This window comes from Streptomyces scabichelini, assembly GCF_011045015.1.
In the GTDB taxonomy this organism is placed as follows: Bacteria; Actinomycetota; Actinomycetes; order Streptomycetales; family Streptomycetaceae; genus Streptomyces; species Streptomyces scabichelini.
In genome coordinates this window covers 1-43,301 of sequence record NZ_JAAKZY010000078.1, presented here as the reverse complement: position 1 = coordinate 43,301, position 43,301 = coordinate 1, and the positions used below count along the sequence as shown (strand labels likewise).

Here is a 43,301-nt window from a genome sequence, read left to right as displayed (position 1 = left end):
CGGCTTCGTCGAGGGTGTGGAACTCGCCCGCGGTGCCGTGGGCGTAAATGCCGTCGACGCCGCTGGTCAGCAGCGCGTCGAGCTGGCCCGCCAGCCGGTCCCAGACGATGTCGCCGCGGCCTTCGACCGGGAGCAGGAGCGTGCCCCACACCCCGCTGACCTGATCGGCCGCCAATGGCTTCATCGGTGCTCCCTCCGGACGGGGATCGCGTTCATGATCTGACCCCCGAATCGCGTACTTGCCCTCATGCCCGCCGGCCACTCAGCTCAGAGTTTGTCGGGTTGAGTACGACCCATGATGAGACCGCTGGAAATCGCCCACCCGCGCTCGGGCCGTTCCCCAGACCTGCTCTTGTTTCCCGCTCGGACAGGCAGCGCGGTTTTTCGTCCTGTGCTGCTGCCCCCTCGAAGAATTTCAGTGCCGTGGGCGGTGCGAAATCCGCTGCTGTGACCCCCGGGTGACGGTGTACGGTCGTGCTCTGGCGGTTTCCCGGTCGCCTCTGGGTCCGCGGGCAGAGCTGCAAGCTCACCGGTTGCACATGAACATCACTGGCAGATCTTCCAGCCCGATGTCGCGGACCCGCGGGCGCCGAGGAAGGACTGCCTTGTCCGATCGACCACGCCATCTCCCCGACCGGCCCAGCCTCCGGTACCTGAAGATCGAGGCGAAACGTCGCCTCTCCACAGGGGAGTTCGCGACACTTCACGAAGCCCAGCTGGCCATCGCCCGCGAGCACGGGCTGCCGAGCTGGACCGCACTCAAGGAACGCATCGAGGCCGAGAACCCCTCGAGCGACGCCCTGACGCACGTGCGGTGGGTGATGTCGCGCTTCGCGGCGGCCGGCACCCCGGGATGGACGCCCCCCGACGAGGAGGAACTGCGCCGACACTTCGATGACCGTTACCTGAGCCTCGTGCCGGCGGACTGGGTGACCCACCTGTTCACTACGGTCGCCGAGCGACTGCGCGAGGGCCTCGCTGACGTGCAGGCCGAACCGCTGTACCTCCGCGCACGCGTCGCCGACCTGCGCATCGAGGCAGCGACCGAAGCCGGACCACCGCACCGGCTGAGCAGTCTGCAGATGTATCCGGCACGCGAAGCCGCTGCCGACGTCCCCAGTGGGCCGCCCGCCTCCGGTTGAACCCCTCAACCCAGACCTGTGTGATGTGGTGGTCGGCGATGTCGAGGCTGATGACGGCGGCGACCCGCGTCCTCCCCCAGCCGCGGGGCCCGCAGGCCGGCGTCTCGGCCAGGCAGGCCTCGCGGACGGGGCGGGCGAGGGCCTCCCGGGGGCCGCTGCGGCGTGGCGGGAACGGGACGCAGCAGCCGCAGGAAGTGACGGGCCCGCTCGGCGAGTTCGGCCATCTCCGGCTCGCTGCGTCCCACGAGGCCGGCACCCTGCCGATTCTCCGGCCGCGCGCAGGAGGGGATCGATGCGTTCGATCCGGTCCAGGTAGTAGCGGGTGAGCCGTTCGGCGTCGAGCCGTCCGTCGGACATCCGCCGGCGGAGTTCGGCGATGCCCAGCTCGTCCAGTTCTCCGGTCGCGGCGCGGGCTTGGGCGGGGGTTCCGCCGAGCCAGGGTGTGGCTGCCGCAGCGGGGCCGAGCGCGAGCACGCTCAGGCGCGTGGCGTTGATCCGAATGCGCTGCAAGGCAGATGTCGTCCTTGTCTCGCGCAATGGGGGTCAGCGCGCGGACGTATTCCGCTGGGACCGGTGACTCGCCGAGAGCACTCTGTCCATCAAGCGGGTGGGAAGGATGCGGGCGAGGGGGACGATGAATGCAGCGTCCATGCCGAGCGTGTATCGCGCTCGCGGTCGGGCTGTCGTGGCCACTTTGGCGATTTTGGCTCCGGCTTTCGCCGCGGGTAGGGCGCGGCTGAGGAAGGCGGTGTTCGAGGCGACTGTTGATTTGACGAGATCGCCGTAAAGGCGCTGGTGATCGGCGCTCATCTTGTCGGCGAGTTCGAGGGAGACGGCTCCGCTGTGGGCAGCCATCTCGGTCTTGACGCCGCCTGGTTGAACCACCACCACCTGTACGCCGTGCGCTGTGACCTCGCGACGCAGGGAGTCGCTCGCTGCTTCGAGTGCGAACTTCGTTCCCGCGTACGCACCAAAGATCGGGAGTGCGGCTACCCCGCCTACCGAGCTGATGTTGACGATCCTGCCTCGGCTCTGTCGGAGAAACGGCAGAAGCATCTGAATGACGGCGATGTGCCCGAACAGATTGACTTCGAACTGTTCACGCCATTGCTCGAGTGGCAGCACCTCGATGGGTGCGTTGATCTCGATGCCGGCGTTGTTGATCAGAGCACGCAGTGCGCGCTGTTCGGGGTCGTTGGCGATGCGCTCCGCGAGAGCTTCGATGTGCTTGGGGACGGTGATGTCCAAGGTGACCGGTTCGGCGCCTGTGGCCCGGATGGCGTCGGCCTCACGGTCGGTGCGTACACCGGCAAGGACGTGGTAGCCCATCGAGGTGAGTTCGTGTGCTGTCGCGGCTCCGATGCCCGTTGAGGCGCCGGAGACGATGATGAGTTCATTCTTGTGCGGCTGCGCCACAACTGTGGGCCTTTCAGGAGGTGTGCCCGGTTGCGAGGGGAAAGGTGACGGCGGCTTTTCGGAGATCTCCCACAGTCGGCAGGGACACTTTCAATGTATCCACTGGAAACATAGTTGTCAATGGAAACATTGGCTCGGTATGCTCGTTTTCATGCCCGAACCTGCCGAACAGCGGACCTACCACCATGGAAATCTCCGCACCGCGCTCCTCGACGCAGCTGAGCGCGGCCTGCAAGAGCACGGGGCCGATCAACTCTCACTGCGGGATCTGGCCAGGGAGATCGGCGTCAGTCACGCTGCGCCGCGTCGGCACTTCGGGGATCGCCGGGGACTGCTCGACGCCCTCGCGGAGGCCGGATTCGTTCGCCTGGGCGCCGCTCTGCACGCCGCGCTCACCAAGACCGATGGCGAGCGCGACTTCCCCACGCGCGTGCGGGACGCCGTTTCGGCCTACGCCCACTTCGCGGTCGAGAACGCCTCGCTGTATGAGCTGATGAACTCCAGCAAGCACCATCCGGGAACGACCCTGGTCACCCGGGCCGCTGCGGCCGCGTTCGGACAGATGATCGACCTGATCGAAGAGGGCCAAGCGCACGGCGCACTGGAACAGGGCGATCCTGAAGAGGTCGGAATCATCCTCTACGCCACCGTGCAAGGCATCACCACCATGGTCAACAGCGGAATGATCGGCGCGGAGCGGCTCGATGGACTCGTCAACACCGCGGTCTCGCAGTTCCTTCGAGGCGCCCGCCCCCTCGGGCCGCAAGGATCTCCGAGCGGGCGCTGACACAGACTGGGAATTCCGGTGGCCATCTGATGGGACTCACGGAGTCCGAACTCGGCGGCGACCTCCAGCTCGAGGCGATGGAGTTCTGGAGCAGAGCCCAAGACCGTACCCCAGTTGGGCGCCGTGGCAAAGGAGCCCTGACGTCGGGCAGGGGCAGCAACCGCGTGATGTCGTTGCGGCTTCCGCCAGTTGGAGATGCCGGTGTCAGGCGAGTACGACCACGGCATGGCCCCGGCAGCAGATGATGCCGAGGTCTTCGCCGTCCGGAGCCGCACACCGCTCCACGAGGTCCAGCGTGACCTCACCGCGAGCGGGATCGATCTCTCGTACCGTGCCGGTGACCACGAGCCGGTCTCCCGGGTGGGCGGGCGCCCGGTTCTGCCACGCGACCTCGCGTACCCGCCCGGTTTCGCCGGCGAGCGCCGCCGCGGCCCGGTGGAACAGGCAGCCGTGCAGCTGCGCCATGACGACCGGGTCGGCCAGCCCTTCGGACCGGGCGAAGGCGGTGTCGTAGTGGATGCGATGGGTGTTGCGGGTGACGGCGCCGAAACGCAGCAGGCCGACCGCGTCGGGGGTGAACTCCACGGGCGGTACCGGCTGCCCGACGGTGACGTCGCTGTATCCCCTCACCTGGCGATGAACCTCTCCGTGACCTCGACGAGCGTTCCGCGCGTCGTGCTGTACGTCTTCTCGACCGTGAGCAGCAGGAACCCGTCCCCCGCCCCTTTGCGCTCAACTGCCGTGAGAACCCTGAGCAGTTCGATCGCGTCCCCCGCCCGCACCTCGTCCGTCCAGCGCACCTGCTGACCACCTGCCATGAGCCGGACGTCGAGCCCGTCGGTGCCGGGGACCTCGTCGCGGTACATGCCGTCCGGCCGGACCTCGTCGGGGCCGGCTCCGGGCGCGCCGCGCAGCAGGCTGACGACGTACATGGGGTGGACGGTGAACCGGGAGCTGTCCGGATCCGTCAGGTGCGGCGCGGTCTCGCCGGCCGCCCGGGCGAACTCCGCGGCGTCCTCGGCCCGTACGACACCCAGCTGCCGCCGCTCGAACCGCCCGACCAACGCCCGTGCCCGCTCCTCGGCCAGGTCAAGACCGTTCGCCATGCACCGCCTCCACATTCGAGAGCCACACTCGGACGACCGGACGCTAGCCGCGACGCCTTCCGCGTCACCACGGAACCGGCCCGCTCAGCGGACCGCTCCGCTTGGGCGGGCCCGACTCGCGGGGACACCATGCGGGACATGGACCTCATGGACATTCAGCCGCCTCCGCAGGGCGCCTACGCGGAGGCGGACGGCGTCGCGTACCACTACATCGAGATGGGCGAGGGAAGCCCTACCGTCTTCCTGCACGGCGGCGGCCCGGGGTGCACGGGCTGGTCGGACTTCGGGCAGGTGGCACCGCTGTTCGCCGCTGACCGCCGGTGCTTCCTCGTCGACATCCTGCAGTACGGGAAGTCCGCCAAGCCGGTCATCAAGGGCCCCATGTGGGACTACCACGCCGCCAAGACCGTGGCGCTGCTCGACTCGCTGGGCGTGGCACGCGCCGACTTCGTCTGCAACTCGTGGGGCGGGACCATCGCCCTCAACCTGGCCGCCAAGTACCCCGAACGGGTCCGGTCCCTCGTCATCACCGGCAGCATGCCGGTCTTCTACGGGCCGCTCGCGCCCCTCCCCGAGGGCGCGCGTCGCGGTCGCAACGCCCGGGATGTGTACTACGGCGGCGACGGCCCCTCGCCGGACAAGATGCGCGAGCTGATGGCCCGCCTGGAGTGGTACGACGCGGACGCCATCCCCGAGGGCACGGTGAAGCTGCGTCACGAACAGAGCCTGGACCCCGAGGAGATGGCGCTCGCCGCCGCCTCGGACAACCCGCGCGGCGACTGGCAGGACCTCACCGGGGAACTGGGCCGGATCGAGGCGCCGTCGCTGTTCATGTGGGGCATGTACGACGCGTTCCTGACCCCGGACTACCCGCTGATGCTTGCCCGGATGGTTCCCCGGGGCAACCTCCATGTGATGAGCCGTACGTCCCATCACCTCCAGGAGGAGCGACCGCACGACTACTACACCGTCGTCACCGGTTTCCTGAACCAACAGCACGACTGACTGCCGAGGAGCGACAGTGAGTGAATCCGTGGTGCGCGTCGTCGAACTGTCCAGTCCCTTCGCCCGTTTCGCGGGCAGGCTCCTGGTGGGCCTCGGTCATGAGGTGGTGCTCGTCGAACCGCCGGGAGGCGATGCGACCCGGCACGAGCTGGACGGCGACGCCTTCGCCCACTGGCACGCCGGGAAACGCTCGGTCACCCTCGATACGGGCACGCCCGAAGGTGCCGCTGAGCTGCGCCGGCTCCTTGAGGGCGCGGACGCGCTGCTCGACGGGAGCACCGAGGGCGCCGAGCCGGTCGCCGCCGGTCTCGACCACCTCGTACATGTACGAGTCACCCCGTTCGGTCTCGTCGGCCCGCGCAGCTACTGGCAGGGCACGGATCTGGTGGTGGCCGCGCTCGGCGGCATGCTGGCGCAGGTCGGCGATCCGGACGGCCCGCCCCTGCGGCTGCCGGAGAACCAGGCGGAGCAACTCGCGGGCGTCAACGCGGCGATCGCCGTCCTGCTCGGCCTGCGCGCCCGGCGCAACGGCCCGGGCCGGCGCCACGGCCCGGGGCAGCTCATCGACGTGTCAGCGCAGGCGTGTGTGGCCGCCGCGCTGGAGGCGGGAGCCCTCGCCTATCTGCACGAGGACCGCGTCCCGCCGCGCCCGGGACGGGTGCATCCGCTGGTCCCGCACGGCCTGTTCAGGGCCAAGGACGGCCATCTGGGCGGCGGGCTCGGCGGCAGCCCCCGTATGTGGGACGCGCTGCTCGCCTGGTTGCGCGAGGAAGGCGCGGAGGCCGATCTCGCGGAGCCCAGATGGCAGGACCCCGTTGAGCGCAAGAAGCATCAGGAGCATGTGTTCAAGGTCGTGCAGGATTTCGTGGGCGCTTGGCCGAAGGCGGAGTTCGCGGAGCGGGCCCAGGCCAGGAAACTGCCGTGGGCCGCCGTCGATCTGCCCCACGAGCTGCCGGACAACCCGCAGCTCACCGCGCGCGGCTTCTTCACACAGGTCCGAACGGAGCAGGGAGACCGGACCGACCTCGGCTTCCCCTTCGCGTTCCCGGAGGGCCGCCGCGTCACGGCGCTCACCGTGCCCGGGCCCGGTGCCGACCAGGCGCTGCTCGACGAACCTCGTGCGACGCGCCCGGTCGACGGCGACTCCCCCGGCCTGCCCGCCCTGGACGGCGTACGCGTCCTGGACCTGACCTGGGTGCTCGCGGGCCCGTACTGCACAAAGGTCCTCGCCGACCACGGCGCCGACGTCATCAAGGTCGAGTCCGTCCGCCGCCCCGACCCGACCCGCTTCGCGCCCTTCATGCACCTCTCGCGGGGCGACCACACGGACCCGAACACCAACGGCTACTTCAACGAGGTCAACCGGAACAAGCGCAGCATCGCGCTCGACACGCGGACCGAGGAGGGTGTCGCGGTGCTGCGGGAACTGATCGCCTCCTGCGATGTGCTCGTGGAGAACTTCAGCGCCACGGTCATGACCGGGCTCGGCCTCGGCTACGAGGCGCTGCGCGAGATCAACCCGGGTCTGGTCTACGTGAGCATGTCGGGCATGGGCCACACCGGCCCGCGCTCCGGCTGGGTGTCGTACGCGGACACCGTCTCGGCCAGTGGCGGGCTGACCGGGCTCACCGGCTGGGGCCCGGACGACGTGGTGGGCGTGATCTACGGCCACGGCGACATCGTCGCGGGACTCCAGGCCGCGCTGGCCACGGTCGCCGCGCTGGAACACCGTGCGGAGACGGGCCGCGGACAGCACGTCGACCTGTCCCAACTCGAGGCGATCGCCGCCCACATGGGGACGAGCCTCCTCACATCGGCTCGGTCGCCCATGGGCAACGCCCACCCTCGGTGGAGCCCTCAGGGTGTGTACCGCTGCCTGGGCGCCGACCGCTGGCTCGCCGTCAGCGTCCGCTCGGACGAGGAGTGGACGGCCCTGTGTCACGCCATCGGGCAACCCGAACTGGCCGAGGACGCACGGCTGTTGACCGCCGACGGCCGCAGGCGGGAGAGCACGCTGGTCGACGGCGTACTCGGCGACTGGGCGCGCAGTCTGCCCGCCGACGCCGCCGCCGAGCTGCTGCAGGAGCGTGGGATTCCGGCCGGTGCCGTGCAGGACGGCCGCGAACTCGTCGAGCACGACCCGCAGTTGAGGGCACGTGGCTTCTACGTCCGTCGTGAGCACCCGGCCGCGGGCGCCTTCCTCCACGAGGGCGTGCCCGTCCGCCTCACCGGCACACCGGGCGGCATACGCAGGCCCGCGCCCCTGCTCGGTGCCGACACCGACGAGGTGCTGAGCGAGTGGGCCGGCATCCCGGCCGAGCGGCTCGGTCGACTGCGGGAGGCCGGAGTGCTCCAGTGAACGCCATGGCCATCCCGCAGAACGCCATGACGATCCCGCAGTTGCTGGACGCCTCGGCGGAGGAGTACGGCGACCGGGTCTTCCTGCGCGTGGGCCGGACGGAGCGCACGTACCGGCAGACCCGTCAGGCCGCGGCGACGACGGCGGGAGCGCTCGCCGCACGCGGCTGCCGACCAGGCGACCGGGTCGCGGCCCTGCTGTCGAACCGGATCGAGTTCGTCGACCTGATCCTCGGCTGCGCCTGGCTCGGCGCGGTGCTGGTGCCGCTCAACACCGGCCTGCGCGGCCGGAGCCTGCGCCACGTCCTGCGGGAGGCGGCGCCGTCCTTCCTGCTCACGGAGACGGAGTCGGCGGACCGGGTGGTCGAGTCAGGTTACCGGGGCACGCTCTGGATCGTGGGCGAGGGCGACGCCCCACGGCCGGGAGAGGCCGAGTCTCTGCCACCGGCCGCGGTACGGCCGTACGACACCGCCTCGATCCTCTTCACCTCGGGCACCACGGGGACACCACGAGGCGTGCGCTGCCCACAGGCGCAGTTCGCCTGGTGGGGCCGCAACGTCGCGGACTCCCTGCGGCTCACCTCGGACGACGTGCTCTACACCTGCCTTCCGCTCTTCCACACCAACGCCCTCAACGCGCTGGCGCAGGCCATGGTGGCCGGTGCCGCCTACGCGCTCGACGAGCGTTTCTCCGCCTCGAAGTACTGGGCGAGGGTGGCGGAGACCGACGCCACGGTCATCCATCTGCTCGGGGCGATGGTGCCCATGCTGCTGGCCCAGCCGCCCGGTGAGCAGGACCGCGGACACCGGGCCTGGCGGGGCCTCTCCCCCGCCACTCCGGGCCCCGCCTGGGCGCCCTTCCGCGAGCGCTTCGGCGTCACGCTCGTCGACGGCTTCGGCTCCACGGAGACGAACCTCGTCATCGGTTCCACCCCGGCACGGCAGCGGCCCGGCCTCATCGGCACCGTGCGCGACGGCTTCTCCGCACGCGTGGTCGACGAGGCCCTCGTTCCCGTCCCGGACGGCACGCCCGGCGAACTGGTCGTCCGCAGTCACCGGCCGTTCGCCTTCTGCACCGGCTACTTGGGCGAGTCGGCACCACCGCCCCACTCCTGGCGCAGGACCGGCGACCGCGTGATCCGTGAGCCGGACGGCTGGTTCCGCTTCGTCGACCGCATCAAGGACGTCATCCGGCGGCGCGGCGAGAACATCTCCTCGTACGAGGTGGAGTCGGCCGTCCGCTCCCATCCGGCCGTCGCCGAAGCCGCGGCCTTCCCCGTGGCCTCGGAGCTGGCCGAGGACGAGGTCATGGTCGCGATCGTCGTACGGCCCGGCAGCGTGCTGGACCCGGAGGACCTGACCCGGCACTGCGCGCGGGAGCTGCCCGCGTTCGCCGTGCCCCGGTACATCGAGACGGTCCCGTCTCTGCCGCTCACTGAGACCGGCAAGGTCCGCAAGGCGGCCCTGCGGGAACGCGGTGTCACCGCCGGCACCTGGGACCGGGCCCGCACCACGGGACGCCCCGCCCGAGCCTGACCCTGGTACCGCGGCCACCTGCCGGGCGTTCAGCCGCCGGTCACGCCAGGGCATCCGTCAGTGCGACCGGCTGTCCGGTGCGCAGCGACTCGTAGGCGGCCAGCACGATCCGGAGGGTGCGCAGGCCCGACTCGCCGTCGGGAGACGGCCGCCGCCCGGTGCGTACGGCGTCGAGGAACTCCTCCAGCATGGCGGCGTCCAGATCCACCCCGCCCGCCTCCCAGCGGTCGCGACCGCTGGCCGAGTCGAATCCGCCGAGCAGCGGAGGGAAGGCGTCGAACTCCACGATCGCCTTTTCGCCGACGCAGGTCATGGCGAGACCGCCCCAGGTCGGGTGGTCCGGCGGATGGCTCCAGCTGGCGTCCACGCCGGCGACCACCCCGCCGGGGTAGCGGATGGTGACCAGGCCCGCGGTCTCGACGTCCGGGGCGGGACCGCCGTCGTCCAGGATGCTGTTGGCCTGGGCGTACACCTCCGCCGCCTGCTCGCCGTCCAGCAGCGCGTCCACGAGGTCGGCGATGTGGACGGTGTGGTCGGCCAGCGCTCCGCCGCCCGCCAGTTCCGGGTCGGCGAACCAGGGGCGCGAACGGGCCGGGTTCGAGCCGTTGTTGGCTCCGTGGACGCTGATCAGCCCACCGAGCGAGCCGTCGGCCAGCGCGCGGCGCAGGGCGGTGAACGCGGGGCTGAACCGTACGGGATAGGCGGTCATCAGCCCGACCCCGGCGCGTTCACAGGCGTCGATCATGGCCCGTGCGTCCGCCTCCGTTGTCGCCAGGGGCTTCTCGCACAGCACGTGCGCCCCGCTTGCGGCGGCCCGCTCGACCAGATGCCGGTGCCGGGCGTTCTCGCTGGTGACGACCACGGCGTCGGGGCGGAGGGCGAATATCTCCTCCCAGGTGTCGACGTAGGCGGCACCCAGGCTTTCGGCGAACTCCCGCCCGCGGGTGGGGTCGTCCGGCGGGGCGTCGGGGTCCGAGGTGATCAGTTCGATGCCGTCGCGGTCGCGCAGCAGCCTGATGTAGGTCGCGGCGTGCACATGGGCGAAGGACAGTACGGCGACTCTCACTGGTCAATTCCCCTTGTGGATACGGTAGTTGCCTGCGGGGTGAGTGGAGCGAGCGGGGTGAGTTCGACGGTCCGTCCGGTACGGGCGGACTGAGCCGCGGCCTCGGCGAGGCGGACGGCCGCCACACCGTCCCGGCCGCTCACCCGTGGTTCAGGACCGCCCGCGAACGCCTCGGCGAACTCGCGGATCTGGGCGAGGTAGGGCGACTCCCCGAAGTCTCCGACGGGGATGCCGTCCGCCGGGCCGCCGGTCGCGCGACCGGTGATCCGCAGTTCGAGGTGGGCCTGGGAGTCGTGCTGGACGGTGCCGCCGGTGCCCGACACATGGAAAGTGGTGCGGAACGGTGTCGCCGGTGGCCCCCATACCCCTACGACCTGTGTGATGGTGCCTCCCGCGTGGGTGAGTACGGCGGTACCGGTGGCGACCGCCCCCTCCGGGGCCGGGGCGGTGAGATGCCCCTGGTGCCGGGCGTGGACCCGTACGACGTCGCCGAAGAGCCAGCGGGCGATGTCCATGTCGTGGATCATCTGGTCCGTCAGGATCCCGCCGGAGCGTGCCGGGTCGGCGAACCAGCCGCTCCAGGTGGGATAGCGGCCGGTGCGGGTGAACCGGGCGACCGCCACCCGGCCCAGGCCGCCCCCGGCGACCAGGTCGCGAAGGCGGGCGTAGGCAGGGAAGAAGCGCACCACATGTCCCGGGTACAGCCGCACCCCGGCCGCTTCCGCCGCGTCGGCCATTTCCCCGGCCTCGGCCGCGCTGAGCGCCAGCGGCTTCTCGCACAGGACATGGGCCCCGGCCGCGACGGCGGCCAGAGTGATCTCCCGGTGGGTGTCGGTCGGGGTGCACACATCCACCACGGCGGCCCCGGCGATCGCCTCGGGCAGGGAGCCCACGGATGTCGCGCCGAACTCCCGGGCCAGGGCGGGGGCTCGGCCGTCGGGTGCGTAGAGGCGTACGCGCGCGCCGAGGGCGACCCACGCGGGCAGATGCGTGCGGGCGATGCCGCCCGCGCCGATCAGCGCGACTTCGAGTTCTGCCATGGAATTCTCCGACCTCCTGTGGGTTCAGGCCTTGTTGTGGTCAGCCCTTGAGGGCGCCGCTGAGTACGCCACTGATGAAGTGCCGCTGGAAGAACAGGTAGACGAGCACCACCGGGGCGATCACGATCAGGGTGGCCGCGGCGAGCAGCGGTACGTCGACGCCGAACTGCCCGGTGAAGAACCCCAGTCCGGCCGGGGCCGTACGGCGGGCCGGGTCCTGGATCAGGATGAGCGGGAGCAGGAACTGGTTCCAGCTCCAGACGAAGTAGAGAACGCCCAACGTGGTGACCGCCGGGCGGGAGTTGGGCAGCAGGATCCGCCAGAGCGTCGCCCACGACGAGGCGCCGTCCAGCCGCGCGGCTTCCATGAGGCTGCGCGGCATGGTCGCGAAGTGGGCGCGCATCCAGAAGACCCCGAAGGGCATGAACGCGCCGATCTCCGCGAGGGCCAGCCCGGGGACCGTGTTCGTCAGGCCTATGGCGCGCAGGTCGTAGTAGAGCGGGATGATGGTGCCCTCGGTGGGGATGGACAGGCCGAGCAGCAGGTACGCGTAGAGCCGTCCCCGGCCCGGGACTTCGAGGGTCGCCAGTGCGTACCCGGCCAGGGTCGCGCACACCACCGCGGCCGGCACCACGCACAGCGCGATCACCACACTCGACCGCAGCAGCGTGCCGAACCCTGCCGCGGACCAGGCGCGGGAGAAGTTCTCGAAGTGCAGCCCGTCCGGCAGGGCGAAGCCGGTCAGCGGAGCGCCCGCCGGCTGGAGTGACGCCAGCAGCAGGGAGGCGAACGGCACCAGCACGGCGGCCATGAACAGCGCGAGCACGACGGGTGCCGCGAGCCGCCCGGTGACCGCTCTGGTCGCCGAGGCCGGTGAGATCGTCGAGGTCGGTGAGGTCACGGTGCCTCCCTGGACAGCCGGTTGATCACCAGGACGGCGAGGGAGATGACCACCGTCAGCACGATCGCCAGCGCGCTGGCCACGCCGACGGCGCCGCCCCCGAAGGCCAGGCGGTAGATGAGGATGCCGGGGACGACGGTGCTGTTGCCCGGGCCTCCTCCAGTGGTGATGTAGATGAGGTCGAAGCTGGACAGGGCGGCGATCACGGTGATGGACAGGGCCACCGCGAACTCCGGTCGCAGCAGCGGGACGGTGATCGCCATGAACTCGCGTACCGGACCTGCCCCGTCCATCCGTGCCGCCTCGTAGATCTCCGGGTCGATGCGCTGCGTCCCGGACAGGAACAGCACCATGCACAGGCCCGAGACGACCCAGCTGCCGATCAGTCCGACGGCCGGCAGGGCCCAGGTGAAGCTGCCCAGCCAGGCGTCGGTGAGGCCGCCCAGACCGATGGCCCTCAGGGCCTGGTTGAGGGTGCCGTCCTCGGCGTACACCCAGCGCCAGAGGATGCCGACCGCGACCAGCGGGATGACCTGGGGCAGGAACAGCACCGTGCGGACCAGGGCGGTGCCGCGGCGCCCGGCACGCCGGGACACGATCGCCGCCGAGACCAGGCCCATGCAGATCGGCAGGACGGAGAAGAACAGGATCAGTGCGCCGGCATGCCAGGCGGCGGCGCGCAGTTGCGGGTCGGTGGCGATACGGCCGTAGTTGTCGAGGCCGACGAAGGAGGGGAGGGTCACTCCGTCCCAATCGAACAGCGAGAGATACGCGGTGTGCAGCAGCGGCAGTACGGCGAAGAGCGTGTAGGGCAGCAGAGCCGGCAGCAGGTACAGCAACGCCACGGCCCGGCGCCGACGGCGGCGGCCGGACCGTGCCGGGCGGGGGTGCTTGCGCACGGTGCTGCCGGCCCCGCGCTTGGCCGGAGGCAGGATGCCGGGCGCGGGAGAGGGGCCGGTCAGTCGGTCGGCAGTGGTCATTTGTGGTAGTTCTCGAAGTCCGTCTGGAGACCGGCCAGGAACTTCTCGGCGGTGACCTTGCCCCCGGCGAGCAACTGCAGCTGGGTGGTGAGGGTGTCGCCCATCGTCGGGGAGGAGGAGTTCTGGATGAACGGTTGCAGTCCGGCGTCCTTGACGATCGTCTGCCAGCCCTGCTGGACATCGCCCAGCAGCCCGCTCTGGCTCGGCATGGCGCCCGCGTCGGGAGCCATGAAGCCCCCCTTGGCGATGATGGCGGCGGCCTGCGCGTCGGCGGCGAAGTCGAGGAACGCGGCGGCCGCGGCAGCGTTCTTGGTCTTGCTGGACACGCAGTAGTACACCCCGGCGCCGGTGGTGCGCACCTTCCCGCCGGAGGTGACGGGCGGCATGTTGAAGTAGCCGGCCCCCTCGCCCAGACCTTCGGCCACCGCGGCCGCGGCCCAGTTGCCGCTGATCCGGAAGACGCCCTCGCCCTTGGCGAACGCGGCGGTGGCGTCGTTGTCGCTGACGCCGTTGACCTTGGGGGTGACATAACCCTCGTCCACCCACCGCTTGAGCGTCTCGGCCGCCTTCTCGGCCTCCGGCAGCACGATGGTGGCGCTCTTGTGGCCGTACGCCCACGCCTCGCGGTCCTTCGGTGCCAGAAAGGCCGAGAGCAGCACGTTGAAGGGGTGGTTGAGACCGCCGTCGAGGTTGCCTGCGACCAGTGCGGTCTCTCCGGCCGCCTTGGCCTTGGCGAACAGGGCCTCCAGGTCCTCCAAGGTGGCCGGAGGCACGGTCAGGCCCAGCTTCTGCGCCTTGGCCTTGTTGTAGTAGACGCCTTCGAACGACAGGCCCGCCCCGACTCCGTACAGGTCACCGGTGCCGACGGTCTTGCCGTCCGGGGTGAGGGTGATCTGGTCCAGGCCGGGGAACTTCTCCGCCCAGCCGTACGCCTTGCCGTACTCGCCGACCTTGAGCAGCAGCCGTCCGGGGACGAGGTTCTGCATGCCGGAGGTGAACTGGGCGATGTCGGGGGCGCTGTCGGCCGACATGGTGGTGTTGATGCTCTTGAGGTAGTCGTCCCAGCCGGTGTACTGGCGCTTGACGGTGATGTTGGGGTGCTTCTTGCGAAAAGCCGCGACGAGGCCCGGAGTCATGGTGGTGTCGTCGGCGTCGGCGACCACCAGAGTGATCTTCTTGTCGGCCGGTATCGCCGTGGAAGCGGGGCCGGCGCTGCTCTTGTCGGACGACGAGGCGCCCGGGGTCAGATCGCTGCACGCGGTGAGCGCCGCGGCGCCGACCGCGCCGGTGGCCGCGAGGAACGTACGTCTGGACAGGAACGACGGGGACGACAGGCTGGGGCTCATGGAGTCTCCTGGGCGTGACGGGACGCGGCGCGGCGGGGGCGGCGGAGGAGGGTGAGAAGACGCCGTTGAGTCGCCGGGAGTTCGATTAGTTCGATAACGCAGTTGCGTTTTATAATCAGAGCGAGTCCGGCGGGCGTCAAGGACTCAGGGCTGGATTGTTATCGTCGGGGCGATCCGCACCGGTCCCCGGCTGTACCGCTGTTGCACAGGAGGTTGATCATTGGCCACGTCCAGGGACCGCTCCCCGTCGACGGCCCCCGCCGCACCGGCGCTGTGGCCACTCGGCGGGCTGCCGACGCCCAACTCTCCCGGGCGCGAACTGCCCGCGGTGGTGGGCGTCGCGGACCTGCGTGCCACGAACGCCGCGGCCATCCTCGCCGCCGTCCGCTCGACCGACCCGCATCCCCGGCTCTCCGCACTGGCCGAGGCAACCAAGCTCTCTCGCCCCACAGTTGAGGCGATCGTCGAGGAACTCACCGACTGCGGGCTCATCGAGGTCGCCCCGGCCGTGTCCGCCCGTGGCCAGCGGTCGCCCGGCCGCCCGGCCCGCCGGTTCCGCTTCCGCCCGCACGCGGGCTTCGTCATCGGCGTGGATGTACGAGCCCGCTCCGTGAGCGCCTGCCTGGCCGACCTCGACGGCCGACCGGTGGCCGTCGAACGCAAGGCGGTGCGCGCCGACTTGGGAGGCGCGGCCCGCGCCCGCGCCGTGACCGCCGTGGTGCAGCGCGCGATCGACCGCTCCGGAGCCGACGTCCGGCGGGTGTGGGCCGCGACAGTGGGCACTCCCGGCCTGGTGGACCGGAGCAACACCCGTATCCGGCAGGCCGACAACCTCAAGGGCTGGGCCGAGGCGGACATCGTCACCACCCTCCGCGAAACCCTCGGCTGCCCGGTCGCCGTGGAGAACGACGCCAACCTCGCCGCGCTCGGCGAGCAGTGGCGCGGGGTCGGCGGCGCGGCCGACGAGATGGTCTTCGTCCTGCTCGGCGAACGCCTCGGTGCCGGCGTCATCACCGGGGGACGCCTGCTGCGCGGACACCGCGGCGCGGCCGGTGAGATCGGCTTCATCCGCTTCCCCGGCAGCACCTCGTCGCAGCCCGGCCTCGAACCGCTGATACCGGACAGCGCCGCCCCGGACCAGGCGGACCCCGTGCGGCGCACAGGCGCCGACATCGTCCGTGGCGCCGCCTCGGGAGATCCGGAAGCGGTCGCGGCCATCACGTCGTACGGGCGGAGGCTGGCCGCCGGAATCGCCCCCGTCCTGCTCGCGCTGGACCCGGCGCTGGTCGTCCTCGGCACCAGCCTCTTCCCCGTCCCCGCGCTGCTTCCGGCTGCGGAACTCCTCCTGAGCGCCGCCGAGGAGGAAGCCGCCAGTCTCCTCGTCGACCTTCCGCAGTGGCGGCTGTCCGCCCTGGGCGACGAGGCCGTGATCACCGGCGCGGTCCGCTTCGCCCTCTCCTCCGTCGAAGAGGTGCTCCGCACCCGGCCCACCAGCCTTCCGGCCCAGGGCGCGCTCGGCCGGCCGCCGGGCTCGGGGACAGGGACAGGGACAGGGACGGAGACGGGGGCAGAGGGCTAGGTCCTGCCGTCGAACTGCCTCCCCTTGGGGGCACACCACCGGCCGGAGGCTGGGGACCGTCGGTACGGCTCATGCATCAGTACGGCCCATGTGTCCACGTGCCCGCCAGCATCGTGGCGTGTACCGGCATGTCGCGCAGGGTGTGGGCGTCGGCTTCCAGTGGGTCGGTGTCCACGATGGCCAGGTCCGCGTCGTCGCCGACCCGGATCAGGTGGCGTCCGCGGGCGGCCGCGGTGAGGGCCTCGCGGACGGGCAGCTCCTGTTCCGGGTGCCAGGAGGGCCGGTCGTCACTGGTGCGGCTGACCGCCGAGGCGATGCTCATCCAGGGGTCCAGCGGGGCGACCGGCGCGTCGGAGCCGAGTTCCAGGCGGGCTCCGGCCGCGAGCAAGTCGGCGTAGGGGAAGGCGCGTTCGGTGCGTCCGGCCCAGTAGCGGTCGGCGACGTCCCGGTCGTCCGTGGCGTGCGCGGGCTGCACGCCCGCCGTGATTCCCAGCTCGGCGAAGCGGGGTATGTCGGCGGCGGTCAGCAGCTGCGCGTGCTCGATACGGCCGCGGCAGCGCACGGTCGCGAAGGCGTCGAGGGCCATCGTGTTGGCACGGTCGCCTATGGCGTGCACGGCGGGCTCGATGCCGTGGGAGGAGGCGAGGCGCATGAGCCGTACCAACTCCTCGTACGGCGTCTGCTCGACACCGTACGCGGCGGGCGTGCCCTCCAGTCCGGGATACGGCTCATGGCAGAGGGCGGTACGGGTGTTGAGCGAGCCGTCGGTGAACAGCTTCAGCGGCCCGACCCGAACCCGGCCCTCCGTCTCGGCCAGTGTGTCGCCGGTGCGCAGTTCCCGCCCGATCGCCTGCGCCAGGTACTCGGGGTAGACGGCCGCCGACACGCGCACCTGAGGCGGTGCCTCGGCGCTGCGGCGGGTCCAGTCCGTGACGTTGTCCGCGTACTCGAAGTCGGTGAAGCCCGTGACGCCGCGCGCGGCGGCGGCGCGGCAGGCCTCCGCGACCCAGCGGTCGGAGACCTCGGCGGGCACGCCGGGCAGGGTGGAGACCGCCGCCAGGCAGTCGTGTTCGCGCAGCACACCGGTCGGGTGGTCGCCGTGGCCCACCAGGGCCAGGCAGGGCGAGTTCATCCAGGCGGTGTGCAGATCCCCGCTGATCAGGGCGACCGGGCGGTCGGGCTGCACCGCGTCGAGCAGCCGTTTGTGCGGTACGTCGGGCCACAGACCGTCCCGGAAGCCGTATCCGACGAGGAGTTCGGCGGGCGGCAGCTCGGCGGCCCTGGTCCGTACGGCATCGGTCACCGCCCGGGCCGAAGCGAAGGCGGACAGATCCATGCGCCGCCGGGTGCCGGCCCACTGGGTGGCGTGGATGTGGGCGTCCCACAGTCCGGGCAGCGCGGTACGGCCCCCGAGATCCAGAATGCGCTCGCCGGCAGCCGCCTTCAGATTCCCGTCGTCGGCGGCGGGCGCGATGGCGGTGATCCGGCCGCCCTCGATACGCAGAGTGCTCACCGGGCCACCGGCGCCGAGTCGTACCCCGGACAGAACGAGCGCCGGCCGCGAGGTGCCGGGGCGCGGGCCGGTCATGTACTGCACGGTCGTCATCAGGTCCTCCAACTCCGGCGCATGGCCTCGGCGAGGCCTTTGTCGGCATAGGGCTGCCGGTCGGACTCCAGGGCGGCGGCTCCCCTCCGTGTACGACCAGTTCGGGCTCGTCCTGACTGAGCTTCGCCTTGGCCACGACATGCCGGGCGGCCGGTCGGTGCCGTCGCGATGCCGTCGCAATGCCGTGGCGATGCGACGAGCCTAGGGAGCAATCGACTCCAGGGGCCATGGCTCGGGAGCCGGCTCTGGCTCTCGAAGTCGCCACGGGATCATCCCTCGTGAAGGCCGGTTGCTCAAGCACGGGCACCGCTCGGGACGTTCGCCGAGAGGCCGCGTGCCACCACGTGACAGGCCGTCTCGTGCGCGGAGTGTGCGGGAGGCACGACCGACAACAGATCAGGGGCGCGTTCCGTGCAGATCCGCTCGCTCCGCGGGCAGCGCGGGGCGAACGCGCGCAGCCAGGCGGGGGCTCACCGGAGCTCGGCGGGCGCCGTCCAGGACGGCCGCGCGCCGGTCCCGTATACGCGGGTCGGGGACCGGGGCCGCCGCCAGCAGGGCCTTCGTGTACGGGTGGGCGAGGGTGTCGAAGACGGCGCGGGCGTCGCCGCGCTCCACGATCCGGCCCAGGCACATGACGGCGAGGGCCGAAGGCGGTCCAGCGCGACCTCGGGTCAGGCCCGGACGCCGAGTGGTGTGCCCGGATCGCGCGGGCCGCGAGGGACAGGATCCCTCAGCGAGCAGGTTGCTGACGCGCCGCGCTGTCGCTGTTGCTGTCGCTGTCCGGGCCGTGGGTGACGCGGATTTTGGACTGGCCGTGCGGCAGTTCCTCCCAGTCGGCCATGAAGCGGGCCGCCAGGCCGTGTTTCTCGGCCAGGGCGATGAGCGTCTCGGTGCGGTAGTAGAAGTCCTCCCGCAGCACCTGGTGTTCCTTGCCCTCGGTGCGGTCGAAGGTGAAGTCGAACCAGCCGCCCGGTGCGAGGACGCGGCCGACGTTGGCCAGGCATTCCTCGATGACCGGAAGCGGGGAGTGCGAGAAGACGCTGTGTGCGTGCACCACGTCGAAATGGGCATCGGGCAGGAAGCGCAGGGTCAGGTCGCGGACCGGGGTCAGCGTGGGGAGCCGGTTCTGCAGCCCCATGCGCACCATGGTGTCCTGCGCGGCGGCGAGGATGTCGGGTGAGATGTCGATGCCGTAGTAGTGCCCCGGCTCCAGATGCCGGATGAACCGCCAGCCCGCCCGCAGATTGCCGCACCCGATCTCCAGCATGCGGTGCTCGGGGCTCAGACCATGCCCGATGAGGTAGTCGAACTGCATCGCTCCCAGGGCCAGCCATCGCTCATGGCTGCGGCTGCCGACCGCCGCGTCCGGGTCGGCACGGGTGTCGGACCGCATCACCGCGCGGTAGTAGGAGACGTGGTCCGGCCAGCGGTGGCGCAGCCATGTGTCCCGGGCTGCTCGGGCCAAGTAGCGCGGCACCCGCCCGGGGTTGCGCAGCGCGTAGGCGATGCGGTGTCCGAGGGCTGCGCGGTTGACGGTGACGTTCTTGGCAGGCACGCGGGTTGGCTTCCTCTCGTCGGGTGCGGACGCGGCGGTCGTACCGTCTCGTCTCGCGGGTCCTGATCCCAGCTTCGGCGCGCGAGGGGCAGCCGGACGCGGTCAACCGGCTTCGGTGGAGGGACAGTTAGGGTGACGCCGGTGTCAACCGAACGGAGGTTGCGGCAATGCGGCGGACACGGTATGCGCGCCCAGCACGTGAGGACTGGTGCGTCCTGTGACGGCGACGACCGGGAGCCCCTCCCTGGGCCACGGCGAGCGGGCCGATGCGTACGGGCAGACCGATCTCGACGGGCGAGCCGATCCGGACGGACGTTGGCTGACGGCGGTCATGCACGCCGCGTTCTTCCTTCTGCTGGGCTCCTCGCTCACCCGCTTCCTGACCCGTGATCAGGACCACCCGTATGCCGCGTGGGTCGTCGCGCTGTTCGTCGTCTTCTGGCTGCTCTACGTCCTCGGCCTGGTGCTGGCCCCCGCACCGCGCCCCGGCGCCCGGCCCAGCACACGGCACCTGGTCTGGCTGGGTGCGGTGTCGGCCGTGTGGATCGTCCTGCTCGCGCTCGCTCCGAGCGCCACGTGGTGTGCCATGCCCCTGCTGTTCGCCGGCCTGCACGCACTGCCCCCGCGGATCGCGGTGCCGGTGGCGGCCGGGCTCACCGCGCTCGTCATCGCCTCCGAGATACGCGCGTCACAGGGCGCGCTGAATCCCAATGTCGTGGTCGCCCCGCCGGCCATCGCCGCGGTCGCCACCGCAGTCCTGGTGCATCTCCAGCGCCAGGCGGCCCGGCAACGCGTCCTGATCGACGACCTCGTCCGCACCCGCCGTGACCTGGCCGACACCGAGCGGCGGGCGGGCGTCCTGGCGGAGCGGCAGCGGCTGTCCGCGGAGATCCACGACACCCTCGCGCAGAGCCTGTCCTCCCAGCAGATGCTGCTGCAGACCGCCGACCGCCTCTGGCAGACGGATCCGGACGCGGCCCACGGACACATCCGGGACGCGGCCGAGATCACGTCCCACAGCCTCGCCGAGGCCCGCAGGTTCGTCCATGACCTGGCCCCGGCCGACCTCGCCGAGCGCACCCTGGCAGAGGCGCTCCGCGCGCTCGCCGACCGCGAGAGCGGGCCGGGCCTGACGGTGGCCTTCCGGCTGGACGGCACACCGGGTCCGCTGCCGGAGAGGATCGAGGCGGCGCTGCTGCGCATCGCGCAGGGAGCACTGGCCAATGTGCGTGAACACGCCGCGGCGACACGGGCCGCGCTCACCCTGACCTGGCTGGACGACCAGATCTCGCTGGACATCGCCGACAACGGCCGCGGCTTCGACGTGGAAGGCCCCTCGCCCTCGGAGGTGACGGCGCCCTCCGACGCGGGCCGGGCGCGCGGGCACGGGCTGCCGGCCATGCGTATCCGGGCACGGCAGTCGGGCGGCACGCTCACCGTGGAATCCACGCCCGGCGAGGGCACCGTCGTATCGGCGGCCCTTCCCCTTACGCCCCTTCCCCAGGCGCCCCTCGCCCTCAACACCACCGGAGGAACCGCCCCGTGAGCCCGTCAGAGTCCTCCCCGCCGATCCGGCTGCTGCTGTGCGACGACCACGCCGTGGTACGCGCCGGGTTGCGCGCGCTGCTGTCCAGTACCCATGGCGTCGAGGTGGTCGGTGAGGCGGGCAGCGGCGAGGAGGCCCTCGCCGTGGCCGCCCGTGTCCGGCCCGACGTCGTGCTGATGGACCTCCAACTCGGCGGCGGCATGGACGGCGTGACGGCCACTCGGCACCTGACTTCAGGGGGCGGGGTGACTTCAGAAGGCGGGGAGGATCCCGGCACGCCGGTCCCGCGCGTGCTGGTGCTCACCATGTTCGACACCGACGCCGACATCACCCGCGCCATCGAAGCGGGCGCCATCGGCTATCTACTCAAGGCCGAACGCCCCGAGGAACTGTTCGCGGCGATCCGCAACGCGGCCTCCGGCCGCACCGCACTGTCGGCCCCGGTGGCCGACCGCGTACTGGCCCACATGCGCACTCCGCGCCCCACCCTGTCCGACCGCGAGCACGACATCCTCCAGCAACTGGCACGCGGCCTGGGCAACCGGGAGATCGCCCGCGCCCTGTTCATCAGCGAGGCCACGGTCAAGACCCACCTGGGCCGGATCTACGGCAAGCTGGGGGTGGAAACGCGGGCCGGGGCGGTGGCGGTCGCCAAGGAACGACGCCTGATGCCGTGACGCCATTTCTGTCGGCTCTCCGGCCTCCGGCCCCGGCCGCCCGTCGCCCGCCGCTCGCCGCCGATTTCAGGAATTCCAGGCGGCTCTCGCCCTCTCCGGGTGGCCCTCCGGTTCCGTCCCCGCATCGGCTGTCTGCCGCCAGTGCCCGGCCACTTCCTGTCCGGTGGCGAACCAGACGTCTTCATGTCCGCGGACGTGGTCCAGCAGTTCCTCGAGCATCAGTGCCCGGCCCGGCTTGCCGATGGACTGCGGGTCGAGGGCCAGGACCCAGCACAGGCCGTGGTCCCGGTAGGCGTCGAAGGAGTCCTTCCAGTCCTCGAGGACGTCCTGGTAGGCGGCGATACGGGACTCGGCGGGAGGGAAGGCCACCGGGGCGCCGTTGTAGAGGAAGTAGGGGTGATCGGCGTACTCCCACTGCCATGGCACCTCCACGACGGGTGTCGGCCGCCCGGCGGACCACAGCAGGTGAGGGCGGTCGTCGCCGTGCGTGGACGAGGACCAGCCGAAGCCCAGCTCGTCGAGAAGCGCGGCGTGCCCGTCGCCCATGGGTCCCGGTGCGGCGCGCAGCCCGGTCGGCCGGGCGCCCGATACCGCCTCCAGCAGGTCGGCGGTTCGCGACCAGGTGTCCCGTACGTCCCCGCTGGGTGCCCTTCCCACAACCGGAAGCGCCGCGGCGGCGATCTCGTGCCCGGCGGCGGCCACTTGACGGACCGCGTCGGGATGGTGCAGCGCCGTGTGCTCGGGAACGAACCAGGTGGCCGGCAGCCCGTGCTCATCCAGCAGGTCCAGTAGCCGCGGGACGCCCCGGGACATCCCGTACGTCCCCAGCGAGAGCGTCTTGGGCCGGTGCGCGGCGGACGGATGCAGTCGGAGCCAGAACAGTTCGGCGTCCAGGTTGAAGGTGAGCACCACCGCGCACCGGGCCCCGCCCGGCCACCGGGGGCGGGGCTGCCTGCGCCGCCGGACGCCGGTGCCGAGTGTCGCCGTGTCTGTCGGGTCGGTAGGGTCCGTCCGGTCCGCCGGGTCTCTCGGGCCCGTCGGGTCCGTAGTCGTACGACTCATGCCGCCCTCCGCGACGCGGTCTCGCCGTGCGACCGCCACCAGTCGGCGATCTCGGCACCCGTGGCGAACCAGACGTCACCAGGTCGTTTCATGTGGTCCAGCAGGCGCTCCAGGGCGCGCATCCGCTGGGGTTTGCCGATGACCTGGGGGTGCAGCATCAGCACGTAGCACAGGCCCCACCGGTGGTAACCGTCGAACTCGCGGCGCCAGTTGTCGAAGGTGGTGAGGGTGGACGCGATCCGGTCCAGGCCGTGCGGCTCCGGCGGGGACTCGTTGTAGACGAACTGCTGGTAGTCGTCCAGCTCCCAGTGCGCCGGGATCTCGATCAGGTCCAGGGCGCGGCCTTCGGCCTGCCAGCGGTAGGGCCGGTCGTCGCCGCGCATGGAGCTGGAGTAGGAGAAGCCCAGCTCCGCCAGGAGGGACGGGGTGTCGGCGGCGATGTCGCCGCTCGGGCTGCGGAACCCCGCCGCGCGTACTCCGGCGGTGCGTTCCAGCAGGTCCTGGCTGCGCTCGATGATGTCGCGCTGCGCTGCGCGGGGGTGGTCGAAGAACGTCTCGTGCATCCAGCCGTGATGGCCGATCTCATACCCGGACGCGGCGATGTCCTTCACCAGGGCGGGCCACTGTTCGACGATCTTGCCCGGGACGAAGAAGGTGGCGGGCAGGCCGCGGTCCTCCAGCAGGTCCAGGAGACGCGGGGTGCCTCTCCAGGGGCCGTACGCGCCGATGGAGAAACCCCGCGCGTCGTCCCACCGACCGGTGGAGCGGTCGAGCCACAGGGTGGGGCCGTCCACGTCGAAGCTGAGCATGACGGCACAGCGTGCCCCGCCCGGCCAGACGGGCGGTGGTGCTTGGTGCATGGGCGGTTCCGATCGCGTGGGTCGTGAGTCGTGAAGCGTGATGCGTGAGCGGTGCCGGTCAGCTCTTGCGCGGCCGCGGCTCGACCGGATCGAGCAACTGCCCGCGCAGCACGGTGAGTTGGTGGGAGGTCTCGACGGCCCGGTGCTCGTCCAGTGAGGCGAGGGCCAGTACGAGGGTGTCCATCACGACGGTGCCCGCCAGGGACTCGGCCGTGATGCCGGTGGGGGTGTGCGGGGCGCTGATCACCACGTCGGCGCGCCTGGCGAGGGGGCTGGTGGGTTCGTCGGTGACCAGCAGGACGCTCGCGCCGACCGCTCGCGCCCGCTCGGTGAGGACGGTGAACTCCCGCAGCATCCTGCCGGGCTGGAGGATCACCACCGCGTCGCCGCGGCCGAGATCCAGCAGCTCGTCGGCCATGGTGAACCCGGTGGCGCCGACGAAGCGGGCCCGGCGGCCGGCCCGGCGCAGCTTCAGCACCAGGTGCCGGGCGGCGAGTTCGGAGGCACCGACGCCGTACGCGATCACTTCGCGGGCGTCGGCCAGGGTCTGGACCGCCTGCTTGAGTACATCGGTCTCCAGCAGGCGGCGGCACTGTTCGAGACGTTCCGCGGCCTCGTCGAAGACCCGGTTCTTGATCTGCTCCAGGTCATGGCCGACATGGGCGATGCGCTGCTTGAGCCGCTCCTCGGGGGCGGTCGCGGTGGTGAAGTCGGCGGCGAGCTCCCGCTTGAGCGCGGGCAGTCCGGCGTAGCCGAGGCGCTGCAGGGCGCGTACGACCGTGGCGTTGCTGGTGCCGCTCGCCGTGCCCAGTTCCTGCGCGCTGGCGAAGAGCAGGTGCTCCGGCGGGGTGCTCGCCAGGTACTGGGCCACCACGCGCTCGGAAGCGGACAACTCCCCCCACAGGTCACGAATGGTGGCGTGCAGTCGTGTCGCCCCGGTTACGTCTTCTGTTTCGCTCATTACAGCTATTGACTTCCCTGTAGTAGCCATTACTAACCTGGAGCCATCATTCCAGAAGTACCGGATCCTGAAACGCACATTACAGGCCTGTCCCGAATGCGGCATGACAGATCGTCGCGGGCCCCGGTCGCGGATCACATGGATCTCAGAACACAGGAGAGGCATGACAGCCAGCACCATCCCGATCGTCGAGATCTCCGGTACGCCGACCGAGCGCGGACGCCAGTACGGCGAGGCCGTGCGCGGCAGACTCGGCGCCGCGCTCGCCTACTACGAGGAGGCATTCGGCCAGTCGTCGGGGCTGACCTGGGAGCAGGTCACCGCGCGGGCCGAGCGCTGGCTCGAGCCGGTGCGCGCGTACGCCCCCGAGCTCGTCGAGGAGATGAGCGGGCTCGCAGAGGGAGCCGGCGTCGGACTCCTGGACGTGCTCGCGCTGAACGCCCGGGGCGAGATCCTCTACGACGAGACCTTCGCCGGCATGCGCGGCCGGGAGGACACCCCAGAGGACACGGTGGAGGCCGAACTGGAGGAGAAGGGCACGAGCGACGGCTGCACCTCCTTCGCCGTCATGGACCAGGCCAGCGGCGACGGGCACGTCTACTGCGGCCAGAACTGGGACTGGCGGGCGGGCACCGCGGACACCCTCGTGATGCTGCGGATCGTCCAGCCCCCGCGGCCCACCGTGATCATGCAGGTCGAGGCAGGGCAGATCGGCCGCCAGGGCGCCAACTCCGCGGGCGTCGCGCTCAACGCCAACGGTCTCGGCGGCCGCTTCGACGACGCCGTGGGGCTGCCCCAGACCGTGATCCGCCGCCGCGTGCTGGACAGCGAGTCGATCAGCGAGGCGGTCGAGGTGCTATGCCGAACCCGCGGCCACATCGCGAGCAACGCCCTGCTGACCTGCCGCGAAGGCTTCGCCGTCGACCTGGAGACCACGCCGGGCGCACACGGCTGGCTGTATCCCTCCGACGGCCTGCTCGTGCACGGCAACCACTACCAGGCCGGCGTCCCCGTCCAGCTCGCCGCCACCTACCGGCCCGCGTCCTCCGACTCACTGATCCGCGTGCCCCGTGCCGAGGCCGGTCTGCGCCTGCTGCGTACGGCCACCGCACCGGACGACTCCCGCAAGCTGATCCGCCAGGCCATGTCCGACCACCTCGGCCACCCCGAGGGCCTGTGCACCCACCCCGACCCGCGCCAGCCCGAGGTCAAGCGGTGGATGACGCTGCTGTCCTCCTGCGTGGACCTGACCACCGGCGACTACTACGTGACCCCCGGCACCCCCTGCGATCACGAGTACCAGCATCTGCCCTGGAACCTCTACGACGGCCCGCACGCGCCGAACTGACGCCCTCTCACCCGCGACGCGAACGCCACCCACTCGCAGACGCCCCCACCGCGCGGATGCCCCTCACCTCTCGAACCACCAGGAAGAGCCTGCTATGAGAACCAAGCTCTGTACCACCGCAGCCGGCCTCGCGGGAGCGCTGCTGTTCACCGCCGGGTGCTCCGGGGCCTCCTCCGGGGCGGGCGGCACGACCGCCGACGCCGCCGAGCTCAAGCTCACCAACACCACCGCCAAGGCATCCGGCGAGGCCGCCACGGTGAACTGGCTGGTGGAGCAGGAGCCCGGCTCCCTGGACCTGGACCGGCAGGGCACCACCAGCGGACGCACGGTGCTGGCCAACGTCTGCGAGCGGCTGCTCCAGCTCCAGCCTGACCTCACCACCGAACCCCAGCTCGCGGCGAAGGCCGAGTACACCGACGACAAGACGCTCGTCCTCACCCTCCGCGACGGCGTCACGTTCCACGACGGCTCCCCCATGACGGCCGACGACGTGGTGTGGAGCCTGAAGCGGCACGCGCGGCCGGAGATGTCGGAGTCGGACGAGTACGAGGACGTCGACAAGATCACCAAGACCGGCGCGTCCGAGGTGACCGTCACCTTCAAGGAGCCGAGCGCCCTGTTCATGAAGGCCCTGGCGGGCGACGCCGGGATCATCATGGACCGCGAGACGGTGGAGAAGCAGGGCGACGACTACGGCACCCCGGGGCAGCCGGACGCCTGCACGGGGCCGTACCGGCTGAAGAGCTGGGACTCCGGGTCGTCGATCACCATCGAGCGCTACGCGGACTACTGGGACGACAGCAGCCCGGCGCTGACCAAGAACGTCGTCTTCCGCTGGGCCACCGGCAGCGCGCTGGTCAACGCCGTGTCCACCGGTGCCGCGGACGGCGCCTATCTGACCGCCACGGGCCCGGCCGCTGTCCTGGCCGAGAAGAAGGGCGTACGCGCCTACTACGGGCAGTCCACCACCGCCTGGTCGTTGAGCCCCACCGACAGCGGCGCGCTGAAGGACGCCCGGCTGCGCAAGGCGCTGTCGCTGGCCCTGGACCGTGAGGGCATCGCCAAGTCCGGCTTCAGCGGCCTCGCCCAGCCCTGGGCGACGCCCGTGGGTCCCGGCGCGTGGGGTTATGAGAAGGCCGCGTTCCAGAAGGCGCAGACGGACCTGGAGAAGTCGACCGCGTACACGCCGTCGCCGTCCTCGGACGACATCGCGCAGGCGAAGAAGCTGGTCGAGGAGGCCGGGGCGCCCGCACAGCCGATCGTCGTGGCCAGTGACGGCGGTGAGAGCCAGACGGTCATCACCAACGCGGTGCGTGGCGCGGCGCAGAAGATCGGTCTCGAGGTGACCGTGAAGACGGTGCCGCCGAGCCAGTACGACGAGTTCTTCGCCGATCCGAAGGCCCGGGAGGGCTTCGACCTGATCGCGGTCGACTGGTACATCTCCAAGGCCGACCCGGTGGGCTTCTACGACAACGGCATGTCCGGCAGCGCCAACAACTGGCTCGGCTACTCCGACGGCGACTACGACGCCCTCGTCAAGAAGGCCCAGCAGACGATCGACGACAAGGAGCGGGCGAAGCTCGTCATCGAGGCGCAGTCGAAGTTCGCCGACGCCGCCGTGTGGATTCCGCTGGTGCAGGTGCCGTCGGTGCTGGTGCTCGGCGAGAAGTACACCGGCCCGCCCGCATCCATGGTGTCCCTGTACTACCCCTGGGCGGCCGACCTCGGAACGAAGGGCTGATGCCATGCTGCGCGGACTGCCGCGCCGGATCGCCGGCCTCCTCGCGACGCTGCTCGCCGCCTCGTTCGTCATCTTCTCCGCCGCCTACGCGGCCCCCGGCGACCCCGCCGTCCTCCTCTCCGGCAGCAGGCAGGAGCTCACTCCCGAGAAGCTCGCGGCGGTCCGCGCGGAGTACCACCTCGACGAGCCGCTCGTCGTCCAGTACGGCCGGTGGCTCTGGGAGAGCGCGCAGGGCGACCTGGGCCGGTCGTTCCAGTACCGGGACCAGGTGGCCGACCTGATCGGCGCGCGGCTGCCGACCACTCTCGAACTCGTCGCCTACGCCACGGTGTTCTTCGTGGTCCTGGGCGTCGGCTCCGGGGTGCTGGCGGCGCTGCGCCGTGGCTGGGTGGACTCGGCCGTCGTCGGGGGCACCACGCTCGCCGCGTCGGTCCCCTCCTTCGTCGCCGCGATCGCGCTGGTGTCGCTGTTCGGGGTGCAGTTGGGCTGGTTCCCGGTGACCGGCCAGGGCGAGGGATTCACCGGCCGGCTGCACCACTTGACGCTTCCGGCGTTCGCGCTCGCGCTCGGCGCGCTCGCGGTGATCAGCCGGGTCACCCGGCAGGCGATGGCCGAGGCATACGCCTCCGACCATGTGGAGGCCGCCCGCGCCGCCGGTCTGACGGAGCGTGAGATCGTCGTACGGCACGTGCTGCGCAACGCGCTCGGACCGATCGTCACCATGTGCGGTCTCGTCATGGCGGGCATGCTCGCCGGGACGGTCGTCGTCGAGACCGCCTTCGGCCTCAGCGGTGTCGGCTCGCTGCTGGTCAGTGCGATCAGTACGCACGACTTCCCCGTCACACAGGCGGTGCTGCTGCTGATGGTCATCGGCTATGTCGTCGTGACGACGCTGGTCGATCTCGTACATCCGCTGATCGACCCCCGGGTCTCGCTCGGAGGGAAGGCCGCATGACGACTCTGACAGCCGGGGCACTGCTCCCGGTGAAGACGCGGGTGCGGCGGCCGGTACCGGTGATGGTCGCGGGCGGCTTCCTCGCCCTGGTCGTGGTGGCGGCCGTGTTCGCACCCCTGCTCGCCCCGTACGCGCCCGACGCGGTCGACCTGTCCGCCTCCCTCGCCGGGACGAGCCCCGAGCACCTGCTGGGCACCGACGCCTCCGGCCAGGATCTGCTCTCCCGGGTGCTGTACGGCGCCCGGTCGAGCCTGCTCGCTCCCCTGGCGCTGCTCGCGCTCGCGGCGCTGCTCGGCATCACGATGGGCACGGTCGCGGCCTGGTACGGCGGCTGGGTGGACACCCTGCTCTCGCGCGTGACGGACGTGATGTACGCCTTCCCGGGCCTGCTGTTCGTCGTCCTGGTGATCGCGGTGTTCGGCGACGGCCTCACCACCTCGGTCGTCGCCATGGGGCTCGCCTACGCGCCCACCATCGCGCGGTACACCCGCAGCCTCGCCCTCGCCGAGCGGTCCAAGCCGTACATCGACGCCTATCGGGTCCAGGGCATGGGCGGGGCACAGATCTGCGTACGTCATCTCGTGCCGAATCTGTCCGGTGCGCTCGTCGGCTACCTCGTGGTGCTGTTCGGCGAGGGGCTGATGAGCCTGGCCACGCTCAGCTATCTGGGCTTCGGCGCCGGATCGCCCAGTATCGACTGGGGGTTGATGGTGCAGGAGGGCCAGGACGCCGTGGTGCAGGGGGCGCTGCTGCCGGCCCTCGTACCGGGCACGGCCATCGCCGCCGTCGTGGTGGCCTTCAACATCGTCGGGGTCTGGGTCTCGGACCGGCTGGGCAAAGGAAGGTAACCGGCCATGCTGCTGGACATCGAGAATCTCACCCTGCGGCTGCCCTCCGGGACCGCCGCCCGGCCCCTGCTCGCCGATGTGTCGCTGACCGTCGGCAGCGGTGAGGTGGTCGGCCTGGTCGGCGAGTCGGGTTCCGGAAAGTCGACCACGGCACGGGCCGTGCTCGGCATGGTGCCCGAGGGCGCGCGGGCCTCCGGCTCCGTGCGGGTGGACGGCGAGGACGTACTCGCGATGGACCCCGCACGGCTGCGCCGGCACCGGTCCCGCACCGTCTCCATGGTCTTCCAGGACCCGCGCTCCGCCATGAACCCGGTGCGCCGGATCGGCGACTTCCTCACCGAGCCGCTCGTACGCGTCCTGGGGCTGTCCAAGCGCGCGGCCGCGGCGAAGGCCGTGGAGCTGTTGGCCGCCGTGGGCCTGCCCGACCCCGAACACCGGATGCGGCAGCGACCGCACGAGCTGTCCGGCGGCATGCTGCAACGGGTCGTGATCGCCGCCGCGTTGTCCACCGACCCCGGCCTCCTCCTCGCCGACGAGGCGACGAGCGCGCTGGACGCGACCACCCAGGCGGAGGTCCTGGCCCTGTTGCGCGGCATCCAGCAGGAGCGGCGGCAGGCCGGCAGCGGCCTCGGGACGCTGTTCATCACGCACGACCTGCCGCTCGCCGCCGCCTACTGCGACCGCGTGTACGTGATGTACGCGGGCCGCGTGGTGGAACACCAGCCCGCGCGCGGCCTGTTCGCCGACCCGCGGCATCCCTACACCCGCGGCCTGCTGGACTGCTCGCCCGCCCTGGGCGACGACCGCGAACTGCGCCCCATCCCCGGCCGCCCGCCGTCCCTGTCCGACACCTTCACCGGCTGCCCGTTCGCCCCGCGCTGCCCGCGGGCCGAGAAGGAGTGCGAGAGCTGGACGCCGGAGGCGGTCCCGTTCGGCGACGACAGCGAATCGACGGACGGTGGAACGACGGGCAGCGGCACGGCAGCCTGCCGCCGTCTGGAACTCGTAGCGAGGAGCAGCGCTTGACGCTCTCCCCCGTAAGCGGGGGAGATTCTTACGGCTCGCGCCGTGAGACTTCCTGTTTCATCGCCGACTGCCCGCCCGGAGAACTCCGTTGAGGTCTTACACCAGCTCCGCAGGCTTGGACCGCCCGTCCGGCGGCAAGCAGGTTCCGTGCCGCGTTCACGTCCCTGTCATGGGTCGTTCCGCAGTCGCACGTCCAGGTACGGACGTTGAGCGGCATCCTGTTCTGCAAGGTGCCGCAGGTGGAGCACAGCTTGGACGAGGGGAACCAGCGGTCCACGACCACTACATTCCGCCCGTACCACTGGGCTTTGTACTCCAACATGCTCCGGAACTGCGACCACGCCGCGTCGCTGATGGCGCGGGCGAGTTTCCGGTTCGTGACCATGTTGCGCACGGTCAGGTCCTCGATCACGAGCGTTTGGTTCTCACGCACGAGCCGGGTGGTGATCTTGTGGAGGTGGTCACGCCGGCGGTCGGCGATGCGGGCATGGACCTTGGCGACCCTCAGCCGGGCCTTGGCCCGGTTCGCCGACCCCTTCACCTTCCTGGCCAGGTTGCGCTGAGCCTTCGCCAGCCGGGCACGGTCCTTTCGCTCATGCCGGGGATCGGCGATCTTCTCACCCGTAGAGAGCGCCAGAAGGTGGTCCAGGCCAGCGTCAACGCCAACTGCCGCGCCGGTGGCGGCCAGCGGCTTCACGCTCGGGTCCTCGCACAGCATGGAGACGAACCAGCGCCCCGCGCCGTCCTGGGAAACCGTCACCGTCGAAGGCTTCGCCCCCTCGGGCAGGGGACGGGACCACACGATGTCCAGGGGATCCGTCATCTTGGCGAGCTTCAGTTGGCCGTCGCGGTACCGGAACGCCGAGCTGGTGTACTCCGTCGACCGGCGCGACTTCTTCCGGGACTTGAAGCGCGGGTACTTTCCCCGCTTCTCCCAGAAGTTCACGAACGCACCCTGCAGATGCCGAAGGCACTGCTGGAGCGGCACCGAGGAGACCTCGCACAGGTAGGCCATCTCCTCGGTCTTCTTCCACGCTGTCAGCATGGCGGAGGTGGCGTTGTAGTTGACCCGCTCGCCCTGCTGCCAGGCCCGCGTACGGGCTTCCAGCGCCATGTTGTAGACCTTGCGCACGCATCCGAACGTGCGCGACAGCTCGGCTGCCTGCGCATCGGTCGGATAGAAGCGGTATTTGAACGCCCGCTTCACGTGGTTCGCGGTCACGCTCACAAACCAGTAAGGCCGCGCGTAAAGACCAAACCTGCGGGTCGGAGTACTGCGATCCGCCCTGGCGGCGAATCCCAGCCCATTGCCCTGCTCCGCAGGAGTCCGTTTCCTCTCCGCTCTGAAAGGCGGAGTATCCAGGGAGGAACACGATGACCGAGCCCGAACCCGCACTCGTCGTACAGGGCCTGTACAAGAGCTATCCGCTCCCGGGCGGCGGCCGCACGACGGCCGTCGACGACGTCTCGTTCTCCGTGACGGCCGGCGGTTCGCTGGGCGTCGTCGGCGAGTCCGGCTCCGGAAAGACTACGGTGGCCCGGATGCTGGTGGGCCTCGTACGGCCGGACGCGGGAACGATCGCCGTGAACGGGCGGGAGCGGACAACCGGGGAGCGCGGCGGCGGAAAGCTGCCCGTGCTGAAGCGGCCGGGCGGCGGCAAGGCGGCACGTCTGCGCCGCGCCCGCGAGATCCAGATCGTCTTCCAGGACCCGTATGTCTCCCTCGACCCCCGTCTGACCGCGAGTCAGTGCCTGCACGGCGCGTTGCGGCTGCACGGCCGGTACGAGGGTCAGGCCGCCGCGACGCGGGTCGCCGAACTGCTCGACCAGGTGGGCCTGGGCCAGCGGGAGGCCGGCGCCCGCCCGCGGGGACTGTCGGGCGGGCAGCGCCAGCGACTGGCCATCGCCCGTGCACTGGCCGTGGATCCCCAGGTCCTGGTTCTGGATGAGGCGGTGGCGGCGCTGGACGTGTCCATCCAGGCACAGATACTCCAGCTTCTCGCCGATATCCGCCGGGAGACCGGGGTGGCCCTGGTCTTCGTCAGCCACGACCTGGCCGTCGTACGGCACATCACCGACGACACGCTGGTGATGCGACGCGGCCGCACGGTCGAGACGGGCCCCACGGCCCGGGTCCTGGACGCCCCGACGGACCCGTACACCCGGCTGCTGCTCTCCTCGGTACCCCGCGAGGGCTGGGACCCGGCGGAAACGGTACGACTGCGCGGAGAACTCACCGGAGTTGGATCCGGGGTGGAATAAGTACAGCTATCCGCTCGTGGCCCTGCGGCGGACCCGCAACCTGCTCGCCTCGAGGGATGTCCCCATCGGGGCCCCGGTCAACGCGTTCTACAACCTCACGCTGTTCGACGCGCAGTCCGCATCGTTGTCGGGTAGTTTCGCCAAAGCGGTCCGCCCGGGCGGCGGAGAGCCTTGCCGATGCACCGGCGCCGCAGGCGCCGCTGCTGGTGTCCTCCGCGGGGGCGGTGTAGTTCGACACGGTTGTCGCCGCCAGCGGTCAACTGGCCGTCATTCCATCCGTCCTGCGGATCAGGCTGGGGCCTGCTCACCCCGGGCAGCGGGCGCCCGTCTGGGTGGACGAGTACAGCGTCCACATCTTCGTGAGTGGCGAACTCCGAGTGGACTGAAGCCCGCGTGTGGGCCAAGCTCCACCGCCTCGTCCTGGCCGAGCTCGGCTCGCGCGCAGACCTGGACTGGTCACGATGCGCGATCGACTCGGTGAACATGCGGGCTCTGAAAAGGGGGACCTGACAGGCCCGAATCCTGTCGATCGAGGCAAGTACGGCTCGAACATCCACCTGATCAACGAGCCCACCGGTCTGCCCGTCTCCATCGGTATCTCCATCGGTATCTCCGGCGCCAAACTCCACGACAGCCAGGCCATCGAGCCACTCGTGCGAGGCATCCCGCCCATCCGCTCCCGCCGCGGGCCCCGCCCACGCCGACCCGCCAAACTCCACGGCGACAAGGGCTACGACTACGACCACCTGCGCCGATGGTTACGACAACGCGGGATCACCTACCCCAGACTCACCAAATGAGATGACCTCTTACCTGGAGCGACCTCGTGTCGCTCACTGGGCACTTCAGTTGGCGAGTTGCCAGTAGATCTGGCGGCTTGAGCACTATGGGTGGCCGAGCTCAAGGGCTGGTCCAAGGAGGAGCTCACGCCGGGCCGGCACAGGTGTCGGTCAGTCTTGGGATGTCCCTGCGTTCGCCCAGTGGGGTGCGTGGTCCTGGACGAACTCGGCGAAGGTGCGGGGCGGGCGGCCGGTCAGGTCCAGCACCGCGGTGCTGACTTGGTCGTCCCGGCCGGTTTGGATGCCGGCGTCGACGGCGGCGAGGGCGGTCGCGAAGGCGTCCGACATGCCGGACGCACGGTAGGTGTCTGCCTGCTCGGCGACGCCGACGGGCACGACCCGGATCGGCCGGCCGGTGTGGATGGTGATGATCTGTGCCGCGTCCTGGTAATTCAGCGCCTTCGGCCCCGTGAGCAGGTAGTCACGTTGGTCGTCGGGGTGGCCGTCGGGTTCGGTCAGGAGCACGGCGGCCACCGCCGCGATGTCTCGAGCGTCGATCCAGCCCACCCGGCCGGTTCCGGCGGCGGTGCGGATCTCGCCGCGTCGCCGGATCCGCTCACCCAGCGGGTGGGGGGCCAGGAAGTTCTGCATGAACCCGGAGGGGCGCAGCACCACCCATCCGGGCCGGGCCCGCACGTGCGCGGCCAGTTCCAGCGCGCTGGGGGCACCGGGCAGCACGATAGCGGAGCCGAGCAGCACCACCTGGCGCACGCCGAGGCGTTCGGCCTCGGACAAGAACGGTTCGACCAGTGGCATCGGGTCCGTGGTGTCTACCGGAGGCACCAGGTAGACCCGGTCCATCCCGTGCAGCGCAGCCGGATGGGTGGCCGGGTCACTCCAGTCGAACCGAACCGCGTCCGGGGCGTCGGCCGATGGGATGCGGCTGGCCACCCGGACCGGCACACCGCTTGTGCGGAGCAGTTCGGCCAGGGCGCTTCCCGTCTTCCCGGTGCCGCCGGTGATCAGCACGCCGGTCATCGGGTGGCCTGCGAGCGCAGCGAGCCGAGCAGTTCGGGCAGCGTGCCGGCCGCTGAGGCCGCGGCCAACGGGTTCCAGTAGTCCCGATAACGGGTGATCAGGCCCTGGTGGGTGGTGAGCACCGTGATGTAGTCCAACTGGTACGGCTCGTCGGTGGCCACCGTGCGGCCGCGCGCGGTGAACTCCACCACGATGGTGTCCGGCTGGTCCGTGTGGCGCACGGTGAGGGTCGGGATCGCCTGCACGTCCACCAGGTCCGGGTAGCCGGCCAGATAGCCCCGGACGGCCTCACGTCCGGTCAGCCGTCTCGGTGAGGCCCCTTCGGCGAAGGGGAACTCGGCGGTGCCGTACTCCGCCCACAGATCGGCGATGGCATCCATGTCTTTGGCCAGCAGCAGCTCCAGCAACTGGCCAAAGGTCTCTTCGGAAGTGCGTGGTGACACGGTGATTCTCCAGCGTTCAGCAGGACGTGTGACCGCACCAGAGTGGGCGCACGGGGCGGTGCCGTGGAACGCACCAGTGAGCCCCGGACCACTGGTCCGTGGATAAGCCGAGTGCCGTTGTGCCAACCTGGCCGGGTGAGCAGAGGAGAACTGGCCGACTTTCTGCGCCGTCGGCGGGAGGCGCTGCGCCCGGCCCAGATGCCGGCCACGGCCGTCCACCCACCCGGCCTGCGTGCCCGGCGCACCCCCGGGCTGCGCCGGGAAGAGGTGGCCGCCCTGGCCGGGGTGTCCACGAGCTACTACGAGCGACTGGAGCAGGCCCGCGCGCCGCGTCCGTCGCCGCAGGTGCTGACCGCGCTGGGCACGGCGCTGCGCCTCACCGCCACAGAGCGTGAGCACCTGGCACGGCTGGCCGGGCAGATCCCGCCCAGTACGGACGCCGATCGTGCGCCGGTGCCTGCCGATGCACGCCGACTGCTGCACCGGCTCGGGCCGATACCCGCCTATCTGGTGAACGACCTGGAGGACATCGTGGCCTGGAACGCTGCGGCGGTCGCGTTGATCATCGACTTCGCGCAGCTGCCCGTCCACGAGCGCAACACCGTGCGCCTCGCCATCCGGCTGGGCGACACCCTCTGCTCGGCCCCCGTCGGCGCGGAAGGCGACTTCGCCCGGCAGTCCGCCGCCCACCTGCGCGCGGCCGGCGCCCGCCACCCGGCGGACCGTGCGCTGGGCGAGCTGGTCAACGAATACGCCGCGCACACCCCGGACTTCGTCGCCGGCTGGCGCAGCCACGACGTGCGCCCCCGGCCGACGCTGAGCAAACGCCTGCATCATCCCGAACTCGGCGAGCTGGACCTGGACCGGCAAACCCTGCTCATGCCCGGCACCAGCCTGCGGCTGGTGCTCTACACCGCAGATCCCGGCAGCCCGAGCGCCACCGCACTGGCCCAGCTGGGCCCTCCCGGCGCGGCGCCGTGACCGTTGGCCCAGGCCAGGCCAGGCCAGGCGGGGCGGCAAGGCCCTTATCCACGAACGCTCGGGAGCCCCAGTCCAGCGGCTGGCAGACCTCGCCGCGGCGGCAGGCGTCCCGCAGGGCCGCCAGACGGTCGGCGTACGAGTTGAAGTGGCTCTGGCAAGATTTTCGTAGGCGGAGATCATCTTGGCGCGGGGGTCGGTCGGTCCGCGTAGCGGGCAGCCTGTGGCTGTGCTCTGTTGAACTGGCCAAGCCGCTATCGCAGTTGGCGGATGTGCTGGTGGTCTCGGTCGATGTTTCTCGCTCCGCCCCGGCCGGCCGGGATGTATCCGGTTTCGGTGGCGAGGCTTCGCGCGTGGAAGGCGGCGGTTTCCACGTGCTCGAGCAGGCAGCGGGTCCGGGCGAGTTCGGCGCGGCGGGGATTGAGTGGGTGTACGAGGGGGCGGCAGGCTTTGCGGAAGGCTTCCAGTGCTTGGTCAAGATCGCGTGCAGCGGGTGTGGGCCTCATGGCTTCTGTCTGCGGCGGCGTGCAGCACATGAGGTGGTCGAGGATGGCGAGCAGCTCCCTCAGATGCTCGTCGGCTACCGTGCGGACAGTCGTGGGAACGACCAGTAGCGCGGCGAGGATCCCGCACCCGGCCCCCAGAGCGGTCTCCTGGATGCGCAGCGAGAGTAGCTCCGGTGAGAGCGTGTGCAGGAGTGCGAGCACCATGCTGAGGGAGCCGGTGATGAAGAAGGTCACCGCCCAGTAGCTGCCGGGCGGCGTGTAGAACATGCCGAAAACGCAGGCGAGGAGGAAACCCAGGGCCAGGGACGTATGCCCGGCTGCCACGACGGCGAGGCCGTATCCGAAGGGCACCCCAGCGACGGTGCCGATCAGCCTCCGGCCGCTTTGCAGCAGGATGTCGCCGGTGTGCGCGGCGTTGATGAAGACGACCCATGCCGTGGCCACGGCCCAGTACCACTGGTGCGGTGAGACCACATGCCCGACGAACATGGCGATCGCGGCCGCGGCGGTCACCTGGCACGCCTGCCGCGTCGTGTACCGCGACGGGCCTGCGGGCTGTGTCGCCGTCGGACGGAGCATGATGTGGTCACGCTCTACGGGATTCGTCTGGTCCACCGTCTCCGGCTTCGTCACGGCGTTGACGGAGGGCGCCGCCGGATCCTTCGACGCGCGGATCGCGCGTACTCCGAGGCGCTGCGCTTTCGCGTCCTCTCGTGCGGTCCGCTCCAGTTCCACAGTCGTGTCGCGGAGGTGCGCGGTCGGAGCCTCATACAGGAATTCCTGAATCAGCTGCGCGGAGGTGTGCAGTCGTTGGAGACGGCGTTCGAGTCTGCGGGCACTGCCTGCGCTGTCTGTCCGTAGCTCCGACATGGCCTGCTGGGTATCACGAAGGCGTCTGTCGAATGCCGCCCTGAGGCGGGTCAGGATTCCGTACGACGTCGCGGGCACCAGGCAGAAGCGAGCAACTGCGGCTGTCGTGAAGGAGACGGCCAACGCCCCTGCCAGTTGCGGGAGTTGATGGGGATGGATACCGGCGAACTGGGACAGGAAGTAGGCCATGAAGGCGAAGATCCCGAGGTCCAGGCCGCGTCGTCCGAAGCGGCGGGCGTAGACCGCGGCGAAGATCAGCAGCAGGAAGGCCAAGTGGGAGGCGAGGGAGAGAGAGGCGAGCAATCCCCCGGTCGTCAGGGCGGCCAGGGTCACGGGCGCCCCGGCGAGGAGGGTACGAAACTGGTTGCGGGGGTGCAGGTCGCTGATCGCCAACGAGGTGACCACGGCCGTGAAGCCGCCGGCCAGGAGGACGGCAGAGGGCTGATCCAGTACGGCCAGCGCGGCCAGGGCGAGAGTGAGGCCGAGGACGGCTCGCAGCCCGGCGGCCAGACGCAGCAGCCCCGGGTCGGCTGGGGCGAACCGGTCCCAGAGCGACGCTGTCTTCGCAGCCACCATGGATTTCCGTTCCTTCGACGCGGTGGGCCGTTCCCGTCCGGCCGCGACGAAGGCGAGGTCATGTGAGCCGGAGTCAGGCGGGCATCGGGGTTCACAGGAGAAGAGGTGCGCTGCCGCCTTCGCCTCGTGGCCAGTCTGGTTCGGCGGGAGGCCGCCCGGTATGCGTCAGCTGACTGCTTCTGTCGCCAGGCGTGGCCTCATTCCTGGTGGTCGGCCATGGCGAGGGTGTCCTCGATGAGGTCGCGCAGCTGGGAGCGGGCGGTGATGCCCAGCTTGGGGAAGCTGCGGTAGAGATGCGAGCTGACCGTGCGCGGGGAGAGGAAGAGCTTCTCGCCGATCTCACGGTTGGTCAGTCCGCGGGCGGCGAGCCTGATGATCTGCTGCTGTTGCGGGGAGAGTTCGGCAAGCGCGTCGGGGGTGGAGTCCGTGACGTCGAGGCCGGCGGCGCGCGATTCGGCCCGGGCGCGCTCGATCCACGGGCGCGCGCCCAGACGCCGGAAGGTTTCCAGCGACTCGGTGAGCGGCGCTCGCGCCTCTGCGATGCGTCGACGGCGCCGCAGCCACTCGGCGAGGTCCAGCAGGGTCTGGGCGCGTTCGAAGGGCCAGTGTTCCAGTACAGGGTCGGCCAGGGCCGCCCGGAAGTGCGGCTCGGCGTCCTCGGGGTCTGCCAGCAGGCCACGCGCGCGGCAGATCAGCGCGCGCAGTCGGGGTGAGGCGCCCGCCGCGAGGACGCGTGCGGCACGCTCGACGATCGCGGCGGCCTCCTCGCGCCGGCCGCTGCGCACGGCGGCGGCGGCCAGATCCGCGAAGGCCGGATAGGAGGCGTGGTAGTGCACGGGTGCGCCATCTGCCGTGAAGACCATGCGGAGTTGGTCGTACGCCGCCTCGTGCGCGCCTTCCGCGGCAGCCGCGGCGCCGAGCGCACGACGGGCATAGACGCAGACCGAGCGGCTCTCCAGCGGGTCGATCATGGCGAGCGCGTCCTCGGCCCGGGCGCGGGCTGCCGTCGCGTCACCCTGGTAAGCCAGCACGGTGGCGTCCACGGCGGCCGCACATGCCACGGCGTGATCGAGGCCGGCCGTCGAACCGAGCGCGCTGCTGCGGGCGCATGCCTCCCGGGCCCGCCCCCACTTTCCTTGTTCCACATAGCTCCAGGCAGCCGCGCCGCCCAGACCCTCTGGCAGCGGTCCGCGCATGCCCCAGTGGTCGAAGGCCTCGTCGAAGGCGCGGACGGCCTGCGGGGTCTCGTCCAGCAGCCACGCCATGATCGCGAAAGCGGTGAGCCGGTCGGGGTGGCGTCGCGCTTCGGCTGCGACCTGCGGGAGCAGCAAGAGCAGTTCGGCCCTGTTGCCGAAAGGGTCGGTCACGGCCCGTACCCAGGTGCGTAGCCATGCAGGTGACGCGTCCTCGGGAAGGCTCTGCAGGACGGCCTGGATGCGGTGCTGTTGGACATCCTCTCCGCAGTAGAAGCGGACCACGGCGGCGCCGGCCAGGAGGTCCAGCGCGGTGGCTGGCTGCGCGAGGGCCAACTCCTCGGCGGCGTCGGCCAGTCGGGAGAAGACCACGGTGTGGCGCACGGTCAGTGCTGCCAGTCGTCCGACCTGCGCGGTGGCGTCTGCCAGGAGCGACGCGTCGTCGGTACGTGCCCGTACCGCGGAGGCAAGTACCTCGACCCAGGCGAGGTCACCGGTGAGCACGGCCTCCGCGGCGGCCTCGACAAGGAGCCGGGCACTGTCCCCGCGCGGTGCGAGGTCCGCGGCGCGTTGAAGGGCCTTGGCCGCTGCCTCGTGGCCGCCGCGGCGCCGGGCCCGGTCGGCGGTTTGTTCCAGCTCCGCCGATACGGCCGCGTCTGGGGATGTGGCGGCGGCGGCGAGGTGCCAGGCTCGCCGGTCCGGCTCGCCCCGCAGCAGTTCGGCGAGCGCGAGGTGGGCCGCGCGCCGGGCATCGGCGGACGCGGCGTGATACACGGCCGACCGGACCAGGGGGTGGCTGAACCGGAGGCCGCGGCCGGTTCGCCGGACCAGCCCGGCCTGCTCGGCGGGCGGCCATGCGTCGTCCTCGGCGTCCGGCAGCGCGGCCGGGACGGCGATGGTGGAGTCGACGGTGTCCATGGCGGCCAGGAGCAGCAGGGCACGCGTGGTGGGAGTCGGCAGGCCGTTCAGGCGGACCGCGAAGATCCGCTCCAGGTGATCGGTGACGGGGAGCGGGCCGGCGGGCGGCGGCCCCGTGACCGTCTCGTGTGCGGTGGCCGTCTTCGCCAGTTCGGTCAGTGCCAGCGGGTTGCCGTCGGCCTGGGCGAGGATCTGGGTCCTCATCCGGCCGGTTGGGCGCTGCGGCTGCAGGTCCAGCAGTCGGCCGGCCGCGGCGTTGTCGAGCGGCCCCAGGGTAAGCGTCTCAACGTGCCGGTCGAACCCCGGGAGGTGATCGCCGGCGCGGGCTGCGATCAGCATCGTGACCGGTTCCCCTGCCAGCCGCCGGGCCGCGAAGAACAGTGCGTCCAGGGATGCACGGTCGAACCACTGCGCGTCGTCCAGGACCACGAGCACAGGCCCTCGGTCTCCCAGGGCTGAGAGCAGGCCCAGGACGGCAACCCCGATCAGCATCAGGTCGGTTTCCGCCGCGGCCGACTCCGCACCGAACGCGCCGTGCAGCGCCGCGCGCTGCCTCTCCGGCAGCTCGTCCACCGCAGCCGATACCGGCCGCAGCAGCTGATGCAGGGCGGAGAAGGCGAGGCTTGACTCCGACTCGCTGCCCTGGGCGCGCAGGACACGAGCGCCGCTCGCTTCGGCCCGACGCACCGCACAGTCCAACAGTGCGCTCTTTCCCATGCCCACGTCGCCGAGCAGCATCAGAACCGGGTCGGCCGACGCCGAGTCCACCGCACGAAAGAGGCGTGCCAGTTCCGCGTCCCGGCCGACGATCGGCTTTCCCACGTCCGACTCCGGTCCAGCGAGCGCACGGGGGCCGCCTGCGTGATCGTCCACGGGGTCTCCAGGAACTGTGGCTCTTCGAGCGGAGCCGTCTTGCCTTGCCGCCGCCCAGGCTACAAGCGGCCAAGACCGGTCGGGGCATGCGGCTTGGTGCAGTCACGTGACGGATACCGCGTGTCCCGGGGCCACTCGTACGGTTCCAGGAAAACCTCCGAATTTCCAAGGATTCCCCATGGAACAGATCAAGCTCGGCAACGTCACCGTCACCCGGGTATGGGAATACTACGGTTCCGTCGAAATGACGCCCGACACCTTCTTCCCGGAAAGCAAGAAGGACGTCTGGGAAAACGGCGCCCCCTGGCTGACCCCACATTTTCTGGATTCCGAGACCAATATCGTGAATTCCGCGATCCAGACCTGGCTGCTGCGCAGCGAGGGCAGGACCATCCTCGTCGACACCGGTGTGGGCAACCACAAGGAGCGCCCGTACGCGCCGGTCTGGAGCCACCTGAAAACGGACTTCCTGGCCAATCTCGCGCGGGCCGGCGTCGAGCCCGAGGACGTGGACATCGTGATCAACACGCATCTCCATGTCGATCACGTCGGCTGGAACACATACCTGGACGGGCGGCAGTGGGTGCCCACCTTCCCCAACGCCACCTATCTGATGCCGAAGGACGACTTCGACTTCTGGAACCCGGCAAACGGCCACAAGCCGCTGCTCGGCCGCGGCAACCAGAACGTCTTCGAGGACAGCGTGGCCCCGGTGCACCAGGCCGGCCAGACGCTGCTGTGGGAGAACAACCACCGGATCGACGCCGACCTGCGCCTGGACGCGGCTCCCGGGCACACCCCCGGCTCCTCCGTGCTGACCCTCGCCTCCGGGACGGACCGCGCGGTGTTCGTCGGCGACATGCTGCACAGCCCGGTGCAGATCCTCGAGCCGGACTCCAACAGCTGCTTCTGCGAGGACCCCGCGGGTGCCCGCGCCACCCGCCGCAAGGTGCTGGGCTGGGCGGCCGACAACAACGCACTCGTGATCCCCGCGCACCTGGGCGGCCACGGCGCCGCCGAAGTGGCACGCGAGGGCAGCACATTCGCCATCAAGGGCTGGGCTCCCTTCGCCCCGTACACCGAGCAGGGCTGAGGCCCGCGGAAAGGCACCACTGTGAACCACCACCCCGACCCCATCGTGACCACCGCGCAGGGGGCGGTCCGCGGCCTGCGCCAGAAGGACGGCACCGCCACTTTCCTGAACATCCCCTACGCCGCCCCTCCCCGCGGCGCCGGCCGGTTCGCTCCGCCGCAGCCGCACGAGCCGTGGGACGGCGTACGGGACGCCACCGTGCCGGGACCCAACGCGCCGCAATCCGAGCGCAAGCTCGGCAGCGTGGACATGTCCCCCTACTTCGGCACCGGTTGGAGCCGCGGCGAGGACTACCTCACCGTCAACGTCTTCACGCCTGCGGCCGCGGACGGCGACCTACCGGTCATGGTGTTCGTCCATGGCGGCGGATTCGTCGCCGGTTCGACCCGGTCCGCGCTGTACGACGGGTCCGCCTTCGCCCGTGACGGTGTCGTCCTCGTCACTCTCAACTACCGGCTCGGCATCGCCGGGTTCCTCGACCTGCCCGGGGCGCCCGCCAACCGCGGCCTGCTCGACGTGGTCGCCGCGCTGCGCTGGGTGCGGGAGAACATCGCCGCCTTCGGCGGAGATCCGCACAACGTCACCGTCTTCGGCCAGTCGGCCGGGGCGACCATCGTCGGCGGCGTCCTCGCCACCCCTGAAGCCGCAGGCCTCTTCCACCGGGCGATCGTCCAAAGCGGCAGCGGGCTTGGCGCGTTCACCACCGAGCAAGCCGCGCGCGTCACCCAGGCAGCGGCCGAGGCCCTCGGCGTCGAACCGCACGCCGACGCCTTCGCGGAGATCTCCGAGGAGCGCCTGGTCCAGGCCGCCTCCCAGCTCGCGGACATCGACCTGCACACCGAGACGCACCATGACCCGCTGATCGGACTCAGTCCCTTCAGCCTGGTCCTCGACAGACAGCCCGCCGATTCCGTCGCCGCCGGCCTGAGCGCCGATGTCAACCTGCTCGTCGGGACCAACACCGAAGAGGGAAACCTCTACCTGGTCCCCGTGGGCAAGTACTCCACCTCGACCGCCGGGGACGTCGACGACATGGCGGCGCGCTCGCACCCAAATCCTTCGCAACTCGTCGAGACGTACCGGAAGACACGCCCCGAGGCGTCCTTCGGCGAGCTGCGCTCCGCCATCATGGGCGACGCGCTGTTCGGCGCCGGCAGCTGGGCCCTGGCCGACGCACATGCCACCCATGCCCAGTCCGCCACCCACGCCTACGAGTTCGCCTGGCGCTCCCAGGCCCTGGACGGAGAGCTCGGCGCCACCCACGCGGTCGAGCTGCCCTTCGTCTTCGATCTCGCGCCCCTCCCCCAGCTGCACGGCCCCGCCGC

At 70.8% G+C, this 43,301-nt stretch carries 37 protein-coding genes and 1 pseudogene; 18 read left to right on the top strand and 20 right to left on the bottom strand.

Features of this window, described 5'->3' with window-relative positions; all coding sequences use genetic code 11:
- A partial coding sequence (locus G5C60_RS24105) for a dihydrodipicolinate synthase family protein (protein WP_206439929.1) occupies nt 1-184 on the bottom strand: 184 nt, incomplete at its 3' end.
- A 421-nt stretch (nt 185-605) separates the two neighbouring features.
- Between G5C60_RS24105 and G5C60_RS24100 the strand changes: the two genes are divergently transcribed.
- The gene (locus tag G5C60_RS24100; protein WP_165262722.1) at nt 606-1,142 is read left to right on the top strand and encodes a P-loop NTPase family protein; all 537 of its coding nucleotides are present in this window, start codon (nt 606-608) and stop codon (nt 1,140-1,142) included.
- Between the two features lie 543 nt (nt 1,143-1,685).
- Here G5C60_RS24100 and G5C60_RS24095 read toward each other — a convergent pair.
- Nucleotides 1,686-2,558 (bottom strand): SDR family NAD(P)-dependent oxidoreductase, encoded by an 873-nt coding sequence (locus tag G5C60_RS24095; protein ID WP_165262720.1) that lies wholly within the window; start codon nt 2,556-2,558, stop codon nt 1,686-1,688.
- Nucleotides 2,559-2,709: 151 nt separating this feature from the next.
- Here G5C60_RS24095 and G5C60_RS24090 point away from each other — a divergent pair, with 151 nt between their 5' ends.
- Nucleotides 2,710-3,345: a TetR/AcrR family transcriptional regulator gene (locus G5C60_RS24090; RefSeq protein WP_165262718.1), complete on the top strand. Its 636-nt coding sequence runs from the start codon at nt 2,710-2,712 to the stop codon at nt 3,343-3,345.
- Between the two features lie 204 nt (nt 3,346-3,549).
- On the opposite strand, the gene G5C60_RS24085 is transcribed toward G5C60_RS24090, so the two are convergent.
- Together G5C60_RS24085 and G5C60_RS24080 are read right to left on the bottom strand one after the other, a co-directional pair.
- Nucleotides 3,550-3,975, bottom strand: a complete 426-nt coding sequence (locus G5C60_RS24085) for a hotdog family protein (RefSeq protein WP_165262716.1) — start codon at nt 3,973-3,975, stop codon at nt 3,550-3,552.
- Complete coding sequence (locus tag G5C60_RS24080) at nt 3,972-4,451, bottom strand: FAS1-like dehydratase domain-containing protein (protein WP_165262714.1); 480 nt, start codon at nt 4,449-4,451, stop codon at nt 3,972-3,974. Before G5C60_RS24080 ends, G5C60_RS24085 begins: the two co-directional genes overlap by 4 nt.
- Nucleotides 4,452-4,589: 138 nt before the next feature.
- Between G5C60_RS24080 and G5C60_RS24075 the strand changes: the two genes are divergently transcribed.
- Genes G5C60_RS24075 through G5C60_RS24065 form a run of 3 tightly spaced genes read left to right on the top strand, consistent with a single transcriptional unit; the run spans nt 4,590 to nt 9,350 of the window.
- Entirely contained in the window at nt 4,590-5,456 is an 867-nt protein-coding gene (locus tag G5C60_RS24075) for an alpha/beta fold hydrolase (protein WP_165262712.1), read from the top strand.
- Nucleotides 5,457-5,472: 16 nt separating this feature from the next.
- Complete coding sequence (locus G5C60_RS53720) at nt 5,473-7,815, top strand: CoA transferase (RefSeq protein ID WP_165262710.1); 2,343 nt, start codon at nt 5,473-5,475, stop codon at nt 7,813-7,815.
- A 5-nt stretch (nt 7,816-7,820) separates the two neighbouring features.
- Nucleotides 7,821-9,350, top strand: coding sequence for an AMP-binding protein (locus G5C60_RS24065; protein WP_165262708.1), 1,530 nt, complete (start codon nt 7,821-7,823; stop codon nt 9,348-9,350).
- A 40-nt stretch (nt 9,351-9,390) separates the two neighbouring features.
- Here the strand turns inward: G5C60_RS24065 and G5C60_RS24060 are convergent, their stop codons facing one another.
- The 5 genes from G5C60_RS24060 to G5C60_RS24040 are packed head-to-tail and all read right to left on the bottom strand — an operon-like array spanning nt 9,391 to nt 14,683.
- Complete coding sequence (locus tag G5C60_RS24060; RefSeq protein ID WP_165262706.1) at nt 9,391-10,416, bottom strand: Gfo/Idh/MocA family protein; 1,026 nt, start codon at nt 10,414-10,416, stop codon at nt 9,391-9,393.
- Nucleotides 10,413-11,456: a Gfo/Idh/MocA family protein gene (locus tag G5C60_RS24055; RefSeq protein WP_165262704.1), complete on the bottom strand. Its 1,044-nt coding sequence runs from the start codon at nt 11,454-11,456 to the stop codon at nt 10,413-10,415. Before G5C60_RS24055 ends, G5C60_RS24060 begins: the two co-directional genes overlap by 4 nt.
- Nucleotides 11,457-11,496: 40 nt before the next feature.
- The gene (locus G5C60_RS24050; protein ID WP_338145905.1) at nt 11,497-12,357 is read right to left on the bottom strand and encodes a carbohydrate ABC transporter permease; all 861 of its coding nucleotides are present in this window, start codon (nt 12,355-12,357) and stop codon (nt 11,497-11,499) included.
- Nucleotides 12,354-13,337: a carbohydrate ABC transporter permease gene (locus tag G5C60_RS24045; RefSeq protein WP_165262702.1), complete on the bottom strand. Its 984-nt coding sequence runs from the start codon at nt 13,335-13,337 to the stop codon at nt 12,354-12,356. Before G5C60_RS24045 ends, G5C60_RS24050 begins: the two co-directional genes overlap by 4 nt.
- A complete protein-coding gene (locus G5C60_RS24040; RefSeq protein ID WP_165262700.1) occupies nt 13,334-14,683 on the bottom strand; it encodes an ABC transporter substrate-binding protein in 1,350 nt (449 codons plus the stop codon). Before G5C60_RS24040 ends, G5C60_RS24045 begins: the two co-directional genes overlap by 4 nt.
- A gap of 220 nt (nt 14,684-14,903) precedes the next feature.
- Here G5C60_RS24040 and G5C60_RS24035 point away from each other — a divergent pair, with 220 nt between their 5' ends.
- Nucleotides 14,904-16,262 carry an ROK family transcriptional regulator gene (locus tag G5C60_RS24035; protein ID WP_165262698.1) on the top strand — a complete coding sequence of 453 codons (1,359 nt, stop codon included), beginning with the start codon at nt 14,904-14,906 and terminating at the stop codon, nt 16,260-16,262.
- Between the two features lie 76 nt (nt 16,263-16,338).
- Here the strand turns inward: G5C60_RS24035 and G5C60_RS24030 are convergent, their stop codons facing one another.
- From G5C60_RS24030 to G5C60_RS24020, 3 genes are all read right to left on the bottom strand, one after another.
- Nucleotides 16,339-17,868: an amidohydrolase gene (locus tag G5C60_RS24030; RefSeq protein WP_241267021.1), complete on the bottom strand. Its 1,530-nt coding sequence runs from the start codon at nt 17,866-17,868 to the stop codon at nt 16,339-16,341.
- A gap of 396 nt (nt 17,869-18,264) precedes the next feature.
- Nucleotides 18,265-18,501, bottom strand: a complete 237-nt coding sequence (locus G5C60_RS24025; protein ID WP_165262696.1) for an ABC transporter ATP-binding protein — start codon at nt 18,499-18,501, stop codon at nt 18,265-18,267.
- 97 nt (nt 18,502-18,598) lie between these two features.
- On the bottom strand, nt 18,599-19,423 hold the full coding sequence (locus G5C60_RS24020) for a methyltransferase (protein WP_165262694.1): 825 nt from the start codon (nt 19,421-19,423) through the stop codon (nt 18,599-18,601).
- A gap of 331 nt (nt 19,424-19,754) precedes the next feature.
- On the opposite strand from G5C60_RS24020, the gene G5C60_RS24015 reads away from it, so the two are divergent.
- Entirely contained in the window at nt 19,755-20,969 is a 1,215-nt protein-coding gene (locus tag G5C60_RS24015) for a sensor histidine kinase (RefSeq protein WP_165262726.1), read from the top strand.
- Nucleotides 20,966-21,646 carry a response regulator gene (locus tag G5C60_RS24010; RefSeq protein WP_165262692.1) on the top strand — a complete coding sequence of 227 codons (681 nt, stop codon included), beginning with the start codon at nt 20,966-20,968 and terminating at the stop codon, nt 21,644-21,646. Before G5C60_RS24015 ends, G5C60_RS24010 begins: the two co-directional genes overlap by 4 nt.
- Nucleotides 21,647-21,712: 66 nt before the next feature.
- On the opposite strand, the gene G5C60_RS24005 is transcribed toward G5C60_RS24010, so the two are convergent.
- From G5C60_RS24005 to G5C60_RS23995, 3 genes are all read right to left on the bottom strand, one after another.
- On the bottom strand, nt 21,713-22,708 hold the full coding sequence (locus G5C60_RS24005; RefSeq protein WP_165262690.1) for a polysaccharide deacetylase family protein: 996 nt from the start codon (nt 22,706-22,708) through the stop codon (nt 21,713-21,715).
- Nucleotides 22,705-23,517: a polysaccharide deacetylase family protein gene (locus G5C60_RS24000; protein WP_241267020.1), complete on the bottom strand. Its 813-nt coding sequence runs from the start codon at nt 23,515-23,517 to the stop codon at nt 22,705-22,707. Before G5C60_RS24000 ends, G5C60_RS24005 begins: the two co-directional genes overlap by 4 nt.
- Nucleotides 23,518-23,626: 109 nt before the next feature.
- Nucleotides 23,627-24,529: a MurR/RpiR family transcriptional regulator gene (locus G5C60_RS23995; protein ID WP_165262686.1), complete on the bottom strand. Its 903-nt coding sequence runs from the start codon at nt 24,527-24,529 to the stop codon at nt 23,627-23,629.
- Nucleotides 24,530-24,692: 163 nt separating this feature from the next.
- Here G5C60_RS23995 and G5C60_RS23990 point away from each other — a divergent pair, with 163 nt between their 5' ends.
- The 5 genes from G5C60_RS23990 to G5C60_RS23970 all read left to right on the top strand — a co-directional run bounded on the left by G5C60_RS23990 (nt 24,693) and on the right by G5C60_RS23970 (nt 30,447).
- Nucleotides 24,693-25,877 carry a C45 family autoproteolytic acyltransferase/hydrolase gene (locus G5C60_RS23990; RefSeq protein ID WP_165262684.1) on the top strand — a complete coding sequence of 395 codons (1,185 nt, stop codon included), beginning with the start codon at nt 24,693-24,695 and terminating at the stop codon, nt 25,875-25,877.
- Between the two features lie 94 nt (nt 25,878-25,971).
- Complete coding sequence (locus tag G5C60_RS23985; RefSeq protein ID WP_206439928.1) at nt 25,972-27,618, top strand: ABC transporter substrate-binding protein; 1,647 nt, start codon at nt 25,972-25,974, stop codon at nt 27,616-27,618.
- Between the two features lie 4 nt (nt 27,619-27,622).
- Nucleotides 27,623-28,573: an ABC transporter permease gene (locus G5C60_RS23980; RefSeq protein ID WP_165262682.1), complete on the top strand. Its 951-nt coding sequence runs from the start codon at nt 27,623-27,625 to the stop codon at nt 28,571-28,573.
- Nucleotides 28,570-29,421, top strand: coding sequence for an ABC transporter permease (locus G5C60_RS23975; RefSeq protein WP_165262680.1), 852 nt, complete (start codon nt 28,570-28,572; stop codon nt 29,419-29,421). The genes G5C60_RS23980 and G5C60_RS23975 overlap by 4 nt, the downstream gene beginning before the upstream one ends.
- 6 nt (nt 29,422-29,427) lie before the next feature.
- On the top strand, nt 29,428-30,447 hold the full coding sequence (locus tag G5C60_RS23970; protein ID WP_165262678.1) for an ABC transporter ATP-binding protein: 1,020 nt from the start codon (nt 29,428-29,430) through the stop codon (nt 30,445-30,447).
- A gap of 28 nt (nt 30,448-30,475) precedes the next feature.
- On the opposite strand, the gene G5C60_RS23965 is transcribed toward G5C60_RS23970, so the two are convergent.
- Nucleotides 30,476-31,669, bottom strand: a complete 1,194-nt coding sequence (locus G5C60_RS23965) for an RNA-guided endonuclease TnpB family protein (protein ID WP_165262676.1) — start codon at nt 31,667-31,669, stop codon at nt 30,476-30,478.
- A 152-nt stretch (nt 31,670-31,821) separates the two neighbouring features.
- Between G5C60_RS23965 and G5C60_RS23960 the strand changes: the two genes are divergently transcribed.
- Both G5C60_RS23960 and G5C60_RS23955 read left to right on the top strand, forming a co-directional pair.
- Nucleotides 31,822-32,709 (top strand): ABC transporter ATP-binding protein, encoded by an 888-nt coding sequence (locus G5C60_RS23960; protein ID WP_165262674.1) that lies wholly within the window; start codon nt 31,822-31,824, stop codon nt 32,707-32,709.
- Between the two features lie 372 nt (nt 32,710-33,081).
- Nucleotides 33,082-33,491 (top strand): annotated as a pseudogene (locus G5C60_RS23955) (transposase); the annotation flags it as partial.
- Between the two features lie 168 nt (nt 33,492-33,659).
- Here G5C60_RS23955 and G5C60_RS23950 read toward each other — a convergent pair.
- A complete protein-coding gene (locus tag G5C60_RS23950) occupies nt 33,660-34,526 on the bottom strand; it encodes an NAD(P)H-binding protein (RefSeq protein WP_165262672.1) in 867 nt (288 codons plus the stop codon).
- Nucleotides 34,523-34,969: a nuclear transport factor 2 family protein gene (locus G5C60_RS23945; protein ID WP_165262670.1), complete on the bottom strand. Its 447-nt coding sequence runs from the start codon at nt 34,967-34,969 to the stop codon at nt 34,523-34,525. Before G5C60_RS23945 ends, G5C60_RS23950 begins: the two co-directional genes overlap by 4 nt.
- 135 nt (nt 34,970-35,104) lie before the next feature.
- Here G5C60_RS23945 and G5C60_RS23940 point away from each other — a divergent pair, with 135 nt between their 5' ends.
- A complete protein-coding gene (locus G5C60_RS23940) occupies nt 35,105-35,950 on the top strand; it encodes an MmyB family transcriptional regulator (RefSeq protein ID WP_165262668.1) in 846 nt (281 codons plus the stop codon).
- Nucleotides 35,951-36,201: 251 nt separating this feature from the next.
- Here the strand turns inward: G5C60_RS23940 and G5C60_RS23935 are convergent, their stop codons facing one another.
- Together G5C60_RS23935 and G5C60_RS23930 are read right to left on the bottom strand one after the other, a co-directional pair.
- Nucleotides 36,202-37,899, bottom strand: coding sequence for an FUSC family protein (locus G5C60_RS23935; protein ID WP_165262666.1), 1,698 nt, complete (start codon nt 37,897-37,899; stop codon nt 36,202-36,204).
- A gap of 197 nt (nt 37,900-38,096) precedes the next feature.
- Nucleotides 38,097-40,883, bottom strand: a complete 2,787-nt coding sequence (locus G5C60_RS23930) for an AAA family ATPase (RefSeq protein ID WP_165262664.1) — start codon at nt 40,881-40,883, stop codon at nt 38,097-38,099.
- Nucleotides 40,884-41,061: 178 nt separating this feature from the next.
- Here G5C60_RS23930 and G5C60_RS23925 point away from each other — a divergent pair, with 178 nt between their 5' ends.
- Nucleotides 41,062-41,976, top strand: coding sequence for an MBL fold metallo-hydrolase (locus G5C60_RS23925; protein WP_165262662.1), 915 nt, complete (start codon nt 41,062-41,064; stop codon nt 41,974-41,976).
- Between the two features lie 21 nt (nt 41,977-41,997).
- A partial coding sequence (locus G5C60_RS23920) for a carboxylesterase family protein (protein WP_165262660.1) occupies nt 41,998-43,301 on the top strand: 1,304 nt, incomplete at its 3' end.

Bases quoted from the DNA above. Each gene is read 5' to 3' on its own strand.
- G5C60_RS23970 (WP_165262678.1), top strand. From the start codon at position 29,428: ATGCTGCTGGACATCGAGAATCTCACCCTGCGGCTGCCCTCCGGGACC.
- G5C60_RS24025 (WP_165262696.1), bottom strand. From the start codon at position 18,501: ATGTGCCTGGGCCGGATCGTGGAGCGCGGCGACGCCCGCGCCGTCTTC.
- G5C60_RS24005 (WP_165262690.1), bottom strand. From the start codon at position 22,708: ATGAGTCGTACGACTACGGACCCGACGGGCCCGAGAGACCCGGCGGAC.
- G5C60_RS23960 (WP_165262674.1), top strand. From the start codon at position 31,822: ATGACCGAGCCCGAACCCGCACTCGTCGTACAGGGCCTGTACAAGAGC.
- G5C60_RS24055 (WP_165262704.1), bottom strand. From the start codon at position 11,456: ATGGCAGAACTCGAAGTCGCGCTGATCGGCGCGGGCGGCATCGCCCGC.
- G5C60_RS24000 (WP_241267020.1), bottom strand. From the start codon at position 23,517: ATGCTCAGCTTCGACGTGGACGGCCCCACCCTGTGGCTCGACCGCTCC.
- G5C60_RS23985 (WP_206439928.1), top strand. From the start codon at position 25,972: ATGAGAACCAAGCTCTGTACCACCGCAGCCGGCCTCGCGGGAGCGCTG.
- G5C60_RS24065 (WP_165262708.1), top strand. From the start codon at position 7,821: ATGGCCATCCCGCAGAACGCCATGACGATCCCGCAGTTGCTGGACGCC.
- G5C60_RS24090 (WP_165262718.1), top strand. From the start codon at position 2,710: ATGCCCGAACCTGCCGAACAGCGGACCTACCACCATGGAAATCTCCGC.
- G5C60_RS24075 (WP_165262712.1), top strand. From the start codon at position 4,590: ATGGACCTCATGGACATTCAGCCGCCTCCGCAGGGCGCCTACGCGGAG.
- G5C60_RS23950 (WP_165262672.1), bottom strand. From the start codon at position 34,526: ATGACCGGCGTGCTGATCACCGGCGGCACCGGGAAGACGGGAAGCGCC.
- G5C60_RS23935 (WP_165262666.1), bottom strand. From the start codon at position 37,899: ATGGTGGCTGCGAAGACAGCGTCGCTCTGGGACCGGTTCGCCCCAGCC.
- G5C60_RS23980 (WP_165262682.1), top strand. From the start codon at position 27,623: ATGCTGCGCGGACTGCCGCGCCGGATCGCCGGCCTCCTCGCGACGCTG.
- G5C60_RS24015 (WP_165262726.1), top strand. From the start codon at position 19,755: ATGCACGCCGCGTTCTTCCTTCTGCTGGGCTCCTCGCTCACCCGCTTC.
- G5C60_RS23925 (WP_165262662.1), top strand. From the start codon at position 41,062: ATGGAACAGATCAAGCTCGGCAACGTCACCGTCACCCGGGTATGGGAA.
- G5C60_RS24040 (WP_165262700.1), bottom strand. From the start codon at position 14,683: ATGAGCCCCAGCCTGTCGTCCCCGTCGTTCCTGTCCAGACGTACGTTC.
- G5C60_RS24045 (WP_165262702.1), bottom strand. From the start codon at position 13,337: ATGACCACTGCCGACCGACTGACCGGCCCCTCTCCCGCGCCCGGCATC.
- G5C60_RS23990 (WP_165262684.1), top strand. From the start codon at position 24,693: ATGACAGCCAGCACCATCCCGATCGTCGAGATCTCCGGTACGCCGACC.
- G5C60_RS24030 (WP_241267021.1), bottom strand. From the start codon at position 17,868: ATGACGACCGTGCAGTACATGACCGGCCCGCGCCCCGGCACCTCGCGG.
- G5C60_RS23975 (WP_165262680.1), top strand. From the start codon at position 28,570: ATGACGACTCTGACAGCCGGGGCACTGCTCCCGGTGAAGACGCGGGTG.
- G5C60_RS23995 (WP_165262686.1), bottom strand. From the start codon at position 24,529: ATGAGCGAAACAGAAGACGTAACCGGGGCGACACGACTGCACGCCACC.
- G5C60_RS24080 (WP_165262714.1), bottom strand. From the start codon at position 4,451: ATGGCGAACGGTCTTGACCTGGCCGAGGAGCGGGCACGGGCGTTGGTC.